This window comes from Mucilaginibacter conchicola, assembly GCF_003432115.1.
GTDB lineage: Bacteria > Bacteroidota > Bacteroidia > Sphingobacteriales > Sphingobacteriaceae > Mucilaginibacter > Mucilaginibacter conchicola.
The window spans coordinates 1-57,671 of sequence record NZ_QWDC01000001.1; the positions used below are offsets into that span (position 1 = coordinate 1).

Here is a 57,671-nt window from a genome sequence, read left to right on the forward strand (position 1 = left end):
CCAACTTTTATTAAAAGCCTTCACTGGAAACAGGAGAAGGCTTTTTTGCGTCCATACTTTTCCTGAAAATCACTCACCACTATCCAATCACCCCGCAGGCGTTCACTCGAATGAAAGCGTTTCTATCGGCTACTTACAGCTGATAATGCTTTGTTATTACTTTTCTTTGGTCTTGTATATATCAGTAAGTTATCACTGGCGCGGCTGTATTACTATTTGATTGGGGTTCTCTGCTTGTAAGAAAATTTGTTAATTATGTGGGCCGGGAAATCATAGTATTTAATTATCTGCAGGTCATAATTGTTGCTTTGTGCAGCGGTTATGGCGGGTTGTAGTTTTGCCAATAGTTGCTTATTCTTGGGTGGGTTATTTTTAACAGGATTAGCCAATATAGCTTTAAGCACAAGTTTTTCAACCTGTAGCATCTGCCGGTTGTTTTTGTTTTGTCGTTTATAAGCCCTTATCTCATAATCAATAAAATCGGTATCACCCAATTCATGACGCAATATGATACCCAACAGTCGGGCCGCTTTATACACTGTAGAATGTGTGCCATTTTTGGCAAAAGGTGTTATTTTTCGTAGGTGTTTTAACGCTTTATCATATTGCTTTAAACCTACATGGGCTATACTTATATACAAGAGCAACTCCCAATACTGCTCGTAGTCGGTAGTGGCAAGAGCATTATTTATCAATGAGTTATGTGCATTTGCTGTTCTTAAAGCGTCATCATAATCTTTGTTTGCGGTTAGGTAAACCAATTGATAAATAAGCGCAGTTTTAAGGATACGTTGATTAAGGTATTCTTGGTTATTGGGCGATACAAGCGCCTCAAGTTTCTTTATAAAGAAAGGCATATCATCATATCCTTTTAGTGTTCTTAAGCTATCCAGGATACCTTCAAGAGTGGATAGATAATCGGCCAGATTGGCGCCGGGTTTCTCAAGGTTTTGTTCAAACAAAATGTTCAACTCAGAGAAAGTTCTCAAAGCCGATCGGTAATCGCCGGTACTGGTGAAAAAGAACGATTGGAATAGCAAATGCAGTTTGGCCGATTCAAAGTTATGCGCTACTTTACCTGTAACAAGGCTTAACTCACTTAATAGTAAATCGTTTAGATGCTGTTTACCCTGCTCTGTAGTTATTTTTCCGGCGTTTATCAACCTGTATCTTAATATCTCGAAAAGCGAATAATGCTCATGAACCTGCTGCTGTGTTTTCAGAATGCTTTTTCCTTTTGATTGTAAAGCTATCAACTTGTTGTCGTCAATGTCAGGGAAATTTAGCAGGGAAGTAACGTTGATCTCTTCCCTTAGCGCCATATATTCCATTAAATGATTTTGTGAAGCACCTGCTAATTGTTTACAATCTCTCAACTCTTTTAAACCATCGGCGGTAAAAGAACGATCAAGCAATACTTTGGCGCGCATATAGCTTTGCATTTGTTTAAAAAGTGGGTCTTTATCACATCGGGCACTTACCAGGCTATCAGTAATCACATCGTAAAGATAGGTTGCTGTTGTATGGAAAGATGATGTGGGATGTTTGGCTTTAAACAACGCATAAGCATCATGAGATCCATCGTTTGGCATGTTCTCAATAATATCAAACAAGGATAGATAGTCCCTCTCGCACGACTGTTTTTTGCAATTCATTCTGAAACAGCGTTTTTCGGTTACTGAGAGGGTCTTTACCAGCTTCACCAGATCATCTTTTTGCATATTATAAGATTATAATTGTCAAATATTAATATTTTTTTTTGTTTAAAATATTAATAATCAAATATTTATTAATTATCGTAACAATTTTTGAAATATTACAATTATAAATTTACTATAAAATTGGTACTGCACAAGTGATTGTTATCTATAGATTTGGTAACAAGAACCCAATTATACCTACTTCTCTAATTAACTAAGTGACTATGAAAATAACCGTAGTTGGTAGCACCAACATGGATATGGTTGTTAAAACAACCCATTTGCCCGCGCCCGGCGAAACCGTTTTAGGTGGTTCGTTTTTTATGAATCCCGGCGGCAAAGGTGCTAACCAAGCTGTTGCTGCAGCAAGGCTTGGCGGCGATGTTACCTTTATTACTAAAATAGGTAACGATGTTTTTGGTAAGCAATCTTCACAGTTGTTTGATGACGAGGGAATAAACATATCATGCATACTTGCCGACAGGGAACAGCCATCGGGTGTGGCGCTTATAACGGTTGATGATAACGGCGAAAATAGTATTGTAGTTGCATCAGGCGCTAATGCGGCGCTTACCCCGGTAGATGTAAGTACTTGTTTAAACAGAATAGAAAAGGCAGAAATTATGCTGCTACAGCTGGAGATCCCGATGGATACTGTTGAACTCGTTGCAGATTATGCGGCGGCAAACAACATCCGTTTGGTTGTTAACCCGGCACCTGCAAATATTTTATCAGAAGATCTTTTAAAAAACATACATATTATCACCCCAAATGCTACTGAGGCAGAGATGCTTACAGGCGTTAAAGTGACTGACGAAACCAGTGCCGAAGCTGCCGCAAATGTTTTGCACCAAAAGGGCGTTACCAAAGTGATCATCACCATGGGTAAAGCAGGGGCACTTGTTTTTGATGGTACCGAAGCAAAAATGGTTGCTGCCCCCAAAGTAACTGCCGTTGATACCACTGCAGCCGGAGATGTATTTAATGGTGCCCTGGTTGTAGCCTTGGCCGAGGGGCAGGATCTGATAAAGGCAGTAGAATTTTCTTGCCTTGCGGCAGCTCTTTCGGTAACCAAACTGGGTGCGCAATCATCCATCCCGTACCGTAACGAGATTATTATTAACAGGCTTCAACTAAACGCATAATACGATATGTTCATCATAGAAAATTATTCACTTGCGGTTATCTTTTGCGTGATCACCATGTTTTGCTGGGGATCATGGGCTAATACCCAGAAATTGGCGCAGGGCAAATGGGCCTACGAGTTCTTCTATTGGGATTATGTACTGGGTATTGTACTGTTCTCAGTTGTGGCTGCACTAACATTAGGCAGCAATGGTAGTACCGGTCGTGGGTTTTTAGATGATATACAGCAGGTTGATAGCGCAAATTTGATAAGTGCCTTTGTGGGTGGCATCATATTTAACCTGGCAAATATCCTGCTTACCATCGCCATTGCCATCGCGGGTATGTCGGTAGCTTTCCCCGTGGGTATAGGCATTGCGCTGATATTAGGCGTGATAGCTAATTTCTTCCTGTTACAAAAAGGCGATCCTGTTTTGCTTTTTGTAGGTGTGATAATGGTTACGCTGGCCATTATATTAAACGCAGTTGCTTACGGCTCAAAGAAGACCGACAGCAACTTAAAAACAGGGGCTAAGGGAATTATCGTCGCTGTTATTGCAGGTGTGCTGATGTCGCAATTCTACAAGTTTGTGGCATCGGGTATGGATCTGGAGAATTTTGTAGAACCTGCCGCCGGTAAAATGACGCCCTATACGGCATCGGTCGTATTCTCGATAGGCATACTGGCAAGCAACTTCATCCTCAACACTATCATGATGAAACGACCGATAGAAGGCGTACAGCTATCATACGCAGGCTATTTTAAAGGCAGGTTCAAATTGCACTTAATAGGCTTGCTTGGCGGCTGTATTTGGGCGCTTGGTAATTTGTTTAACCTAATTGCCGCCGGCAAAGCAGGCCCCGCCGTTTCTTACGGGTTAGGGCAGGGGGCAACCCTGATTGCCGCCATTTGGGGCGTGGCGGTATGGAAAGAATTTAAGAATAGTCCGCCTAAAATAATTGGCCTGTTGGCAGGCATGTTCCTGTTTTTTATTGCAGGCCTGGGGCTGATCATCATTGCAGGCGGATCCTGAGAATTTAATTGTTACCCGAAACCAATTTAAACTTGATATGAGCACAATTAAACCCAACAAACTTTTTGTAGCCAGTTGCCTCGCGCTGCTGGTCACCTCGCTGTCGTTTGGCATACGGGCAGGTATTATGAATAAACTCGGTACTGATTTTCACCTGAGTACTGAGCAGCTCGGCGTGATCACCGCGGCAGCTTTCTGGGGTTTCCCACTGGCAATTGTGATAGGCGGCTTTGTGGTAGATGCCATCGGCATGAAGAAACTGCTTATCGGCGCCTTTGTTTTTCACCTTTTGGGTATCTTGTTCACGGTGTTCTCAAGCGGGTACTTATCTCTCTTTATATCAACACTTTTTATAGGTATAGGTAACGGAACGGTTGAGGCAGCCTGTAACCCTTTGGTAGCTTCAATTTATACCGATAATAAAACCACCAAGCTTAACCACTTCCACCTGTGGTTTCCGGGTGGCATAGTGATAGGTACCTTACTGGTGCTTCTGCTGAACAGCGTAAACATTGGCTGGCAGGTACAGGTGGCCTTAATGATCATCCCTACGCTGGCTTACGGTTACCTGTTCTCAACGCTCGATTTTCCGGTTACCGAACGCGTGGCATCGGGCTACAGCACGGCAGATATGTACAAGGCGTCGCTTTCGCCGCTGTTTATTTTTATGTTCATCAGCATGTTTGGTACAGCAGTTACCGAATTGTTCACCGGTCAGTGGATTGATGTATTGCTTAAAAACGTAACGGATAACGCTATCCTGATATTAACCCTTACCACAGGTGTAATGGTTATCGGCCGTGGTTTGGCGGGGCCAATTGTGCACCGTTTCTCGCCGCAGGGTGTGTTGTTAATGTCGTCCATAATTGCGGCTATCGGACTTTACCTATTGAGCACTTTAACCGGTAATGCCATATTTTTTGCGGCACTGGTATTTGGTATAGGCGTATGCTATTTCTGGCCTACGATGATAGGCTTTGTGGCCGAATATATCCCTAAATCGGGTGCATTGGGGCTTAACCTGATGGGGGGCGCGGGTATGTTTGCTGTGTCAGTCTACAGCATATTTATGGGTAAGCATTACGATGAGCTGGTGGCCAAATATCTGCCTTCGGGAACAACTGCCGATGCCGCTGCAATTACTTCAGCTAAAAGCCTTGCAGGCCCCGAGGTATTAAAGCTTACGCTTATTATTCCCGTAGTGCTGATAGTCGGCTTCATCGGCTTAAATCTTTACATGCGCGCCGCTAAAAAGAAAAGAACAGAGGCTGTACCGGTATTTCAGGCCGAGTAACCAAACGAGCTATATATGAGGTTTTTAGTTTTTTTATATTGTTTGATTTTAACTACGGGCGCTAACACAACAAGTTACGCGGCGGCTATATTGTTGCACCAGAAAGATGCAACGGTATGGCTGCCATCGCAGTTGATCAGCGGGCAGGTAAAGGACTTTAAAGCCTCAGAAATTACCGTTCATCAAAACGACAGAACTTTTACTGTTAAGGTTGATGCCTTAGGAAAATTCCTTATAAATGTCGATCTGCAGTACACAGCTAACAAAATCTGGTTGACAGCTATGCATAATGGCAAACAGGTCTCGTCTGCGATATTGAATCTTACCTTAGGTTATCAACCCGTTGCTATTGTAAAACCCTTTGCTGTTATAAAGGGCAATAAAGCAGTACTACAGCATAAGCTGATAAATAATGCGGGTGAAGAAACACTTAATTATAAATGGACGGCCGATAGTGGTAATCCTATAGAAACCGTTGTTAAAACCGATAACGGAGAAACCTACGTTAACATCCCGCAGAAAGATGGCGTTTATTACTATACCTTAACAGTATCGAATAAAGCCAACACAGTTAAGTACAAAACCTACGTACAACGTAAGGGCAGTAACCTGCGTGCCTTCGAAATAGCTGCAGATAATGTAACCTGGCTGGATAGCGCCATCATCTACGAGATAACACCAAATACCTTTGTTAAAAAGGGGACTTTTGATGATATCACTAAAAAGCTGCCGGAGATAAAACGCCTCGGCATAAATACCATTTGGCTGCAGCCAACCTACAAAACAGAACATGGCGGGCAGGGATATGATGTGATCGATTACTTCAATATCCGTAAAGATATTGGCACCGAACAGCAACTGGCTAACCTCATTATCAAAGCCAAACAATTGGGCTTAAGGGTGATGTTTGATTTTGTGCCCAACCACACATCTATCAACCATCCTTACGCGGTTGACTGTGCTAAGTACGGTACCAATTCTCATTATTACAATTTTTATCAGCATAAGAACGATGGTGTTGCATATTCCTCAAATTATCATGTTAGCGAGGCAGGTTTTGTTTACTATTTCTGGGATGGCCTGGTAAATCTCAACTACAACAACCCTGAGGTACAACAATGGATAATTGAGGCCTGCAAATACTGGCTCAATAAATATGACATTGATGGCTACCGCTTTGATGCCGTTTGGGGCCTTAATGCCCGCACCCCATCTTTCAGTAAACGCTTGCGTGAGGAATTGAAAGCGATAAAACCCGATTTTATGCTGCTGGCCGAGGATAAAGCATCAGACCCGAATGTATTTAAGCAAGGTTTTGATGCCGCTTACGACTGGACTGCCGACACGGCATGGGTATCGCAATGGGCATGGCAAACAGACCATAACATCCGTAAAAACCTCAGCATTTTTAATTACACCGATAGCCTTAAGAGGGTAGGGCTGCTTAAAGAACAACTTTATGCGGATAACACCAACAGCGATAAAGTACTGCGGTTTATTGAAAATAACGATGTGCCAAGGTTTATCGCAACGCACAATTTAGAGCAAACCAAAACTGCAGCAGCGCTGATGTTTGCCTTGCCGGGTATCCCAATGATCTACAACGGGCAGGAGATAGGGAGCACGGTACACCCTTATTCTGGCAAGGCCATTTTCAGTGCGGCGAATGGCATTGCTTCGGGGGATGATAAGGGATTATTTGCCTGGTATCAGACCTTGATCAACATGCGCAGAGAGCATCCTGCATTACGCAGTAAAGCGATAGAAGATGTGCCGGTCATCAATTCAAAAAGTGTTATCGCCTTTCATAAATGGGAGGGGAGCGAGCACTTTATTGTTGTGGCAAATATGGCGGGCAATAATGTTGAAGTAAAACTTGATATGGAGCGATGTTGTAGCTCATTACCAAGAGATAAACTGTGTTTTAAAGAAGTTTTAAACAAAAATGCATTCGATTGCATAAAATTAAATAAAAAAGATAACTTAGTTATTCCAATTAATGGCTACCAGGTACGATGGATACAGGTAGCAAACCAATAAATTATTATTAAATCTAAACTTAAATGTATGGGAAGTACAATTACAAAGAGCATCTGGCTTAAAAGCTTACTGTTTCTGTTTTTTGTGGTAATTGTTCAGCAATCGATTGCACAAACGGGCGAAGTTAAAATTGCCGGTGTAGTGTATGATGAAGGCGGTGTAACAATGCCCGGAGTAACCGTAAGATTAAAAGGCAGCACCCGCGGCGCCACTACTGATGCCAACGGCAGGTACACATTCAGCGTGCCAAATACAACAGGAATTATCGTTGCAACCTACTTAGGATATAAACCTCTGGAAACACCGATGGACGGCAAGACCGCGATGAACCTTACGCTTATTGCCGAACCAAAATCACTGAACGAAGTGGTGGTAATTGGTTACGGAACGCAAAAACGCGAAATGGTAACCAGCTCCATTGCAACCGTAAAATCTGAAGACTTTAATAAAGGTGTGATAAGCGATCCGCTCACCCTCATCACCGGTAAAGTTGCAGGTTTGGCAATATCACGTGTTAATGGATCTGACCCTAACTCAAGTGCCGAGTTCTCATTACGCGGTGCGGTATCTGTTGAGGGTACATCATCACCGCTGGTGGTTATAGATGGTGTGCCGGGCGGCGACTTGAGGACCATCGCTCCACAGGATATCGAATCTTATGACATCCTGAGGGATGGTTCGGCGGCGGCTATTTATGGTTCGCGTGCAACAGGCGGTGTGATTATCATCACCACCAAAAAAGGAGCAACCGGCCCAACCCGCGTTACCTACAACGGTTACATAGCAACCGAAACTGTAGCAAAACGCTACGATGTGCTTACCGGCGACCAATACCGCGAGTTTGCCAAACAAATAGGCTTTGAGCCAAACGATGGCGGTGCAAATACTGATTGGTTTAAAGAGCTTACCCGCAAACCGGTAAACCACGGCCATAACCTTTCGGTAAACGGTGGCACGGGTAAAACTACCTACAATGCTTCGGTAAACTACCAGGGCTATCAGGGGATCGACCTTACCACAAGCCGTAAATTCCTGAATGCATCGGGTCGTTTAAATACCAAGGCATTAAATGATAAATTGGATTTCAGTGTCAATATCACCAACTCGTTTGATAACAAACGCTTTGCAGAGTACTATGGCTTTGGTCAGGCGTTAAACATCAACCCAACTTACCCGGTGCGTAACCCTGACGGTACTTTTTACGAGACCCCAACTGTTGGCTTTGGCTCGCAGTGGAACCCGGTTGCAAATACCGTTTACAATACTAATGACAGTAAAGAGTCGAGGTTCCTGGGTAACACCCGTTTATCGTATGCTATACTGCCATCGTTAAAAGCAGATGTTTCTTACTCCTTGTTAAAAACCAGCTACTTAACCGGCAGCTATACCAGCCGCGATCTGTTGTACATGCAAACCAGTGGTTTGGGTGGTACGGCATCACGCAGCACAGCGGAAACAACCAACAATATTTTAGAAGCCACGCTAAACTACAGCAAGCAGATAAAAGAACACAACTTTAGTGTATTGGCTGGCTACTCATACCAGAATGAGTTTAACGAAGGCTTTAACGCCGGTAACAACTACTTTAATACCGATGCTTATTTATACTACAACTTGGGTGCGGGCGCCGCTCTGCGCGATTTCTCGCTGAATAACCGCGGTGGTGTATTCTTAGGCAGTTACGGTACCGAGTGGACACTGTTATCATACTTCGGCCGTGCTACTTATGATTTTAAAGACCGTTACCTGTTTAGCGCTACTTTAAGGCGCGAGGGGGCATCAAAACTGGGTGCAAGCAACAAATGGGCAAACTTTGTGGCAGTATCCGGCGGTTGGATCATCAGCAAAGAAAGCTTTATGCAGGATGTTGATTTCGTGAAAAACCTGAAGATCCGCGCAGGTTACGGTGTAACCGGTAACCAGCAGGGTTTACAGCCATACCAGTCGCTGGCGTTATACGGTCCTTATCCTTATGGTACCAATTCTGGTTACATGGGTAACGGCGTATGGGTACCATCTGCAGGCCCAACTCTTAACTCGAACCCTAACCTGAGATGGGAAACCAAGAAAGAGTACAATATTGGTTTGGAGTTCACCCTGTTTAAAAGCGGCTGGTTAAGCGGTTCTGTTGATTACTACACCCGTAGAATCAACGACCTGATAGGTAACTACTATGCGCAGGTGCCATCACAGATCTATCCGCTCATATTTGCCAACGCCGGTTTAATGACCAATAAAGGTGTGGAGCTAACGCTGAACGCCAAAGCCATCAACAACGCCAACTTTAAATGGAATATCGGCTTTGTAGGCTCTTACAACAAAAACAAAGTGGTATCAATCTCTAACGACCAGTTCCAGGGAACGGCTCACGGCATCACCGATATCGGTGTAGGCAACATGCAGCGCATTGCGCCGGGTTACCCTGTATCAGTTTTCTACGGAAAGAAATTTGCCGGTTTTGCTGATGATGGCGGATGGCTGTTCTACAACCAGGCAGGCCAGAAGGTTACTGCCGATAACGTTACCGACGAGGATAACTTTTACCTGGGCAACAGCGTACCGCAATATAACCTGGGCTTAACCAACAGCTTCTCTTACAAAAACTTTGATTTTTCTGTACTGGTAAGAAGTGGGCTTGGCTTTAAAGCGGTGAACGGTAAACGTTTGTTCCATGAGAACATCACACAGGCATCAACCGTAAACTTCTTTACATCGGTACTTAAAGATTATGTAAACGCACCGCCGACATTCTCGAGCTATTACCTGGAGAACGGTAACTACCTTAAGATAGACAACGTTACTTTAGGCTATACCGTGCCGGTTAAAAAGAGCAATTACCTGCGTAGCTTAAGGTTCTCGGTTGCTGCAACCAACCTGGTTACCATCACCAAATTCTCGGGTATGGATCCTGAGCTGGGCCTTAATCCGTTCAGCAGTACAGGGGTGGAGTACAACAGTAACTACTACCCGCGTACCCGCAGCTTTACGTTTGGTGTAACCGCAGATTTTTAATTTAAAAACAGCAACAGTCATGAGAATCCAAAATCTTACAAAATATAAATTCGGCATAGTATCCATTGCTGCAACGGCTTTGCTAAGCATCGCATCGTGCAAAAAACTGGATGAAAAGGTGTACGGAAGCGATACCTCTGCCAACTTCTACTCAAACAGCGACCAGGTGTTGTCGGGCTATGTGATGCCTTATAGCTTTATGCAAACCATGATCTACAGTGTGCACTTTGCTTTGGCCGAGTTCCCTACTGATGAAGCGGTGGCAACTGTAAAGAACGGTAACGGCTACGAGAACGGTACCTGGATAAGATTTCACCAGCATACGTGGACCTCGCGCGAGGATTTTATCAAATACGAGTGGAGCAACCTTTTCCAGGGGATAGGTTACTGCAACGCATTTATTGATGCCATTGAAGGCAAAAGCTTCAATTTTACTTTGCCGCTTTCAAAAGAGCGCATGATATCTGAGGCAAAAATGATGCGTGCCCTTTACTACTACTGGGCAATGGATGAGTTTGGCGGCGTGCCTGTTGTTGAGCACGTTGGCGAAAAAAGCCCGGCTACAACAACTCGTGCAGAGGTGTTCAGCTTTATCGAAAAAGAGATTAAAGCCAACATCCCTAACTTGGTTGAAAAAGGCGACGATAAATGGTATGGTCACTTCACCAAAACAGCTGCTTATGCATTGCTGGCCAAGCTTTATCTGAATGCAGAAGTGTTTAGCGGTACCGCCCGTTGGGATGATTGTATCACCGCGGCCAACGAGGTGATCAACAGCGGCAAATACAGCCTTGCCGCTAACTGGAGCGATCCGTTCCTGATAGATAACGAAGGCTCTACCGAGAACATCTTTGTGGTTCCGTTTGATCAGAACTATGCCCCGGGCTTTAACGGCGCACAGCAGCAATTGCCGGGTGCTTTAAAAGATAAATATGGTTTTACCGATTATCCGTGGGGTAAAATAGTAACCCAGGAATCATTCTTTAACCTGTACAATGCCAACGATAAACGCATTAACCAATGGCTGGTTGGCCCGCAGTTTTACGATAACGGCGATATTGTTTGGGGATGGTATGATCAGGATGGTCAGCAACTGGTGATAGACCCTAAAATAGATAAACTGAACAACCCTACAGGTGGCTACGGTCAGGGTGTGCGTAACGTAAAATACCAGGTGATACAGCCCGGTGCATCGGGCCCTACTTCATCAAACATGAATAACGACCTGGTGGTATTGCGCCTTGCAGATATCATGATGGCAAAAGCAGAAGCCATAATGCGCAAAGCCGGCGGTGCAGCCAACGGAGAAGCAGTAACCTTGGTGAACAACGTAAGAGCAAGATCATTTGACAGCGGTGCTGCCGGATCTGTTTACACAACTGCCACCCTTACCTTAAACGAATTATTGAACGAGCGCGGCCGCGAGTTTGCTTACGAAATGAAACGCAGGGAAGATATGATCCGCTTTGGTAAATTTGAGGATGCATCATGGGAAAAACCTGCAGATGCAAACAAAAACAAAGAATTATATCCTATTCCGTTTGATATTGTGACAGCTAACCCTGCGCTTAAACAAAACCCTGGTTATTAATAAATACCGCCCGGCGGGATTAGACCTGCCGGGCATTACTTCAGCACATGAAAAAACTTTATATCATTGGCGCCGTAGCACTGGTAACCGCAGCTATCGCATGTAATTCGTCGCAAAACGGTTCGGCCTCTTTCGGCTCAACCGAATGGGCCGATTACCTGGGCGGCCCCGAGCGTAACCACTACTCAACCCTGGAGCAGATAACTCCTGATAACGTGAAGCAATTAAAGGTAGCCTGGGAGTACCATACCAACAACCCCGGCCAGATACAGTGTAACCCGCTTATCGTGAACGGGGTAATGTACGGCATGACGGCAACTACCGAGCCTTTTGCGGTTGATGCCGCTACCGGTAAGCAGATCTGGCGCGTTAAAAGCGCCGGTACCGATCAGTTCAGTACCAGCCGCGGGGTAAGCTACTGGACAAAGGGCGATGAAAAACGCATCCTTTATACCAACGGCCCATGGCTGTACGCGGTTGATGCTATCACAGGTAAAAGCATTGCATCCTTCGGTGAGAATGGCCGTACGAGCCTTAAATCGGGCCTTGGTGCAACAGCTACGGATAAGATGGTCATATCCAACACACCCGGAACCATCTATGATGATATTATAGTAATGCCGCTGAGGGTATCTGAAGGTACGGATGCCGCTTTGGGTTCTATCCAGGCATTTAACGTGGTTACGGGCAAACTGGCATGGGTATTCCATACCATACCAATGCCCGGCGAATATGGTTATGATACCTGGCCAAAGGATACCTACAAAAACACTGAAGTTGGCGGCGGTAACAACTGGTCGGGTATGGCGGTTGATAAGGCAAGGGGTATTTTATACGTACCTACCGGCTCTGCTGCTTATGATTTTTATGGCGCTAACCGCAAAGGCACAAACTTATTTGCCAACTGCTTACTGGCTTTAGATGCCAAAACAGGTAAGCGTTTATGGCACTTCCAGTTTGTGCATCATGATATACTGGATCGGGACCCGCCCGCACCGCCAAACTTGTTGACTATTACCCGCGATGGCAAAAAGATAGATGCCGTTGCGCAGGTAACCAAACAAGGTGTGGTATTTGTGTTTGACAGGGTTACGGGTAAACCAATTTTCCCTATCAACGAAGTTAAAGTACCACAAACCGACATACCGGGCGAACAAAGCTGGGCTACACAGCCTATGCCGTCAATGCCGAAGCCTTATGCACGCCAAAACTTTACGCTTGATGATATAAGTCCGCTGGCTGAGAATAAGCAGGAACTGATAGACAGCTTTAAAAAGAGCCGTTCCGAAGGGCCATTCACGCCGCTTAGCCAAAATGGTACGATCATTTATCCCGGTTTGGATGGCGGTGCCGAATGGGGCGGAGCAGCAGCTGATCCTGATGGTATATTATACCTCAACAGCAGCGAAATGGCATGGCGCATCTCTTTAGGCCCGTCTGTTAGCAAAGAACAACTGGTGAGCATGACGGCAGGCCAAAGTATTTACGCAATGAACTGTACACCCTGCCACGGAGCCGAGCGCAAAGGAAACCCAAAAAGTGGATTCCCTAACCTGTTAGGCATCAAAAACAGGCGCAGTAAAGATTTTATCACCAACATAGTAGGCCACGGTAAAGGCATGATGCCTGCATTCCCTAAATTGACGGATAAACAAAAAGAATCGGTAGCAAAATTCCTTTACGGCGAAGAAGAATCTGAACCGGGGCTGATCAAAGAACCCGGACTTGCCCGCAAACCATCAGACGAGAAACGTTTTGCTTATCAGATCTCAGGCTACAGTAAGTTTATCGATAAAAATGGCTATCCGGCGGTAAAACCACCATGGGGGTCATTAAATGCTATCAACCTTAATACCGGCGAGTACGTTTGGAAAGTAACCTACGGCGAAGTGCCCGAGCTGATGGCAAAAGGCATCCCGCAAACGGGTTCAGAAAGTTATGGTGGCCCGGCCATTACCAAAAGCGGCCTGCTGTTTATTGCAGGTACGAAAGATGGTAAGTTCCGTGCTTATGATAAAAAAACAGGTAAACTGCTTTGGGAGTATAAATTACCGGCTGCTGCTTTTGCAACACCAAGTATTTACCAGGTAAATGGTAAGCAGTACGTGGTAATTGCTTGCGGCGGTACCAAACTGGAATCAAAATCGGGCGATAGCTATGTGGCTTTTGCCCTGCCTGATCAAAAATGATAACAACGCGCAGAGATTTTATAAAAACCATAGGTGGTGCATCGGCAGTAATGCTGGCCGGTGCAACGCCTTTGGATGCATTTGCAGGTGGCAAAAATGAGGTTATCCTGAGTGGGCACCTGTGGGTGTATGCCAGCAAATACCCGCCCGACTGGAATTGTAACCCGATCCTGGAAACCGTTTTCAGCGATTTTAAATACGCCGGTTTCCGCGGCCTCGAGGTAATGGAATCAAACCTGCGCGGTAATGATGCCGTACCGAAGTTTAAAGAACTGATAGATAAATACAAGCTGCCGGTAACGGGCGCATCTTATTATGGCGATATGTGGGATAAAAACCAGGCACCGCGCATTATGGATGATATTACGATGGTGATAGAACGCCTTGGTCAGCTGAAAGCTAACAACATCGGCATTACTGTAGGCGTTGCACAGCGCCGCAAAACAGAAGAAGAGCTGGATCATCAGGCAGAAATGGTGAAGCAGATCTTGAAGGTATGCGCCAAGAACAACATTGAAGGTAACCTGCACAACCACACTTTTGAGGTAGCAGATGGCATGCATGACCTGAAAGGTACACTTGCCCGCATCCCGGATGTGAAATTAGGCCCCGATTTGAACTGGCTTATCAGGGGCGGGGTAGATCCGGTTTGGTTTATTGAGACCTACGGCCATCAAATGACCTACATGCACCTGCGCGACCAGTATGCCAACGGCAAATGGACGGAATATTTAGGCCAGGGTGTTACCGATTTTAAAGCAATAGCCAAAGCGCTGAAGAAAGTGAATTTTAAAGGGCGAGCCGCTATTGAACTGGCTTTTGACAGTGACCCTGTAAATCCTATAAAAGAAAATCTGAAGACAAGTCGCCAATACGTGAAAAAAGTATTTGGCTGGTAACAAGGGAAATGATCTATGTTTAATGATATCAATATAAACTCGGGCGGCGTTGCGGCAAACACCTTTGACGCTATTGTTATCGGCTCGGGCATTTCCGGCGGATGGGCGGCTAAAGAGTTTTGCGAAAAAGGCCTTAAAACGCTGGTGTTGGAACGCGGCAGAAATGTAGAACATATAAAAGACTACACTACCGCCAACACGCCCATGTGGGACATGCAGCACCGCGGGCAGATGAACCTCAAGGACACGGAAGAAAACCCCATCGTAAACCGATGCTATGCTTATAATGAATATACTTCACACTTTTTTGTAAAGGATAACGAGCATCCTTACAAACAAGTAAAACCTTTCGACTGGATCCGTGGGTATCAGGTTGGCGGCAAATCCCTGATATGGGGGCGTTGGACACAACGCTGGAGCGATCTTGATTTTGAAGCCAACGCCAAACAGGGTGTCGGCGTTGACTGGCCTATCCGTTATAAAGATATTGCACCCTGGTACTCTTACGTAGAAAAATTTGTGGGCATAAGCGGTAACCGCGATGGCATACCACACCTGCCTGATGGCGAGTTCCTGCCACCAATGCCCATGAACGCACTGGAGAAACATTTGCAGCAAAGCATCGCCACAAACTATACCGACAGGCAGTTGATCATGTCGCGCACTGCTAATTTATCTAAAGGATTAAAAGACCGAGGGCCTTGCCAGTATCGCGATATGTGTGCACGTGGCTGCCCGTTCTCGGGTTACTTCAGCAGTAATTCGGCAACGTTACCTGCCGCAAGGGCTACAGGCAACCTTACGCTTAGGCCGTTCTCTGTGGTACATTCTATTATCTATGATGATAAAACGCAGAAGGCAAAAGGCGTAAGCGTTATTGATACCCAAACCAAAAAAGTTACCGAATACTTTGCCAAAGTGATATTTGTAAACGCAGGCACGCTCAACAGTACTTTGTTGCTGATGAACTCCACCTCAAACCGTTTTCCTGATGGTTTTGGTAACGATAGCGGTGCATTGGGCCATTACCTGATGGATCATAACTACCGCGGCCACATCAACGCCGAATACCACGGCCTGCAGGATGTGTACACCTACGGGCGCAGGCCAACGGGTGTGTACGTGCCGCGTTTCAGGAATGTGGGTAAGGATTTGCGTAAAGATTACCAGCGTGGTTTTGCCATTGCTGCCGGCGGCTCAAGGCGTACCGGCGATTACAGCGTAGATACTATTGGTGCCCCGCTTAAGAACGCCATGTCTGATCCCGGCGTTTGGGATATCTGGATGAACGGCATGGGCGAATGCCTGCCTTATGAGGATAACAAGATAAGCCTTAGCAAAACCGATAAAGATGCCTGGGGGATCCCACAACTGGAGATAGATTGCAGCTACCGCGAGAACGAATTGAGCATGCTTAAAGATATCCTTACATCCGGCCAGGAAATGCTGGAGAAGGCTGGCTTTAAGAACGTGGAAGCTTATGATTCAAACCAAAATCCCGGTCAGGGTATCCACGAGATGGGTACTGCACGCATGGGGCGCGATCCTAAAACATCTGTACTTAACGGCAATAACCAGGTTTGGGGAGCCAAAAACGTGTTTGTTACCGATGGTGCCTGCATGGTATCAAGCGCCTGCCAAAACCCCTCGCTTACCTACATGGCACTAACCGCAAGAGCGGTTGACTTTGCGGTTGCCGAATTAAAAAAACAAAATATCTGACAGTATGAGAAATAGCCTGCTGATAACCTTATTTGCCGCTCTGCTTTACAGTTCCTGCACATCATCAAAACCTGAAACTGCAAAAGCGGTAAACATCATATTTGATACCGATATGGGGCCCGACTATGACGATGTTGGCGCCATAACCCTGCTGCATAAATACGCGGCAGATGGCCGTGCAAATATCCTGGCGACTATGGCCAGCACTAAATACGAAAGGGTGGGCCCGGTACTCAGCGTGCTGAATACCTATTTCGGCAAACCTGATATCCCGATAGGTGTACCCCGTGAAGATGCTTCGCCGCTTGGCGACTGGCAGCATTGGTCGGATACGCTGGTGGCAAAATATCCGCATAAACTAAAGTCGAATACTGAGGCCGCCGAAGTGATAAGCCTGTACCGACAAATATTAGCGAAACAGCCTGATAGCAGCGTAACCATAGTTACGGTTGGTTTCTTTAACAACATTGCCAACCTGTTGAAATCGCAACCTGATCAATATTCGCCGTTAAACGGCGAGCAGTTGGTGGAAAATAAGGTGGCTAAACTGGTATCAATGGCAGGCAAATTTCCGCAGGGGCGCGAGTTTAACGTGGATGAGCAACCCGCCGCTTCAAAATATGTGTTTGATAACTGGAAGAAGCCGATCTATTTTACCGGCTATGAAATAGGTGCACAAATATTTACCGGCTTACCATTGGTGCAAAACAAAGAGATCAAAAACAGCCCGGTACAAGATGTTTTCCGCATCAGCATCCCTATGGCTAAAGAAGATGTAAAAGGGCGCATGAGCTGGGATCAGACCGCAGTACTGCTTGCTGTAGAAGGCCCAAAAACATACTGGCGTTTACAACAAGGCACTATAAAAGTTACCGCCGATGGCGAGAACAGCTGGGAGAATAGCCCGGCAGGTAAGCATTTTTACCTGGTGCCGGTTACGCCGCCCCAACAGGTGCAAGACCATATTAACGATCTGATGCTTTACCACACCAAATAAGCCATGAAGATATTCAGGATAACACTATTACTGCTGCTTATCTGCAGTACCTCATTTGCGGTCGCTGAGGCAAAAGCCGCAAAAAAGCCGCTCATCGTTTTCGTAACCGGCGACCACGAGTACAGCAGTGAACTCACCATGCCGCTTATAGCTGCCGAGCTGGAGAAGCATTACGGTATGCAAACCGTAGTACTAAAAGCCAGTCCCGATCAAAATGCTGAGGAAAATATCCCCGGACTGGAGATATTGAAAAAGGCTGATGTAGCCGTATTCTTTTTAAGATGGAGAAGGTTGCCTGCAGAGCAGGTAAAGTATATCGAAGATTACCTTAGATCGGGCAAGCCGGTTATGGGATTCCGCACCAGTTCGCATGCGTTTAACTATCCGGCCGGGCACCCACTGGAGAAATGGAACGATTTCGGCGAGTTTGCACTTAACGCCCCGCCGGGGTGGGAGAAGAAGGGTAACCACACCCATTACGGCCACCTGTCTACAACAGAAGTTTCGGTGATACCTGCAGAGGTGAATAAGCCAATACTGACAGGTGTAAAAGGGCCGTTCACCGTACCATCATGGTTGTACCGGGTATTGCCCGATTATCCGGTTAAAGGCTCCACCTGGCTACTGATGGGCCATGCCATTAACCCCGATAAACCCGCTACGGATCAACCCGTTGCATGGATGGGTAATAATAGCTTCGGCGGCAAGGTATTCATGACTACCCTCGGCCACCCGCAGGATTTTGAAGCCGAACCTTTTCAGCGCCTGGTTATCAACGCCATCCACTGGGCTGCGGGCAAACCCGTGCCAAGAGAGTGGAAAGGCAGAATAACCATGAACATCCAATATGATCAGCATCCGCAACCTGTAAAACCATAATTATGAAAGTTAAGATCATCACCATATTACTCATCAGCTTTGGCTGGTTCAACCTCGCTGCCGCAAAAGACAGGGTGCTGGTATTCAGTAAAACAACCGGCTGGCACCACGAGAGCATCAAAGCGGGCATGGCAGCCATCCAAAAACTGGGTGCCGAAAATAATTTTGATGTCGATACCACATCAAGCGCCGATGTTTTTACAACCAAAGGCTTAAAGCCATACAAAGTGCTGATATTCCTCAGTCCAACGGGTACCAATATTTTCACCGACGCGCAAAAGCAGGCTTTTGTGGCTTACATACAGCATGGTGGCGGTTTTGTAGGTATCCACGCCGCTGCGGATTGTAGTTACGAGTGGCCATGGTATAACAAACTGGTAGGGGCGTACTTTAAAGATCACCCTAAAGTACAGACGGCCACTGTGCAGGTGGTTGATGCTAAACATATCTCTACCAAACACATGCCTGCCACTTTTCAGCATACCGATGAATGGTACAACTTTAAAGACATGAACCCCGATGTTACAGTACTTTTAAAGGTTGATGAAAGTAGCTACAGCGGGGGAGAGAATGGCGACAACCATCCAGTAGCATGGTATCATAAATATGATGGCGGCAGGGCTTTCTATACCGCACTTGGCCATACTGATGAATGTTTTACTACCGATACTTTATACCTGCAACACCTTTTAGGCGGCATTAAATATGCCATGGGCCGCAGGTGAATGGCCGATCACAAAAAGCGCTTCAATCGATTGCATAAAACTGAGGCAATCCGTTCTTTATTTTCCGTTTTTGAGCGTTGAATTTCTGATAATGAGTTTCGGCTTAATGCTCACTGTTTTTGGCGCAACCGAGGTGTCGGTATTTTTTAACTCGTCTAAAAACAGGTTGGCAATGGTCTTGCCCATGTAAACGCTATGCTGGTCAATGGTGGTAACAGAAGGGTTGGTTATCTCGGTGAAATTCTCGTTCGAGTAACCGCAGATACCCAGTTGTTGGGGCACTTTGAAATTCATTTCGGTGGCCACTTGTAAAACACCCAGCGCTGCAAAATCTGATGTTGAGGCAAATATCGCGTCGGGCGGTTGGGGTAGGGAAAGCAATTTTCTGGTAGCTTCGGCACCCAGTTCGGTGGTCCAGGCGTTGGCTAACATCAACTCCTCTATCACCGGCAGACCGTGGTTTTTAAGCGCATCCAGGTAACCTTCTTTCCGCTTGCGGAAAATGTTGAGATTTTGCGGCCCTTCGAGCAAGGCAATGCGTTTATAGCCCTGTTCTATCAAATGGCTAACCGCTTCCATTGATGCCTGATGGTTGTCGTTCAGTACTTTAAGAGTTTCAATATTCTCAGCAACGCGGTCAAACTGTATCAGTTCAATGTTGCGGTCTAAAACACTTTCGAGGTGTTTATAGTCGGTGGTCTCAACAGAAAGCGATACCACAATGCAGTCAACTTGCTGGTTAATGAGGGTATTTACGCATTGTACCTCGCGCTCATACGATTCGTTAGACTGGCAGATGATCAAATTGTAACCCTGCCTGTAACTGGCCTCTTCAATGCCGGCAATCACATCGGCAAAAAAGTTCTGGTTAATGCGGGGCACAATAACGCCAATAGTATTGCTTTGCCCTTTGCGCAGGTTTGATGCAATGGTGTTGATCTTGTAATTAAGCTCTTCGGCGGTTTTAAGGATCAGCTTTTTGGTTGCTTCTTTTACCAGCGGACTATTGCTTAAAGCCCTCGATACCGACGACGGTGCGATATTGAGCTTTTCGGCAATATCATATATGGTGGTTCTTTTTTTGCTGCTCATGGGTGGTAACAAATATGCAAAAATAAAATTTGACAATCGATTGCATTTTTTAGGAAGATGTTTAATTTAGCGATATATAAATCTAATCAATTAAGATCATGTTATTGTTGGGAATTGATATAGGCACCTCATCCACAAAGGTGTCGGTGGTTGATGCGCTTACACAAAAGGTAGTGGCTACCGCGCAATACCCGGAAACCGAAGCACCTATTAAGGCACTAAAGCCGGGCTGGGCCGAGCAATCGCCCGATATGTGGTGGGAGCAGGCTGTGCAGGCCATCGGCATTTGCAACGGGAGCAAAACTTACGATCCGCAGGGTATAGCGGCTATTGGTATTGCCTACCAAATGCATGGTTTGGTTTTGGTTGATAAAGCCGGCAACGCCCTGCGCGATAGTATCATCTGGTGCGATAGCCGTGCCGTTGATATCGGTAACAAAGCCTTTGAGGCGATAGGCGGCGAGCGTTCTTTATCGCACCTGCTTAATTCGCCGGGTAACTTTACCGCTTCAAAACTGGCCTGGGTAAAACAGAACGAACCCGAGATATACAATAGAATCCACAAGATTATGCTGCCCGGCGATTATATCGCCATGAAGCTGACCGGTGATGTTACCTGCTCGGTGTCGTCACTGTCAGAAGGGATCTTTTATGATTTTGTAACGGAGTCATTCTCTGATGATGTTATTAATTATTACGGGTTTGATGAAGAGATCTTTCCGCAGCTAAAACCGGTTTTTTCTGAGCACGGGCAGTTATCTGCAGCTGTTGCATCACAATTAGGGTTAAAGCAAGGCATCCCCGTAACCTACAAAGCTGGCGACCAGCCAAATAATGCTTTGTCGCTTAACGTTCTGCAACCCGGCGAGGTGGCTGCAACTGCAGGTACATCGGGCGTTATTTATGGGGTAAGTGATGATCTTACCTATGACAAACAATCGCGTGTTAACACCTTTGCGCACGTTAATTATAAAAATGATGAAAAACGCCTCGGCGTGTTGCTTTGCATTAACGGTACAGGCAGCCTCTACCGCTGGATAAAAAGCACTTATGGTGCCGGTTTAAGCTACAACGAAATGAACCTTGAGGCCGCAACAGCTCCTTTAGGCAGCGATGGACTGCAGATATTACCCTTCGGTAACGGTGCAGAACGTATGTTGAATAACAAACAGCCCGGTGCTCATATTTTAAACATCGACCTAAACCTGCATACGCGTGCCCACGTGTTGCGGGCGGCGCAAGAGGGTATTGCAAGCGCCTTTAGATACGGGCTGGATATTATGCGCGAGAATGGCATGTCGCCATCGGTGATACGCGCGGGCAGGGCAAACCTGTTCCTGAGCGATCTTTTTGCCCAAAGCTTTGCCGACTACACAGGCGTGCCGGTTGAGCTTTATCAGAACGATGGCAGCGTTGGCGCTGCAATAGGGGCAGGTATTGGTGCCGGTGTTTACGCAAACAGCGCAGATGCATTCCTCAATATCAAGCCGATAAAATACATTGAACCATCGGGTAACGACATCGAACCATTTTATCAGCAATGGAAACAGTTGCTGCAGGAAACATTAAAAGAGAAGAACTAAAATATAAACCTAAAAAGACAAATCAAGAAACATCATGGCAAACATTTGTACAGGCGAAAAAGAATTTTTTAAAGGCATAGGCCAGATAAAATACGAAGGCCCGCAAACCGATAACCGTTTTGCGTACCGCTGGTATGATGCGGATAAAGTGGTAGCAGGCAAGGCAATGAAAGATCACCTGCGTTTTGCCGTAGCTTACTGGCACTCGTTCTGCGGTAACGGTGCCGATCCGTTTGGTGCACCAACGCATGTTTTCCCATGGGATGAGAAAGCTGATGCGGTTGAACGCGCAAAAGATAAAATGGATGCAGCGTTTGAGTTTATTACTAAAATGAACCTGCCTTATTACTGTTTCCACGATGTGGATGTTGTTGATTATACTAACGATGTGAACGAGAACGACCGCCGTTTACAGGCCATGGTTGATTATGCCAAACAAAAGCAGCAGGCCAGCGGCGTTAAACTGCTTTGGGGAACGGCCAACCTGTTCAGCAACCCGCGTTACATGAACGGCGCTGCTACCAATCCTGATTTTCATGTGCTGGCACACGCCGGTGCGCAAGTTAAAGCCGCTTTAGATGCTACCATCGCCCTTGGTGGCGAAAATTACGTTTTCTGGGGTGGCCGCGAAGGTTACATGAGCCTGCTGAATACCAACATGAAACGCGAGCAGGAGCACCTGGCTAAATTCTTACACACTGCAAAAGATTACGCCCGTCGTAACGGCTTTAAAGGTACGTTCTTCATCGAACCCAAACCTTGTGAGCCAACCAAGCACCAGTATGATTATGATGCAGCTACGGTGTTAGGCTTCCTGCAGAAATATGATCTCATCAATGATTTTAAACTGAACCTTGAAGTAAACCACGCAACCCTGGCGGGGCATACCTTCCAGCACGAGCTGCAGGTTGCTGCTGATGCAGGATTGTTAGGTTCTATCGATGCCAACCGTGGCGATCTGCAAAATGGTTGGGATACTGATCAGTTTCCTAATGATATCAACGAGGTTACCGAGTACATGCTTATTATTTTAAAAGCAGGCGGTTTCCAGGGCGGTGGTATAAATTTCGATGCCAAAATTCGTAGAAACTCTACTGATCGTGAGGACCTGTTTGATGCACATATTGGTGGCGTGGATGTATTTGCACGCGCTTTGGTAACTGCAGATAATATCCTGCAGAAATCTGATTACAATAAAGTACGCGAAGACCGTTATGCCTCATTCGACAGCGGCAGCGGTAAGGATTTTGAGGATGGCAAACTATCGTTAGAAGACCTGCGCCAGTACGCCATTGATAAAGGCGAACCTGCAACCATCAGCGGCAGACAGGAGTATTTAGAAAATGTAATTAACAGGTATATCTAAACATAACATGGCCCACTCATTGGTTAGTTTTTCTGCGGGGCGCAAAGCTCTTCTGCTCGTTTGTTTGTCGGTTGCATGGTTGAACGGAGCTTTTGCGCAAAGTAATTCTACCGGCCAGCTGCGCGATCAGATAAGTAAATACGTTGAGCAGCAGGGCAAGGTTAAATGGCTGTCGCAGGCGGTAATAAGTGCCGATGGTAAATTTGTAGCCTGGGGAGCAGACGGCGACCCGGGTAACAGCACCCACGCCATTTATTTTGCGCCGGTAGCTTCGCCTAAGCAGGCTAAACGCATAACCGCAGCAGCACCCGGTGAGTGGGCCTATGAAATGGAACCTCAATGGAGCCACGATGGCAAACGGATAGCTTTCCTGTCTGACGCGCACGACGGCCAGAATCAGATCTTTATTGCCGATATTACCGGCAGCGACATTAAGGTAAAGCAAGCAGGTAAATTTGATGGCTATATTTCGCACCTGAAATGGTCGCCGGATGATAAGCACCTGAGCGTTTTGTACGTGGAGAAAGCCAGCCGAGAGCCATCGCCAATGGCGGCGGGAAACCGCAGGGTTGGGGTGATAGATTCTTTAACCAATACCGATGTGCAGCGCATTGCCACTGTTGATGCCGCAAGCGGCGATATGGTGCAAGCCACACCGGCCGGGCTTTATGTGTTTGAATACAGCTGGTCGGCAGATAGTAAGATGTTTGCCTATACTGCTGCGGTGCCCCCGGGCGACGACAACTGGTATATTGCCAAATTGTACAGGCAAAGCTTAGGCGGGCAGGATACGGTAATGGTATATAAACCTAAGCTACAGATAGCCGTTCCGCGCTGGTCGCCGGATGGGAAGCAACTGGCTTTTATTGAGGGTTTAATGAGCGACCAGGGCGGTACAGGTGGTGAGATATTTACTGTTTCGGCGCAGGGGGGTGCTGTTCGTAACCTTACGCCGGGGCGTAAATCATCACCATCATGGTTTACCTGGCGGCCCGATGGTAACCTGCTCTTTACCGAATTTACAGGTGGCTCGGTAGCTATATCTACCTTAAATACCCAAACATTAGCTACGCAAACCTTATGGAAAGGCGACGAAACCATCCAGGCAACATCTGATGTTACCAGTATTTCGGTAGCCGAAACTAAAGGCACACCGCAGATAGCCTTTATCAGAAATGCTTATGCACGCCTGCCCGAGGTTTGGGCTGGTACCACAAAGAAACTCACGCAGATAACCACGCAAACGTATTCTGCTGAACTGCCTCTGCCTAAATCAGAAAATATTGAGTGGACAAACGAGAATCTGCAACTGCAAGGCTGGCTGTTATATCCCGCCAATTACGATAAAACCAAACGCTACCCCATGCTGGTGATGGTGCATGGCGGGCCTGCATGGATAGCTACACCTACCTGGAGCGCACCCGATTTTAACACCACACTGTACACTAACATGGGTTACTTTGTGTTTTTCCCAAATGCCCGTGGAAGCCATGGCAGGGGAGAGCAATTTACCCAGGCAAATCGCCGCGACTGGGGTTTTGGCGACCTGCGCGATATACTGAGCGGGGTTGAAGCCGTTATGGCAAAACATCCCGTAGATGGCGATAAACTGGGTCTGCTGGGCTGGAGCTATGGCGGATCAATGGCGATGTTTGCACCTACACAAACCAACAGGTTTAAAGCCGTGGTAGCCGGTGCAGGTGCAGGCGACTGGCTAAGCTATTACGGCCAAAATGCTATAGATAAATGGATGATGTCGTACTTCGGCAAATCGGCTTATGAAGACCCTGCGGCTTACGCAAAAGTATCCGCCATGACCTATATCACTAAAGCTAAAACACCCGCCCTGATACTGGTAGGCGAGCGTGATGGCGAATCACCCGCGCCGCAATCGTTTCAGTACTGGCATGCGTTAAAAGACCTCGGTGTGCCTACCCAGCTGGTTGTTTATGCCGATGAGGGGCATAGCTTTAACAAACCCGAGAATCTGATAGACATTACCCTGCGTACCATACAGTGGTTTAATAAATATCTTAAGTAATTTACCGCCGCTATGTATGATGTTATTGTAGTAGGATTAGGCGCCAACGGGAGTTCGGCGCTTTATCATTTGGCTAAGGCCGGTAAAAAGGTGTTGGGAATAGATCGTTTTGCACCGCCGCATACGCATGGCTCATCGCATGGGCAAAGTCGCATCATCAGGCAGGCCTATCATGAAAGTCCATTCTACGTGCCGCTTGTACAGGCCGCTTACGAGATCTGGTACGATATGGAGCGTATCAGCGGTAAAAAACTGTTGCTAAAAACCGGCGGCATCACCATGGGCGCGCCCGATGCTGATGTGGTTACCGGTGCTATCGCAAGCGCCTTAGAGCATAACCTGCCGTATCAGTTGCTTGATCATAAGGATATCCAAAAGCGCTATCCGGCATTAAAACCAACCGTGGATACTGTAGGCGTTTTTGAACCGGCGGCGGGCATATTGTTTCCCGAGGATTGTATCAGCGTATTTGTTGAACAGGCTGCCCGCAACGGCGCCGCCATCCATACCAATGAGATGGTTTTAGAGATCATCCGCCAGCGTGATTTTATAAAAGTTGTCACCAATAAGCAGACCTATTTCACCCAAAAGCTGGTACTAAGCACAGGTGCATGGATGAATAGCCTGCTGCCCGATCTGCAATTGCCGCTTAGTATTGAAAGGCAGGTTTTGTATTGGTTTAAAAACAAGAACAGCGCTGCACAAGCAAACGTAAAGCCCGATAACCTGCCGGTTTACATCTGGCAATCTGCTCCCGACGAGTTGTTCTACGGTTTCCCTGATTTGGGTGATGGTATCAAAGTAGCCCTGCACCATTTTGGCAGGCCGGTAGTGCCTGATGAATTAAAGGATGACGTAACGGGGGAAGAGATCAACAGAATGCAGGGGATAGTAGAAAAGTACTTCAACATATCGCCTGAGTTTAACTACAGTGCGGTTTGTATGTATACCAACACGCCCGATGAACATTTTATTATCGACCACCATCCTGATGATGAGCGTATCATTATTGCCAGTCCGTGCTCGGGGCATGGTTTTAAATTTAGCAGCCTTACAGGGAAAATAATAAGTGATATGACGACGGATAAACCTGTGGAGTTTGATATTCAACTATTTAATATGGCAAGATTCGCGCGGTGACGATCATGAGAAAGTAAATAAGCAGGATTGAGGGTAGATGAGCGCAATAATGTCTATAAAATTAGTAGATTTTTAGCTATAATTGCACCGCTGTTGATTGGACTCATTTTATGATCGAGCTTAAGGATATTACAAAAACATTCCGGCAAAAAAATAAAAGTATTAGTGCGCTTTCGGGAGTATCCTTAAAAGTAGAACGCGGAAGGATATTCGGCATCATAGGCCCATCGGGGGCGGGTAAAAGTACGCTCATCAGGTGCGTAAACTTACTGGAGAAACCCGATACCGGCGAGGTGATCGTTGACGGGCAAAACCTGCTCACCATGTCGGCCAGCCAACTGGCTGATGCAAGGCGCCACATCGGGATGATCTTTCAGCATTTCAACCTGCTTTCTTCGCGTACGGTACATGGCAATATTGCCTTCCCGCTTGAGCTGGCCGGCGTATCTGCTGCAGATATCGATACGCGTGTTAACGAGTTACTTTCACTGGTAGGCCTTGAGGATAAGAAGAACAACTATCCGGCAAGCTTATCCGGCGGGCAAAAACAGCGCGTGGCTATTGCCCGTGCTTTGGCTACCAATCCCAAGGTTTTGCTGTGCGATGAGGCTACCAGCGCGCTCGATCCATCTACCACAAACGCCATCTTAAATTTACTTAAGGACATTAACCGCAAATTGCAGATCACCATTTTGCTGATAACGCACGAGATGGAAGTGGTACGGACAATATGCGATGATGTGGCATTGATAAGCGACGGTAAAATAGCAGAACAGTTACCCGTACACGCCATCTTCTCTAACACCGACAGTGTTTTAGCCAAATCATTTATCGGCAATGCGTCGGTTGAGATCCCTCAATATTATCAGGATAAACTTAATAACGCTTCACAACAAAGCGACGAGATATTGGTGAAAGTAACATTTGCCGGTCAGCCATCCAATTCACAGGAGTTCGGTTCATTATCCCGCGAATATGGCGTGAACGTAAACATCATCAGCGGGCGCTTAGAACACGCGGGCGATGTAAAATATGGTGCATTGCTCATTACTTTAAAAGGCAGTCCCGATAACAGGGAGAACGCTTTAGCGTATTTACAACAAGATGGTATCACTACAGAATTGATCGGTCATGTCGGATAGTATGCTACATATATTATTGCAGGGCACTCTGGAGACTGTCCTCATGACCTTTGTATCGTGCCTGTTCGGTTTTGTGCTTGGTTTGCCGGGCGGTGTATTGCTTTTTATGACACGCGAGCATCAGCCTTTGCAAAATAAACCGCTTAACGCCGTGCTGTCGGTGATCGTTAATATATTTCGCTCAATACCGTTTATCATCCTCATTGTGTGGATGATACCGTTTACCAGAACGGTAGTAGGTACTTCTATCGGTGTTAAAGCAGCCATTGTGCCTTTGAGTATTGGTGCCGCACCGTTCATTGCCCGCATGGTAGAGAACAGCCTGTTAGAGATCCCTTACGGATTGATAGAAGCTGCCCGAGCAATGGGAGCGAGGCCGCTGCAGATAATAACCAAACTGCTTTTACCCGAGGCTTTGCCATCGCTGGTTAACAGCGCTACTATTACTTTGATCACATTGGTAGGATATTCTGCTATGGGTGGCGCCGTAGGTGCCGGTGGGTTGGGCCAGATAGGCTACCAGTACGGTTACGTTGGTTATGATATTGTGGTAATGAACGCCGTGTTGTTATTACTTATCGCACTGGTATTTGCCATTCAATTTACAGGAAACTTTATCGCTAAACGGGTTGATCACCGTAAATAATTATATACATGAAAAGATCTTCAATTACATTCGTTACTATAGCTTACATCGCCATATTTTTAACTGCCTGCGGTGGTGAAAAGAAAAATAATGACCCTAACCACATCATCGTGGGGGTGGAATCGGGCCCCGAATTTCAGATAGCCGAGGCTGCGAAAAAAGTTGCCAAAGAGAAATACGGACTTGAAGTTGAACTGGTTACATTTAACGATTATGTGATGCCTAACGAGGCCCTTGCACAGGGCGATCTGGATGTAAATGCCTATCAAAACAAACCTTACCTGGATGTACAGGCCAAACAACGCGGCTATAAATTTGCCCTTGTAGGCAACACCTTTGTTTATCCGCTGGCTGGTTATTCAAAAAAGATAAAGGACATTGAAGACCTGAAGGACGAAAGCACCATCATCATCCCTAACGACCCAACCAACAGCGGCCGTTCCCTGTTGTTACTACAACAAGCCGGACTGATACAACTAAAGGCCGATGTTGGCATGTTCCCAACCCTGGCCGATGTAACAGGCAACCCCAAAAAACTACGCATCCTGGAAATGGAAGCCCCGCAATTGCCACGCTCTCTTGACGACCAAAACGTAGCCATAGCAGTTATTAACGCCACTTTTGCCCGCCCGGCTGGTTTAAACGCTTTGAAAGATGGCATTTTTGTGGAAGACAAAAGTTCGCCCTACGTAAACGCTGTTGTTGCCCGCGAGGATAACAAGAACGAAGAAAAGGTGAAGAAATTTGTGAAGGCCTACCAGTCTGACGAGGTGGATGCCGCCGCACAAAAAGCCTTTGACGGCGGTGCTATAAAAGGCTGGTAATACTGTGTTGTAGATGCTCTTGCCATCATCAAACAACACAGGGGTACGGCAAATGCCAATTACCTTTTGTTCTCGATACCGCTTGATGAGTTGAACACCAATCCATTAACTAAACAGAGTCCCGGGTTTTAAAAATCAAAAAGGCCTGCAATGAGAATTGCAGGCCTTTTATATACAGCGCTAATTCTTAAACTTATCGACCTCAGTTTTCCGGGCTCCAGTAATTACCTGACATGATGATCATACAGATCAGCTTTATGGAGTTATCGTAATAGCCAAAACTCTTATCGATATCATAATCTTTTACGGTTACCAAATTTAAATAAGCCCAGATACTATTAAGCCAGGCCTGGTTTTCTTTGCCAGCCATGGCAGCTACACCAAATGGGGCCACAAAGGAGAGGTGTAAAGCATCGGGTTTGGTATGCAGCCTTGCACCGTTAAGGTAGTAACCGTCTGCAATGGTGCGTGGATTATCTTTTGTCTGTCTTCGGATCCAGTTGTTCATCCGTTTGACTATCAGCTGGCTTCGTAGGTCTCCGTGAAGAACATAATCCAGCCCTACACGCCAGGGGATACGGCAGGCATTATAATCATAAGCGCCACAATTTAGATGTTCATCGCCCTGGAAATCTTTCGGTGCGGGTTTGGGGCCTTTATCAATATCCACCATAAAATCTGGTATAAGGCCGGTTTTTGTATTTTTGGCCTGCATGGCATTAAGAATATTGTAGGTAGAAGTAATAACACGCATCCAACTATCATCAGCCTTAGCCGCAGCGAAGGCCCTCAAATGCGTGGGCATAAAGTCTGATGATCTGGTACTGAAATATTCGCGGTAGCCGGCCTGCTTGCTGTCTTCCTCTACAGCGTTGCTTGACAACATAGCGCCGGATAGCTTATTCACCTCATACATTTTAATATCATCCAATAATGCATGGGCTTTTTCAAGGTAATTTATTTCGCCCTTACTACCCCATTGTTTATTTGCCAGTAGCAAGGAATAGGCAATATCAAGATCGCCGTCTGCAGCCGATGAATTATCCTCTTTCCCGTTATTGTATTGCACCCATTTCATCAGTGTAGTGCCCCGGCTGTTACAGCGGTGTGCATAATAGTAGCGGAACAGCTTATTATAAACGTCTTGGGCATTTTTATCATAACCGGCCATCAGCACAGTGATCACCATGCCGTATCCTTGCCCTTCTGATATTACTTTGTTAACGCCCTTATCATCAGCCAATACGTAGCTTTGGCCCAGCGGTTTTGCCGGTTTAACGTAGCGCGCTTTCCATTGGTCATACAACTTCCCAACCGCTGCATCCATCTTTGCTTGCGAGATATTATTAGGCTTTATGCAGTCAGCACTGTATTTGGCATGATAGGGGAAAGGTCGACTTGCTGCTTGCGGATATACAACCATAGGAGATATCAGTAATAACAGGGCGCATAATTTTGAAACAAGATTTATCATGTTTACCGGCTTTAACCGAAGATAAGCAACAAAAAAGCCCTGTCAAAACAGACAGGGCTTTCCCAAAACAGAATTTAACTGTTCATTATTTTTTTGCCGCGTTCTTTTTATCGGTCACATCTTTACGAAGATCAGTAGCTACTGCTTTGATCTGCTGCAATGCGTTACGGAAACGGGTACCTGCTGCATTGTTGTTTTTTTCGTAGAAAGCCTGGCCTTCTTTTTCTGCGGTCTCAATGAGCGCTTTTAGTTCTGCTAATTTTTCCATTGTCTTAAAATTGTCTTACACATCTTGACTGATGCGCCTGCAAATATAATATAATCCTATTGTTGCAATAAAGATATTCCATCCATCTTAGCCATTGTGTAGGCTATAATACAACAATAAAGTGTATACTGAGGGAAGATATACGGATATGGTTTTAAATACTTTAGCGATGCTCAGTCTTAACCGGGTCTTTAAACAGGTCGTATTTTAATAATTGCCTTAGTTTCTCAAACGCAAGTGACATGTGGCGTTCAACGGTTTTTTCAGATATACAAAGCTTTTCTGCTATCTCACGGTATTTCAAATGCTCATACCTGCTCAGAGTAAATACAGCACGGCATTGCGGCGGCAGGCTATCTACTGCCGTTTTAATTTGTAATGCTATATCTTTATTGTGAAAGGCTTTCTCAAAATCGGCAGGTTGTGAGGCCAAAAGATCGCTGCGTTGAAGATAATTGATGTAAAGGTTCTCTATTTGTTTATGCTTAAGATAGTTTAAACATCGGTTTTGGGTCATCTTAAACAAATACGATTTTAGGGAAACACTTACATCCATCTGTTCGCGTTTTTCCCAAAGTGCAGCAAATACATCGCCTGCAATTTCCTGCGAAATGGATAGATCATTTACAAAACGATTAGCAAATAGCGTTATAAGACGGTAATAGCTCTTGAATATATATTCAAAAGCATTATGATCTCCTTTTTGGAGTTCTTGAATGGTTAGATTTTCGTCTTTTTGCATCCAGGGTAGAATTTTTTTGCTAAAAGCCATTAACAAGGTAGCAAAAAATATGGCTTATAAAAGAAAATATTAAGTTAAATTGATTGTGTTGTTAATATTTTGTTGTTATTTATATGTGTGGGTTGCCATTTTTTAAATTAATTAAAGATTTCTTTAAAAATAATTGGGGGTAAATTAAAGCTGTGTTGTCTTCTCAATAATCATGAAAGAAGAGAACGACATAGAATCGTTACTGATAAGGTATATTTTAAAGGAGGCAACCGAAGCGGAGGCTAACCAGGTGCGCCGTTGGATACAAGCTCATCCCGAAAACGAGCAATACTTTGTACAACTATATGAGGCCTGGCACCAGGCTTTACCATCTGGCACTGATGCCATAGATACCGATAAGGCTTACGCCGATTTTATTACTGAAAGATTTCCTGCACCTGTTAAAGCAAACAAGAAAATATTTAAAGCATCTGTTGCTTTTGCCGGTGTTGCGGCTGTAGCTATCGCATTGTGGTTATTTTACCCAACTAATGTTCAGCCTGATAATACTATAAAACTTTCTGCCGCCCGTGGCGCAAAACGCATGTACAAACTGCAGGACGGTACCATAATATGGCTAAATGCCGGATCGAGATTAGATATCAGCCCCGATTTTAATATAAAGAACCGCACGGTTTATTTAAGCGGCGAAGCATTTTTTGAAATTGGTCCCGTTAAAAAAGGACTTCCTTTTCTGGTTAAAACCAAGAAATTCTCTATTCGCGATATCGGGACTAAATTTAATGTGAAGGCTTATCCTGAGGAAAACCTTTTTGAAGCTTCGGTTATGCAGGGCGAGGTATCGGTAGAGAACGGTGAATTAAAGGGGATGGGTAATAATCGCATTTACCTTAAAGAACACCAGGTGTTGCGTATATCAGCAAACGACCTCAAAGCACCATCGGCCATCCAAAAAGTGCAGAATACTGATTTTGAAAAGATACAGGTATTGCAAATATCACCTGCCCAGCAAATAAATTACTCGGGCTGGAAAGATAACGTGCTTGCTTTTGACAGCAACTCGCTGCGGGAAATAGCTACCGTGCTTGAACGCCATTACAATGTATCTATAGTTATAGCCGATGAGAGACTAAGAGATATCAGATACTCGGGCACTTTTAAAAATGTGGCCACCATTGATGATGTGTTGGGTATTATAGAAGAGAACACTGAGATAAACTATACAAAAGCCGGAAACACAATAACTATTACAGGAAGGAAAAATATATGAGGTAACCTTACAAAAAACAACCCGGAATGCTGCAACATCCCGGGCGCTGTTCAAAATTAATAGCTAATACCCTAACGCTTGGGGAAGCACAGTATTAACTAATTAAACATCACAAATTTATGATTAATTTTTACAGAAAGGCACTTTCGGGGCCATCCCGTTGGCGCAAAATGCTGATTATTATGAAGCTTGTCATCGTGTTGCTCCTCACGGGGCTTATGCAAGTACATGCCAAAGTCTATTCGCAGAAGCTTTTTAGTTTCGATAAAGAGAAAATTTCCGTTTCAGACATGTTTAAGCAGATAGAACGCGGCAGCGACTATTCTATCTTTTACAGGCTCGACCAAGTGGATAAGAACAAGGTGATCTCTGTGCATGCAAAAAACGCAAGCATAGCTGATATAATGAAACAAGTGCTGCAAAACCAGGCGCTTACCTTTCACGTGGTTGATAATATGGTGATTGTAAAACCTGCTGATGGTACAACTGCGCAAGTGTTTACAGTAACCGGGGTGGTTACTGATGAGCAGGGGCAAACACTGCCTGGCGTTACTGTTAAGCTTGCCGGTACTAATGTAGCCACCGTTACCGATGTGCAAGGTAAGTACACCTTAAATCTGCCGGATGGTAATGGCAACCTGGAATTTACGTTTGTAGGCTTTATATCGCAAAATGTACCGGTTAACGGCAGGCAAAACATCAGCATAAAACTAACTGCCGAATCAAAAGCACTAACCGAGGTAGTTGTGGTGGGTTACACTACACAACGTAAAAAAGACCTTACCGGTGCGGTTGCAGTTGTTGATGTTAAAAACCTGAATAAAACAGCTTCGTCATCTGTAACTACGCAATTGCAGGGGCAAGCCTCGGGTGTAACGGTGATAGGATCGGGCCAACCGGGCGAGGAGCCGCAGGTACGTATCCGCGGTTTCAATACTTTTGGCAATAACACGCCATTGTATGTGGTAGATGGTATCCCAACACAGGACGTAAGCACACTGAACCCTAATGATGTGGAGAGTTTCCAGATCTTGAAGGATGCAAGCTCTGCTTCAATTTACGGTGCAAGGGCAGCTAATGGCGTAGTAATTATTACGACAAAACGCGGCAAAGGAAAAGTAAACATCCAATACGATGCTTATTACGGTACACAAGTACCTAAAGGCGGCAACGTATGGCAAACGCTTAACCCGCAGGAGATGGCAAATTTGAAACACCTTGCCCTTACCAACTCAGGCGAGACCGATTTTACCGATGAGCAATACAACCCAAGCGGTACAGGCAGCAAGTTTACCCTGCCGGATTATATTGTGCCTGCAGGTGCCAAAAATGGCGATCCGGCAACAGATCCATCATTATACTACGTTAATCCGTACTATACATCAGGCGATGATTTCAATAGCTTTTATCGCATAACTAAAGCTAACAAGGCCGGTACCGACTGGTATCATGAGATATTTAAAAGTGCGCCTATCACCAGCCACAACATTGCTATAAGCTCGGGTGGCGAAAATGGCAGCTATTTATTCTCTGCAAATTACTATAACCAACAAGGTACTTTGATTGATACCTATCAGAAACGTTATACCATACGTGCCAACAGCTCATACAATTTTAACAAGCATATCCGTGTTGGCGAAAATTTAGCTTATTCAATCACCAAAAATCCGAAAGTAGGCGGTAATAACCCCGATGGGGTTATTACCATGGCCATAAGGCAGCAGCCTATTATCCCGGTTTATGATATTGCCGGTAACTATGCAGGCAGCTACGGCTCGGGTATGGGCGATGCCAACAACCCGGTTGCTATACAGCAACGCTCAAAAGTAAATGGCGATGTGGGTTACCGTATATTCGGTAATATTTATGCCGAGGCCGATTTTCTTAAATCGTTCACTTTCCGCACCTCGTTTGGTGGCGATATAACCAATGGTAACTCGCACTATTTTAATTACCCAACTTATGAAAGTAAGGAGAATGTGCAAACTAATAGTTATGGCGAAGATTCTTACAGTAATTGGAGCTATACCTGGACTAATACTTTAGCCTTTAACAAAGCCGTTGGCAAACACGATTTTAAAGTAGTTGCCGGTACCGAGGCTATTGATGAGTTTGCCAGCAGCCTGGGTGGTACAAGGCAGAACTATTTTTCTTTTGATCCTGATTACGTGAACTTAAGTACCGGTTCGGCATCAGGCGTGGGCAACTATGGGTCACGAAGCCCGGTTTATTCGCTATTCTCCATATTTGGCCGGTTTGATTATAACTACGATGGTAAGTACCTTTTCAATGCAACGTTGCGCCGTGATGGATCATCAAAATTCTCACCCGAGCATAGGTATGGTTATTTCCCGGCAGTTAGCGCGGGTTGGCGTATATCTCAGGAGAGTTTCCTTAAAGGTGTAAAATGGCTTAATGATTTAAAAATACGTGGCGGTTGGGGTATAATGGGTAACCAGAACAACCTCGACCAGGCTAATGCCTACAACACTTATGGATCAAGCATAGGCCAATCCTATTATCCTATTGGCGGCGGTACTACAATAGTGCCCGGTTTTTACCAGCAACACATTGGTAACCCCGATGCTAAATGGGAAAAGGATATCAACAGTAATATTGGTTTTGATGCTACCTTGTTTAACAACATGATATCTATCACGGCCGATTATTATCGTAAAGATATCAAAGACCTTTTATTTGCTCCCGAACGTTTAGGCACCGAGGGCAATGGTGATGTACCTTACGTTAACATTTCGCAGATGCGTACAGATGGGTTAGATGTAGCGGTGACCGGTAATTTTAAGGCAAACAATGATCTTGCCTTTAACACCACGTTATCAGTAACCACTTACAACAATAAGATCATCAAGTTAACTAATAACGCCACCTATTTTTATTCGGATATTTCGCGAAGGTTTGATGTAAATATGGTGCGGAACGAGGTTGGGCACCCGATAGGGCAGTTCTATGGTTATAAAATTGCCGGATTCTGGAACTCACAGCAAGAGATAGATGCTGCAAATGCCAAAGTGATCACAGCTACCGGAAACCCTGATGCTGTTTATCAAAATGATACTAAACCCGGTCGTTTCCGCTATGTAGACGTTAATGGCGACGGTGTGATAAACGATGCCGACCGCACATTCATCGGCGACCCAAATCCTGATTTTACCGCGGGCCTTAATCTTGGTGTTACTTACAAGAACTTTGATTTCAATATGCTGCTTTACGGATCATTCGGTAACCAGATCTGGAACAACGTAAAGTATTGGAGAGATTTCTATTCATCGTTTGAAACGGCTAAAAGTTACACCGCATTGTATGATTCGTGGACCCCTACCAACCATAATGCTAAAGCGCCAATACAAGAGTTAGATGCATCTACAAGCAGTGGCTCAACGCCTAACTCTTACTTTGTAGAGAATGGCACTTACCTAAGGGCACGTAACGCGCAGATAGGCTATACTTTTAATAACCTTAAAAAAGTGGGAATCCAAAAGCTGAGGGTTTATTTTTCGGCCACCAATCTTTTCACCATCACCGGTTATAAAGGTACCGACCCTGAGCTGAACGGCGGTGTACTCAACTTTGGTATTGATGAAGGTACATACGCCAGCCCGCACACATTTTTAGTAGGCCTTAATGTTTCATTATAATCTAAACCATTTAGTTTATGAAATCGAAAGTATTAATAACAACCATACTTGCAAGCGCCGTAACATTAAGTGCCTGTAAGAAATTTTTAGATAAACCACTTACCGGTGCGCTTGAGGCACCGCTATTGGAAACAAAAGAAGGCGTAAGCCAACTGCTGATAGGAACTTATGCTGTTTTAGACGGCCAACAGGGTGGCGATGCTGCCATAGGCGGCGGTGGGGCCTGGGAAGCCTCGCCGGACAACTGGATCTACGGTGGTATTGCCGGTGGCGATGCCAACAAGGGTAGCGACCCCGGCGATCAAACGCCTATCGAATCCATCTCCAAATTTACTACCGACCCCACAAATGGTTTTCTTAACAGCAAATGGAAGGCAGATTACGAAGGTATATCGCGCGCTAATTTTGTGCTTAAAACCATTGCCAAGGTAAACGGCTATCCCGAAGGAGAGAAAGAGAATGTGATAGCGCAAGCGCGTTTTCTGAGGGCGCATTACTATTTCGACCTTAAGAAGATGTTTGATAAAGTGCCTTATATCGATGAAACCACTACTGATTTTAATCAGCCTAACAATACCGATATATGGCCAAAAATTGAGGACGATTTTAAGTACGCCTATGATAATTTGTTAGGTGTGCAGGATGATGCCGGCAGGGCTAATAAATGGGCAGCGGGTGTATACCTGGCCAAAACGTACCTGTATGAGCATAAGTATCCCGAAGCACGTGATATTTTTGAAACTGTAATTACCGAAGGTACAACTGCAAACGGCCAAAAATACAAGCTGAACGATAACTTTGAGGATAACTTTAGGGCTGCTACTAATAACAGTGCCGAATCGGTTTTTGCAGTACAGGCTGCTGCCAATGTTGATCCTGATGGTATCTCAAATGCCAACAACGGTGATATGCTTAACTTCCCTTACGGCGAGGGTAGCCCTTTTGGTTGTTGTGGATTTTACCAGCCATCAATTGACCTGGTGAACCACTTCCGTACCGACCCAACCAACGGCTTGCCATATTTGGATACCTATAATGATCATCCTATTAAAACAGACATGGGTGTATCATCGGGCCAGGCCTTTACACCTGATGCTGAAACAATTGACCCACGTTTAGATTGGACAGCAGGCCGCCGTGGTATCCCATACCTGGATTGGGGTGTACACCCGGGTAACAACTGGGTACGTAACCAATCGTACGCTGGTCCGTACTCACCAATAAAAATGGTTTACGGGCAGGCAACACAGGATACTGAAGGTGATGGCCATACCTGGGCACCTGGTTCGGGTATCAACAATAATATTATCCGTTTTTCTGATGTATTACTGATGGATGCCGAAACACAAGCACAAACCGGCAACCTGGCCCGCGCCATGGCATTGGTGAACATGGTAAGGGAAAGGGCAGCAAACCCGGTAGGGTGGGTGTACACCTATAAAAACCCCGCCAAACCTACCGGTGGCTTTACTACCACACCTGCTGCTAATTATAAAGTTGGCCAATATAACATGACCTATTTTGCCAGTAAAGAAAGTGCCTTGAAAGCCATTTATTATGAGCGTAAAATAGAGCTGGCTTTAGAAGGGCATCGCTTTTTTGACCTGGTACGCTGGGGTATTGCAGCCCAGGAGATCAATGCTTACCTTACTTTCCAGGGTAAGTTTACATCTGATGTTAGAGGCGGCCGCTTCACTGCCGGTAAAAACGAGATCTACCCTATACCGCAAAGGCAGATAGACCTTTCGGGCGCTGGCGGAGCATCAAAACTCATTCAAAATAAAGGTTATTAATATTACCTAAACCTAATCTAAAAAGCCTGCAGGAGTAATTTCCTGCAGGCTTTTGTTTTTTACAAGCATTCAGGACTATTGGAAATTTCTTAACGATGAGTGTGTTTTAAATTTGATTAAACGCTAACTAAACATCTTAAATCAAACACATTATGAAAATGAAAACGCTCTACATATTGTCAATGGCTCTTATGGCATTTGCATCATGTAAAAAGGACATCACTGCACAACAAACCAAGGTTGCAGGTGGTACCACTGCTGCCGATGGCGACAGGCCAAAAACGGCCAATGCTACCGTCCAGTTCTCGGGTTATACCTGGACGGTTAAAAACACCGGTACCAACACACAAGGCCCCGGCCCCAACTACTGGAACCAGCAAAATGTTTGGGTTGATGGCAACGGCTGGCTGCACCTTAAAATGGCCAAGAATACTACTACCAACCGTTGGGAATGTGCCGAAGTACAAAGCACTACAAACTTTGGTTACGGTACCTACCAGTGGCAGGTTGATGGAGCAGTAGACCAGCTTGATAAGAACGTTGTGTTAGGTTTCTTTAACTACAACGGCGTTGATGGCCAGCACGAAATGGATATTGAATTTGCCAAATGGGGTGTTGCAACTAACGCGCCTTTAAACTATACGGTTTACCCGCCAACAGCAGGGGGCTCAACCTTTCATCAGGCTTATAATTTTAACCTAAGCGGCGGTACTTATACCACGCACAGGTTTAAACGTACATCAAGCAGTGTGGTGTTTAAGGCAATGGGTGGATTTTATGATAACGATACTAACCTGTTCCAAACGGCTACCTGTGCTTCGCCTTATGCGGTATCAACTTTAAGCATGCCTATCTACATGAATTTGTGGCTGTTTCAGGGTAATGCGCCTACTAATAATGCAAATGTAGAAGTGGTGATACACAGCTTTAAATTCACGCCCCTATAACTAATATATCATAACAAATTGCTAACTTAATAACGGCGCAGTTGGAGCTGTGCCGTTATCTAAACTGACCAACAATATGACAACAAAACTACCCTCACAAAAAGGATTGGTGATATGGTTACTGGGCCTCTCTGGCGCGGGTAAAACCACCATCGCTGCGTTGTTAGAACAAAAATTATCGTTAGATGGCTATTACAGCATCCGTTTAGATGGCGATGCCCTGCGCGAGACCGTTAACAAAGGCCTGGGCTTTAGTGCGGATGAACGCGCAGAGAACATCAGGCGTACTGCCGAGATGGCTGCTTTGTTGACTGCAAATAATGCCATCACCATTTGCTCGCTTATTACCCCGCTAAATGCACACAGGGACATAGTCCGCAACATATTGGGGCAGAGTTACTTTGAAGTATTTGTTGATTGCCCCCTTGAGGTTTGCGCAGAGCGCGATGTAAAAGGTTTATACCAGCAAGCATTTAAAAAGCAGATCACCAACTTTACCGGTATAGGCTCGTCATTTGAAGCGCCAACCGAGCCATGGTTAACCCTGCAAGCCGATAAAACTACCGCGCAGGAGTGCACCAATAAATTATACCAGGCTATTTTGCCTTACATCAGCGTCCCTCAAACGGTACCCGGCATACAAAGCCCGGATTTCGCAGAGAAAGCTTATTATATACAAACGCTTCGCCGTTAATACCCTGCATAATAGCGCCGCTTTGCAGGGCAATGGCGTGGCCGGCGGCAGTGTCCCACTCCATGGTAGGTCCTTTACGGTAATAGATCTGCGCAAGGCCTTCGGCGATTAAACAGAATTTAAGCGAGCTGCCCGCACTCAGTTGTTCGGTAACGGGGAAAGCGCTCAGGTATTCGGCCTCAGAACCATCTGCATGTGAGCGACTTCCTACTGATACCCAGTCATCTGGTTTTTCAGTCGCTTTTATTTGCACGGCATCCTCGCCGGTAAGCTGCTTAAAGCTTCCGTTGGCATCGCCGTAGTAAAGTGTCTCTTTACAGGGAACATAGATAACGCCAAGCACAGGCGCATCCTTATGGATAAGCGCAATGTTGACCGTGAACTCGCCGTTGCGGTTAATGAACTCCTTGGTGCCGTCAAGCGGATCAACACACCAGTAGTAATCCCAATTCTTGCGCACCTCACAATCCACATCGGCAGATTCTTCTGATAATACGGGTATCTCGGGATAAGCTTTTTCCAGTCCGGCTACGATCACCTCGTTCGAGCGCATATCAGCCAGTGTAAGAGGGGAGTTATCAGATTTATATGATACTGACGATGCAGCCTGCTCATCATTATAAACTTCAAGAATAGCTTTGCCTGCCTCAATGGCAATGGCGTTTATTTTTTGGATATCGATGTTCATTTTCAAACACTTTGAGGCATTGTGGCCCTTGCCTTTATACTTTTCACTATTTCTTCCTGCGGGCGGCGATTTTCCAGGTCAGATGGGCGGGCTTCAACCAGAGTTTCTTTCTTCAGTTGGGTATTAATAGCCGTGTATTCCTTTATCTTTTCGTCGGTAAGCAGTTCACCGGCAAATATATGTTTATTGCTTTCATTTATGCCGCTGTGCAGCTGGTAACCCAGATCGGTAAGCGCGCTGCCGGCCACCAGTTCAAATATCTGCAGGTCGTTATCTTTAAAAACGGAGTTGTATTTACCGGTATTATCTTTTATGATGGGCTTTTTAAGGTTGCTCCACATCTCGCCGGCCTCGGCAGTTAGTTTAGAATTTTTTGATTCGTAGAATGATAGCATCGATTCTACATAAGGGATATCCAGAAACGCACACAGTTGTTTCACTGTACTTTCAGGTTCTGCTATCAGGGTTTCATAGTTGAGCTTATAGAAGCGGTCTGCCGGCATTTGTTTCTCTAACCGGAGAGATGCAGCCTGATCGTGCTGCCATTGTTTAGCGAGGTGATAGGCATGCTTTTCGCCCACTACTGCTTTTTTGAAGGAAGCTGCCACATCCCGGCCATCGCGATACAGGTAAATGTATTTTAGGTTAAGGCCTGCAGCTTCCAATTCATCAGCATAATGCACGTTGGCCATGCTTTTACAGCACCAGTAACGGGCTTGCTTGGTTTTGGCGGCTTGCTCGTATATCAGCCTGTTCAGCTCATATAATGAGTACATGCGTGAGGCCCGGAAGATCTCCTTTTTATCGAACATGATACCATCCCAGGGCACGGGGTTAGCATTTACGTAATCTACCACATCATTCACCAGCATGCGGTATGAGGTTTCGTCCATGTCGCCATAAAGTGGCAACAATGGCACAAAAGTAGTGAGGATGTGCGGCGGGTGTGGGGATGCCAGTTCATCTGATTGATCGAGGATAACCCTTAACAAGTTTGAGCCCGAGCGTTGCGTGCCGATGATCTGGATGCCGTCAAATGTAGTTCTCATATAAAATTGATTAGGGTTCCTGCCAGGATTGCGCCCAGTACCAGGTAAACCGGGCTTACTTTGTATTTAAAATTGAGGATAAAACTTATGGCTAATATGCTGCAAAATAGCCAATCGATATGTTGCCCGGCCATTAGTTTCCATGCCGATGAAATTATGAGTGCCACCACAACAGTTTTTACGCCTGCCAGCAGGTTCTTAACCGTTTTATTGGCCTGGTGATTATTGATGAACGTGTTTACCACCACACTCAGGAAAACTGCCGGTGCAAAAATGGCTACAGTGGCTATCAACGCGCCTGCAAAGCCTGCAGCTTTGTAACCAATAAATGTGGCACTTATCAAAATAGGGCCAGGTGTAGCCTGGCTGAATGCTATCGCATCGATAAATTCTTTACCGGTTAACCAATGCAACTCGTTCACAAAAAGCGATTGCATAATGGGGATCATCACATAACCGCCACCAAAAAGCGAGAGGCTGATACCAGCGAATATCAGTATCAGTTTTAAAGTGCCGTTACTGATATTACGCGTGTTGTTGGTGAAGAAAATTACCTGATTAATGGCAAGCAGTCCGAGCGCTATCTTTTCTAAAAGACTAATGTTGCCCTTTTCAATACTGTTGTCGTTTTGCGCTTCTTTTTGCTGGAGTTGCAGCAATACACCTGCAATGCCGCCGGCAATTAATATCAGTATAGAAACAATGTAGTTAGCGCTGTAAATTAAAGTAGCCAGCGCTACCCCGAAAATGATGAGCTTGGTGTTGTTACCCAGCAGTTCCTTTTTAAATAGCTGAAAGCCTGTGGCCAAAATTACTGCGCAAACTGTACCGGTAACGTAGCTTAAAATACCGGTACTGCTAAAAAATGCCCGCTGACTAAAATATGCCCATGACAATACCAGCATCAGGATAAATGCGGGCAGGATAATACCCACCGTACTTGCCACCGCACCGCGGCCTTTACGCAATTGGTAGCCCAACTGACCAACAACATTCACCGCTAATGGCCCTGGCAGCAAACTGGCAATACCAACACTGCTTAGCACCTGCTCGTTATCAATCACCTTATCGCGCTCAACCAGTATGCGTTGCACTACTGAAACCAGCGCCATGTGCCCGCCGAAGGATACCATGCCTATCTTAAAAAAGGTAAAGAACAGGTAGCTAAGCGATACGCTTTCGCTTTTTGCCTGTGTATGTTCTTCAGTAGCAATATTAATTACTGCTTTCATTTAAACGTTGGTTTTGTGTACAAAAAATCGTCTATCTCTTCCAGCCGGTAAGGGTCGCCGCCTACCTGGATGCGCCAAAGTATTTTGCCTTTCATATCTGTTATGAGAAAGGAGCGAGGATCTGTTAAACAGAATAACACTTTATCTTTCTTTTTACCAAACAACGCGGCGCTGCCTTTTGCCGTGGTATAATACTCTGGTGGCAGGGTTACGATGTTTAATGCTTTTGCTTCCTTCTGTGCCTCATCCAGCTTAAATATCATGGCGCGGGAGATGTGCGTTTTATCACCGTTATCTAACAACATATAGTTGCCGTCCTGCACCGGATGGATGTAATGCTGCGCGTGAAAATACTCTGCAGGCGCCATCCTCATATCACCTTTCTCGCCAAATTTCCAAAGCACCTTGCCTGTCTTAAAATCTATCTTCCAAATCTGGTTCAGGTCACGGAACGACATCAGGAAGTTACCATCAGGCAGTCGGAAAGCTGCATTGCCGTGTACCCAATCCTTTTTATGTTTCAATATTTCCGGATCGGCCAGCGGATCTAAATGGTCAAGCACCGACCATTCCCAAAGCTTTTTGCCTGCTTTGCTGAAAAGTACCAAACCATCTCCTTTAACGGTATCCTGTTGTTTACCTTTTACAGAGGAGAGATCGACTATCTTTTGAGTGAAGGTTAAGGAGTAGATGTTTCCATCCTTATCCTTGCGCACCTCGTGGTGCACCAGCTTATCCATATCGCCCTTTCCTTTTTTGAGGTGGGTGATGATCTTACCATCCAGTCCCATCTCAATTATCTCGTCGCCGCCTGATGATGGGATTTTCTCGGGGCCAACAATAGCCAGTATGGTTTTATCCTTTGTCCAGTGGCTAACCTTTACACCTTTTTTGAAAGGTTCATACCAAACTATTTCGCCTTTACTATCGATGATCACCATTGAGCCTGGTTCTGTCAAAATCTGGGTGAGGAAGTATTTGTTCTTCAGTTCGGGTTTCAACGCGCTGTCTACCTGTTCTAAAGTAAAGTAGGGGGTAGCCTGATAGATAGGTTGGGTGACCAGCGGATAGGTTTTGCTCTCAACCACATCCCCGTCAACAGCTGCCTGTACTTTGAACTGGTACCTCGTTCTGCCTTCGGTAGCTGTAATGAATAGTTTGTGATTGCTGCCATCTGCTGATACTTTGGTGTACAAGGTATCTTTCGTACCCGTCTTCCAATAAGCCAACACGGTATTGCAATTGCGCGTGGTTTGCACATTAACCTGGAAGCGTAAGCGATTTGCCGGAAGCTTCACCAACTCAATATGTTTTATACGCAGCGGACGCAAGTCATCTTTGTATAAATACAAAATGATTGCGCCTGCTAATCCTGCTAATGCTAATAATATGGTGAGTATTTTGTCTTTTTTAATCACACAGTATGGTTTAAGAGCAAATAATAAAACCCAAATGGAAAAGATACCGCAAAAACGGTATCCTTCCAAAAGGGTACTCTCATGTAAAAAAATTATCGTCTAACGCGGCCGTCGTTAAGGCTTTGGTTAAGCGATGTATTGCTTTGGATCTCGTTAAGCGGATACGGGTAAAGCGCATAATTTACCGCATCAGAATACGTATTAGGGTCTTTAAGTGTAGGAACTACTTTTTCCTTGAACTTCACCAGTGAGGTAGGGCTGTTACCGGCTTCCCTGCTCCAGCGGATCAGGTCATCGCGGCGGCGGCCTTCCATAAAGAATTCTTTGTTACGCTCATCAAAAATGGCATCGCGCAAAGCAGCTTTACTACCAAAACTGGCCAGAGTATATTCTGTTAATCCTGCGCGGCTGCGGATCTGGTTAACCAGCGTAACACTTTCCTGATTAGGGCCGTTCAATTCGTTCAGGGCTTCGGCACGCATCAGTAACACATCCGCGTAGCGCAAAATGGTTACGTTGTTAAAACCCGAGTAGTTATAATTACCCGTATGCGGATATTTTAAGTTGTAAACAAAGGTCGCCAAAATAGTATCCCTGCCTGCAGCAGTAGCCTCGCCGCCATATTGTTTTGGCACGGCCATTATCTGCCCATATATGGTGCGGAACTTACCGGTCAGCAGGTCACGACGTGCATCTGCCGGATCAAAAATAGAATAGAACGACAGGTTAAGCGGGAAGTTACCCCAGCCGCGGTTATAATCCCATGGGGTTGAGTTTTGCCCAAAGCTGTTTGAGTTGATGGTATAAGCATCTACCTCACTTGATGATTTCAGTACGAAGATAAACTCGTTATCAGAGCGGTTATCGCGCGAGAACAGGGAAACTACACCACCTTCGGCACGGGTGCGCAGGTCGTAGTTTTTGTTCATCACCTCGGCCAGTTTATCAGCAGCCTTTTTCCATTCCAACCGGCGCATGTATAAGCGACCAAGCAATGCCTTAGCAGCGCCGGATGTAGCGCGGGCAACTTCAGATGCAGCGTAAGTTTCAGGCAGGTTAGCCTCAGCATATTCCAGGTCGGCAATCATGGCATCTTCAACCTTTGATTGCTCGGTTAAAGGCGGGTTTTCATCAGCCTCAGTATACTGCGAAGATGGTTTGATGAACAACGGCACATTACCCCAAAGCGAAGTAGCATCATAATAAGCCAAAGCACGCAGGAAGCGTACTTCGCCCAAATGTTGTCTCTTCAATGCATCGCTTGAGCCATTGGCCACATAATCGATATTTTTGATGATCTCTTCAGACTCGTTAGCCCTCGATACCAGGCGGAAGATACTTGTCCACACATCATTAATGGTGGCGTTGTTAGCATCATAGGTCAATTGATCTAACTGTACGCCCTGGCGGGCAGTTAGGGTAGTGGTAACCACATCGCCCGGATACTCATACAACCAGTAAAGGAAACCTGCATAGTAGCCGTAGCCGCCGTTATCTTTTAAGCCGGCGTAAGTGCCACGTACAGCTTGTTCGCCATTGGCGGGTTTGGTTAGCGTATTGGCATCAAAAACCGAATAGGTTTCTTCTTTAAGCCCGTTTTTACAACTCAGCGCAGCAATGCTGATAGAGCCGGCTAACAGTATGATATTTTTATTAAGTTTCATGTTTGTAATAGCTTAAAAATATTAAAAAGTAACTTTTGCTCCTAACAGGTACATTTTTGCCAGTGGGAAGGCATTAAAATCCATAGCCCTTGCCACGTTCCTGTTTTGTTGCGATCCATCAACTATATTGCCTATTTCAGGGTCGAGGCCGCTGTATTTGGTCCAGGTAAGCAGGTTTTGCGCGTTTACATAAAAGTGTAAAACCGATACGCCAAACCTTTTGGTGATGCGCTCTGGCAGGGTGTAGCCTAAAGTTACGTTTTTAACACGTACAAAATCAGAGCTTTCAACAAATCTTGAGTTTACAAAACCACCATGTGTTGTACCGTAAAAGCCGTTGGCCGGCACTGTACCGTTAGGGTTAGTTGGCGACCATACATCTGTTGACACTTGCACCAAACCGTTTCCGTTTGATATTGGGTTCAGTAAATCCTCTTTCTGTACGTTTAGTAATTTACCACCGGTTTGGCCCTGCACCACAATATCAAGCTCAAAGCCTTTGTATACAATGTTGTTGGTGAAACCAAAAATTGCTTTCGGCACGCCGGTTCCTAAAATAATGCGGTCGTCGGCGTTTACTGTACCATCGCCGTTTACATCTTTAAATTTAGGATCGCCGGGGTTTGAGTTTTTCTGCGTGGTTGTTAACACAGGGTCGTTTTGCTGTACAATGCCTTCATAAACGTAGCCATAAATAGCACCCAGTGGCGCGCCTTTACGGATAATGAACGGCGACTCGAAGTTGGCCGCGCCATCAGGTTTAAATGAGCCTACCGGGATGTCGGCATTGTTATTACCCAATGATGTTACCTTGTTGGTGTTGATAGAATAAGATAATGTGCTATTCCACCTGAAATCTTTTGCACGCAGGTTAGTGGTTTGCAAGAAAAACTCCCAGCCCTGGTTAACTACAGCACCGGCATTACCGAACCGGGTTACGAAGCCCGTTGAGGGCGATATGCTACGTGCCAAAAGCAGGTCATTGGTATTCTTTTTATAATAATCTACCTCGAGTATAACACGGTTGTTGAATATGCCCAGATCTAATCCTAAGTCTAACGCTTTTGTTTCTTCCCATTTCAGGTCAGGGCTTGATAAGCGATCAATAGCAATACCCTGCACGGTTGATACACCATCAAAAGTATACTTGGTGCTGTTATTGGCACCAAACGTACCTTGCGACGAACCGGTAGGTATACGATCATTACCTGTAATACCGTAACTGCCACGAAGTTTACCTGTTGTGAACCAGCCTTTTTCTTTGATAACGTCTTCTTCGGCAAAATTCCATGCCGCCGCTGCCGACGGGAAGTAACCCCATTTGTGATTAGGGCCAAACACTGATGAGCCGTCTGCACGGAAGGTACCTGTTAAGATATATTTGTTTTTGTAATCGTAATCAAAACGACCGAACCAGCTGGCGCGTTTGGCATCAGCCGCCCTTACCGAGTATGACTGGAAAGTACCTGCGTTAGATAAGTTATTATATCCCAGTTCATCGCTGGCAAAGTTGGTAGCAATGGTGCCGTTTTCCCAATAAGTTGATTTTTGGCCGTTAAAACCGGCAAGTAAATTAAGGTTGTGACCACCTTGTTTGATGGCGTATTTTAAGGTTGGGTTAACGATCAGTTCGCGCTCATCAATGTTGGTGATGGTTGCTTTACCTTTTGTTGCCGATACCGTAACTACTGTAGATGGTGCAAAATATAATGCCTCAGAGCGCGTCATATCAGCACCTACATCTGTTTGAAACACCAGGTTTTTAATAGGCTCAAATTTTAGTGAGTAGTATGCCTGTGTACGATAAGATGTATTTGAGCGGTCTTCTGCTGCCAGGAAGTGCAGCGGGTTTTGCGCATCGCGCTGTGCCGAAACACCGCTATCAAATGTTGATGCCGGGTTTGCCTTTAATACTTGTTTAAGGAAACCGTTAATGGTTGATGGAGCCAGCGGCAAATCATTCTGAATGCCGTAGTTGCCAAAAACACGGGCACTCATGGTAAGTTTATCATTAACGGTATGGTTAATGTTAACACGGCCACCTATACGCTGATAGCCCGATTTGATAACTATACCTTCCTGGTTAAGGTAATCAAAGCTGGAGAATATATTGGTTTTTGGCCCGCCACCTTCAAAGCTCAAAGTATGGCTTTGTACATAACCTGTGCGAAATACCTCGTTCTGCCAGTTGGTGCCTAAAATGCCTTGTTGTAAAGAATCTAAACGGCCTGCACCATAAGGCGGCGTATTGCCCTGCGCAGTAGCCAGGTTGTTTAACCTTATAGCATTTTGATAACCGTTCATCAAGTCGAAACGGTTTACTATTTGCTGGAAACCGGCATAGCTATGAATGTTTAAGCTGCTTTTATGTTTGTTACCGCTTTTTGTGGTGATCATGATAACACCATTAGCACCACGCGCACCGTAGATAGCTGTTGAAGATGCATCTTTCAAAACGGTTAACGAGGCAACATCATCAGGATTGATAGAGAAACCTACACCCGAGCTTACCGGGAAACCATCAATAACGTAAAGTGGCTCGCTATCTGCATTGATAGAGTTGGTACCACGTACGCGGATGGATAATGATGCACCCGGCGTACCGTTGTTTTGCGTTACCTGCACGCCCGGTGCACGGCCTTGCAGCATCTGTGCTAATGATTGCGAAGATTTGTTCAGATCTTCGGCATTAAGCGCAACTGCCGAACCCGTAAAGGTGTTTTTGTTTTTAGAACCGTAACCAACTACCAATATCTCGCTCAATTGCTTGTTTGCTTGCAGCATCTTCACATCAACTACCTTTTGGTCGGTAACTTTTATTTCCTGGGTGGTAAAACCCATCATTGAGAATACCAGCGTTGAACCAGGCTCAACATTTAGGCGGTAAGCACCATCGGCATTGGTAGTGGTACCGGTTTTACCGCCTTTAACAGAAACGTTAACGCCAGGAAGGGTGGCGCCGGTTTCGTCGGTAACTGTACCGGTTATCTGTACGGCAGCAATGTTTGTTTTTGCTTGTGCTGGTTCGGCTGCCAGCGCGGCATCATGCCACGCCATCTGCACCGATAGGCAGATGCCGGCACATACGGCCAGTTTAGCCAGGCGCCCGGGCATTAAGCTTGTTGTTTTGTGTTTAGTAAAGGTTTTTACCATTTTTAAGAAAATTAGGGTAAAGAAAATTTAGTTTTTGTCAGCAGGTTTAGGGGTGTGTATTTTTAATTCCGGTGGCCGTTATTTAGCAGGCTTGTCTCCGGGCTCTTTGTATTCTTTAATTTTTATCCAGTCAACATACATGTAATCCACAATAAAATCGGCGCGGCCTATCCAGTAAGGGAACCAAATACCTACCCAAAATTTTGAAGCCCTGTCGGGTACAAAATCATAAGCGGTTGTCATTAATTTGTTATCGTAATACCACTCTACCCGTGCTTTTTCGGTAGGGCTGCCGGTATGCCATTCAATGCGGTACAAGTGGTACTGCCCGTCGGCCTGGTTGCCAAACGGCATATCGGTGGTTTTGTGCATGTCGTCGCCTACGCCACGCCAGCTGGTCATTAAACCCCATGTAATATCCGATTTTTCGGGCGTATTTGGCGCCTGGTTACGTCCCGGAAATTCAAAATCTATCTCGTGGTTAGCAGTGTCACTTTTGTAATAGTAAGTCCAGAAGGCTGATAATGCGCCAACTTGCGGGCATATCTTGGCGCGTACCTCGTAGCTGCCCGATGCAAAACTGCGCTTGCTGCTAATAACGCCGCCTACTTTAGTTTTTTGTCCGTGGCCCCATATATTACCGGTGTAATAATTGCCATGAGCACGTATCACCAGGTTGCCATCCTTAACATAAACGTTCTCCGGTATCACGCCGCCGTGGGTTCCTTTTGCAGGGTTTTCGCCCCATTTGGTATTTTCTTTTTTCCAGTACGAACTATTGAGTTTTGTTCCGTTAAAGTCATCAAAGAAATCCTGGGCGGCAGTACGCTGCCCAAGGATAACTATTAGCGAAACTGAAATAAATGCTGTGTAAAAATTCTTTCTCATCAATCAGATCAATTAGTCGGGGGTGTTTTGTACAATGCAATATTATGCGAGATGCTTTTCCTATTATTTCCAATAGTCCGCAATAATTGCAATCCTGTCCATTTTTGATTGTTTTTGAGCTCTATAGCCCTGTTTATGATCATTTATTGGTATTTTAACATTGTAATTATCTTAACCACCTGATTTAATTGAGCATGCGCCTTAGGCTGAGTATTTTATTAAGTTTTTTTGTAGTAACGGCTTTTGGGCAAACGCAAAACCTTAAGTTCACCCAGCTGGGTACATCCGGCGGATTATCTCGCAGCGAGGTGCAGTGCATTTACCAGGACAGGCAGGGCTTTATGTGGTTTGGTACCCGAGATGGCCTTAACCGTTACGATGGTTATAAATTCAAAGTCTTTAGGAAAAATCCCAATAATAAAAGCGCCATCGCCTCAAATGATATAAAAGCGCTTTTAGAAGATAATAACGCCAACCTGCTGGTTGCCACTGCCGATGGCGGGCTAACGGTACTTGACCTTAGGGCCGAGCAATTTTACGCCGCTGATAACAAGCTGCCCGGGATGACCAATATCAGCAACTATATACATACTTTGTATGCTGATGGCAGTAAGGTGATATGGTTAGGCAGCAGCGATAAAGGTTTATACCGGTACGATGCAGGTAGCAAAACACTCAAAAGCCTATTAACGGGCAATGCATCCAACCAAAATATCACCAATATTATTAAGGATAGTAAAGGGAATATCTGGGCAGGTACGGGTGCCAATGGCATTTATATATTCTCGGCCGGCGGCAAATATCTTAAGCATTATGGCACAAATGATGGCACAGCACGCGGACTCACCCACAACAATATCAAATTTATATACCAGGATCATCAGCAGCGGATATGGGTGGGTACTTATGGCGGCGGCCTGCACCAGTATGATGCAGCAACGGATACGTTTAAGCAGGTACAGTTTGAAAACTCTTTTGAGGCCAATGCACATCGTTTTTTGCTTTGCATGGAAGAGGATACCAAAGGCAACCTTTGGATAGGTACCGAGAATGGCGGTTTAAGTATTTATAATCCTGTTACTAAAAGTTCGGTAACGTATCACCATGTAGATAATGATGCAGGCAGTATCAGCAGTAATACTATTAACTGCATTAAACGCGACAAGAAAGGCAATATGTGGATAGGTACGGCCAACTCGGGCATCTCCATGGTGCGGATAGACGAGGGCGTATTTACACACTATAAGTATCAGCATGATGCTAACGGGCTAAGCAACAATATTGTAAACGGCATTTTTGAAGATGACCAGCACCGTATATGGATAGGTACCGATGGCGGCGGGTTAGATCTGTTTAATCCCTTAACCGGCAGTTTTAAATACTACAAACACCAGCCCGGTAATGCTGCCAGCATTGCCGGTAATTATGTGCTTAACATGGCGCAGGATGGTAACCACAATATTTGGGTAGGTACATGGGGAGATGGCGTAACAGTATTTAACCCCGCAACAAATACCTACAAGCATTTTCGTAACATACCCGGCGATCCCGGCAGTTTAAGTAATAACAATGCTTTTTATATTCTGCACGATAGCAAGAACAGGATGTGGGTGGGCACCTACGGCGGCGGACTTGATCTGTACAATGAGGCAACGGGCAAATTCTCACACTTTGTGAATGGTGCTCCCGGCAGCATTAGCAGCAATTACATCCTTACCATGCATGAAGACCGTAACGGTATTGTTTGGGTGGGTACCGATGAAGGGGGCTTAAACAAGTACAATGGCGACGGTACGTTTAGCGCCTACACAACAGTAAAAGCATTGCCAAAAGGCAGCGAAAAGTTCAGCAATAATACGGTAACCGGTATTTGGGACGATGCCGATGGAAATATATGGGCAGGTACCAGTTATGGGCTTAACTATTTTAATCCGCGCACGCTTATTAATAAAACATACTTTGCCGAAGATGGCCTGGCTAACGATGCCGTAGGTGCCGTACTGGGCGACACGCAGGGCTATGTTTGGATAAGCACCAATAAAGGCCTTAGCCGTTTTGACCCTAAACATAAAACCTTCCGCAATTTCTCTACCGCGGATGGTTTACAATCTGACGAGTTTAAGTATGGCAACTATTTGGATAAGGCCGGCCGTATGTATTTTGGCGGTCGTAACGGTTTTAATGTTTTTACACCAGATAAGATCCAGACCGTCAACTTTGATCCGCCGGTGGTGTTTACCAATTTTCAGCTTTTTAACAGCGATGTAACCGTTGGCGGCGAAGGCTCGCCACTAAAGGTGGCCGTGCCTATGGCTAAGGAGATCGTATTATCTTACAAGCAATCGTCCTTTTCGTTCGAGTTTGCTTCGCTTAACTACACGGCAGGAGAGAAGAAACAGTATCGCTACAAACTGGTAGGTTACGAAAGCGACTGGCATAACCTGGGCACACGTAACAGCCTTACATATACCAACCTTGATCCCGGTACTTATACTTTAATGGTGAAAGGTTTGGATAATAACAGGCAATGGTCTGCTAAAGTAAGCGAGATAAAGATCATTGTAACACCACCGTTCTGGAAAACCTGGTGGTTTAAGTTGTTGCTGTTTTTGGCGATAGCGGGGGGAGTGGTTGTGGTGTTTTACCTGCGCCTATCTGGTATACGTAAACGTAACCGGCAGTTGGAGCGGGAAGTAAGCCTGCGTACGCAACAGCTATCAGACACCAACAGCCAACTGGTTGAGAGTTATGACGAGATACGCCAGCAGAACGAAAGCCTTGAGGTGGTGAACAAAGAGATATCGCGCAAAACGGATAAGATCTTACAACAACAGGAGCAGATAGTTAATCAGAACCAGCAATTGGAGAATACGGTTAACGAATTGGAAGCGAGCAATAAAACCAAGGATATGTTCTTCTCTATCCTGGCGCACGATTTGAAGAACCCAATTGCGGCACTTACCGGTTTGTCTGATCTGCTTAAAACAAGACTGAGTTATCTGAATCCTAACGAGGTGGTATCTTTTGTGCATGATATTAGCCGCTCATCAAACTCTATCAATAACCTGGTGATCAATATGCTTGATTGGGCGCGTACACAATCAAGCAATCTGCTTTGCCAGCCGGTAAACATCAACCTGCGCGAGCTGGCCCTTAAGAACGTTTACCTGGTACAAATACAATTGGCCAATAAGAATATCGACTGCAAGGTGGAGATTGACACAGATAAGAATGTGTATGCCGATTACCAGATGTTGAACACCATTGTACGAAACCTGCTCAGCAACGCTATTAAATTTACACCGGTATCGGGAAAGATCACCATCAGCGCCGCATGCGAGGGTGATGAAGTAATGATATCTATTACCGACTCTGGTATAGGTATGACGGCTGAGCAATTGCAGCAGCTACAAGAACCGCAATTGCAGGTATCTCTTGGTACGGCAGGAGAAACAGGTACAGGGCTTGGCCTGCAGATCTGCCGCGATTTTGTGCAGGTTAATAATGGTCGTATACAAATTTTGAGTACGCCGGGTAAGGGTACTGTTATTACCATCATTATGCCTAAAGCGTTAAACAATGAAACCGTGGGCGCAGGTTTTGATAAGGAAAATACTGAAGAGGCAAACGATGTTCAGTTTGACGAACAATTGCATTTACTACCTGATGCAAAAAGGCAGATACTAAAAGGTAAACGCATCCTGATAGTGGAAGATAACCAGGAAATGCGCAATTATCTCAAAGCTTTGCTGGCAGGAGTGTTCGAGATATTTGAGGCCGATAATGGTGTGAATGGCCTGCGTACGGCCAAAGAGACCCAGCCTGAACTTATTATTACCGACCTGATAATGCCCGTAATGAATGGCCTTGAATTTTGTAACGCCATAAAAAGCGATGTGCAAACCAGTCACTTGCCGGTGCTGCTGCTTACCAGCGAGGATAATGCAGCCAGCCAATTATCAGGTTATGAGGCAGGTGCCGATATCTATCTTACCAAACCTGTTAACAGGCAACTGCTATTGAGCGTTATTTTTAATTTTATAAAGGGGCTTGATAGGGTTAAAGGGCAATTCTCTGAAACCGATAAACTGATCCCTGATGATCTGGATTACAATAAACTCGATCGTGAGTTCCTGGAAAAGATGAGCCAGTTTATCGAGCTAAATCTCTCCAATGCCGACCTGGACTACAAGATGCTGAGCGACCATGCCGCCATGAGCCGTACAGTGTTATATGCCAAATTCAAATCGCTCACGGGTATGGGTGTGCATGATTTTATTAAAAATATCCGTCTTAAAAAGGCATTGGAACTTTTACAACAAGGCGGGCTAAATGTAAGCCAGATAGCTTATGAGGTTGGCTTTGCCACACCATCATATTTCTCAAAAAGCTTTACCAAACAGTATAAAATGACACCAAAGGAGTATGTACTTACTTTGAAGAATAGAAAAGAAGGGGCAATGAACACATCAAAACTATGATATCGGTTGGTAAATCAATCGGCTATTAATGGGGAGCATCCTAAAAATCAGCTTTTTTGTTTTTACATTTATCTGCCAATATAAAACCATGCTAAGAAAAATTTTGATGGGCACCCTGGTATTAAGTGCCATGGGTAGCGCTGTAACAAACGCGCAAAATGTTGCCAGAGTAGCCTCGTGGGTAACACGCGCAGATAAGTCTGAACTGCTTAAGAAACAGGCTGTCCAACCCGCATTCGGCAAAATAAATTCTGAGTACGCGGTTATTACGGTGGATGATAAACAGCATTACCAGCAAATAGATGGTTTTGGATTTACTTTAACAGGTGGCAGCGCGCAACTTATCAATAAGCTACCTGCTCAGTCACGGAAGCGCTTATTGAACGAATTGTTCAGCACTGCAGGCAATGGTATAGGGGTGAGCTACCTGCGCATCAGCATTGGTGCATCAGACCTTAATCCTGATGTTTTTACTTATGATGATATGCCTGCCGGCCAAACCGATCCTGATTTGAAGAATTTTAGCCTTGCAAAAGATGCCGGTGTGCTATCGCTCCTGCAGGATATCATTAAAATAAATCCCCGTATAAAAATATTAGGTAGCCCTTGGACGCCTCCCTCATGGATGAAAACTAATGAATCATCTATGGGGGGTAGCTTAAAGCAGGATTGTTATGAGGTGTATGCAAAGTACCTGGTGAAATACATTCGTGGCATGAAAGCCAAAGGCATCACTATTGATGCTGTCACTTTGCAGAACGAGCCGCTTAACCCTAAGAATAACCCAAGCATGGTGATGGAAGCTGCTGAGCAGGCTGCGTTCATTAAAAATAATGTAGGGCCTTCGTTCCGCTCTGCGGGGATCAAAACAAAGATCATCACTTATGACCATAATGCCGACCGCCCCGATTATCCGATGGATATTTTAAAAGACCCGGAGGCCCGTAAGTATGTGGATGGCTCTGCTTTTCACTTGTACGGCGGTAAAATAGAAGCACTCAGCGAGGTACATAATGCATATCCTGATAAGAACCTTTACTTTACAGAGCAATGGGTAGGTGCACCCGGTAATTTTCCCGGCGACCTTAACTGGCACGTAAATAATCTTATTATAGGTGCAACACGCAACTGGGCCCGTAACGTACTGGAGTGGAATTTAGCTGCGGATTCAAAATACGAGCCCCACACGCCCGGTGGTTGTACCGAATGCCTTGGCGCCATTACGGTAGAGAAGGATGTTTTGCGCAATGTTGCGTATTACATTATAGGGCATGCATCCAAATTTGTGCCCGCGGGCTCTGTTCGCATTGCCTCAAACATAACCGGCGATCTGGCTAATGTGGCTTTTAAAACACCGCAAGGCAAAAAGGTACTTATTGTAGTGAATAACGCTAAAAGCAAAACCATCTTTAATATCATTAACCGCGGCAGGGCGGCGCTCTGCAGCCTTGATGCAGGTGCTGTTGGCACGTTTGTTTGGTAGGGTTTATTTGAACATTCTCAGCGTATCTTCGGCCTGGTCAAATAGGTACAAGCGATGGGTTTCGGTATCAATATAAAGCCATTCAGCCACGTTAGCGCCGTTTTCGCCCACAGGGGCAATGCCTAAAAGCGTGTAGTTCCGGTTTTCTCTTTCTGCCTGTTCTATTGAATAAGTAATATCACTGCGTTTGTTTATAGCATTCTTCAGTAATTCGTTTTTGGTGTTGGCCAGGTAATATTCTGCCAGTTTGTAGATCTTATCCAGGTAATCTTTTGAATACTGCTCATCTGCCGACCATGTATATTTTAGCTGCTTATTGTACTCCTTCCTAAATTTAGATACCGGCCCGTCGCTGGTCTTTTTTACCGATACCAGCATTTCTGCAGGCTCAGGTTTCTCATCATCGCCCGCAATGGTTATCATGCCATGCTTCCACGTAATATCAATAAGGTCACCGCGGTTAAGGCTACGGTCGGTATCGTCGCTATTAATAAAGTAATATACGTTATCGCCTTGTTGCGCAATAAACTGGTAGTAATCGCTATCGTCGTTATAGTCCACAAACTGCATCGTAGCATGTTGTGTGGGTTCGGGTTTGGCTTTGAGTGTATCTTGTTTGGGAAGGTTTTGGTTAGAGAATGTGTCAACACCGGTAACAGGTGTATCCGGGTTTGGGCGCTGCTTTGCGGTTTTTGAATTGCAAGCGAACAACCCGCCTATGATGAAACTGAGAACCAGGCCTTTTGCCAGCTTTTTCATTGGGTGATAAGATTTTTGTTGGTGGTTGATATTTTGTATATAACCTAAAACCTTCACAAGTGTTCTAACAAACAAAAAAGACCGGCATTAGCCGGTCTTTTTCATATATATGGTGGAGCGGGGTTATTCAAAAATGAAATATGATTTTTTACCATCAAGATCAAGTACACGCACTTGTTTTTCAATGGTTTGTGTACCGCTGGTTACAGTTAAGGTGTAGTCGCCTAAGGCAAGAGCAGAGATGTTGAAACCTTGTGTTTCGCCGGCTTTGTTTGAGATAGCCTTTTTGTAAAGGTTGTTGCCTTCGCTGTCGTTAATTTTTACAAGAGGGGTTGCGTCCATATCGCCAAGTACTGATACAGTTAGTACCATTTTGTTGGTAAGGCCTTTTACTTCGATAGCTTTGCTGATCTCTTTGTCGTTTGCAGTTTTTACTGTTGTGTTTGCAAATAAACTACCGATGCTTAAAACTGAAACTAATGCTGTTAAAATGATTGACTTTTTCATGATGCTATTTTTTAATTTTTTAAATATTTCTTTCGATTTGTTGAAACAAAGTAACAGCACATTTTTGGAGCAAAAAAACGCGATAGACCGCCTGTGTATTTAAGTAGACCACAGCTTGTTTCTACTCTACAGCTATGTTTTTGGCTATGATTTAAATCCCGCGAAAGCCTGCCATCGACAGAATACCAAGTCTCGTCTATTATTCCGATTGTCTCATCGAATATTGTTGCTCAAAAGCAGTTAAAACCGCTCTTTTGAACCTAAGGAAAGCCTTTAAATATGAGATTGAGGCCCCTTAGTTGATTAATGCGCCTCGGGTGAGATAGGGGCGCATTTTTTTATATATTCGTAGTTAACCAATTGTAACCTGCTGCCCGCCAATGATAACGCGCCCCTACGCAAAGTTTTTTGTATCGGCCCAATTTTGGGTGATGGTTTTTTTGCTGGCATTTGTTTGCATGCCGCTCATCTAT

The 57,671-nt window shown here is 45.2% G+C and carries 41 protein-coding genes (1 of these 41 running past the window's edge); 27 read left to right on the forward strand and 14 right to left on the reverse strand.

Annotated features, from left to right (window positions below; genetic code table 11):
* Positions 1–212: 212 nt before the first annotated feature.
* Entirely contained in the window at positions 213–1,721 is a 1,509-nt protein-coding gene (locus D0C36_RS00005) for a hypothetical protein (protein ID WP_117389552.1), read from the reverse strand.
* Positions 1,722–1,924: 203 nt separating this feature from the next.
* Here D0C36_RS00005 and rbsK point away from each other — a divergent pair, with 203 nt between their 5' ends.
* Genes rbsK through D0C36_RS00065 form a run of 12 tightly spaced genes read left to right on the forward strand, consistent with a single transcriptional unit; the run spans position 1,925 to position 19,207 of the window.
* Complete coding sequence (rbsK, locus tag D0C36_RS00010) at positions 1,925–2,845, forward strand: ribokinase (RefSeq protein ID WP_117389553.1); 921 nt, start codon at positions 1,925–1,927, stop codon at positions 2,843–2,845.
* 6 nt (positions 2,846–2,851) lie between these two features.
* Positions 2,852–3,859, forward strand: coding sequence for a GRP family sugar transporter (locus D0C36_RS00015; protein ID WP_117389554.1), 1,008 nt, complete (start codon positions 2,852–2,854; stop codon positions 3,857–3,859).
* A 37-nt stretch (positions 3,860–3,896) separates the two neighbouring features.
* Positions 3,897–5,153, forward strand: a complete 1,257-nt coding sequence (locus tag D0C36_RS00020) for an MFS transporter (RefSeq protein WP_117391303.1) — start codon at positions 3,897–3,899, stop codon at positions 5,151–5,153.
* A 15-nt stretch (positions 5,154–5,168) separates the two neighbouring features.
* Positions 5,169–7,193, forward strand: coding sequence for an alpha-amylase family glycosyl hydrolase (locus tag D0C36_RS00025; RefSeq protein WP_117389555.1), 2,025 nt, complete (start codon positions 5,169–5,171; stop codon positions 7,191–7,193).
* A gap of 27 nt (positions 7,194–7,220) precedes the next feature.
* Positions 7,221–10,205, forward strand: coding sequence for a SusC/RagA family TonB-linked outer membrane protein (locus D0C36_RS00030; RefSeq protein WP_117389556.1), 2,985 nt, complete (start codon positions 7,221–7,223; stop codon positions 10,203–10,205).
* 19 nt (positions 10,206–10,224) lie between these two features.
* Positions 10,225–11,796 (forward strand): RagB/SusD family nutrient uptake outer membrane protein, encoded by a 1,572-nt coding sequence (locus tag D0C36_RS00035; protein WP_117389557.1) that lies wholly within the window; start codon positions 10,225–10,227, stop codon positions 11,794–11,796.
* A gap of 47 nt (positions 11,797–11,843) precedes the next feature.
* Positions 11,844–13,985, forward strand: coding sequence for an outer membrane protein assembly factor BamB family protein (locus D0C36_RS00040; protein WP_117389558.1), 2,142 nt, complete (start codon positions 11,844–11,846; stop codon positions 13,983–13,985).
* Positions 13,982–14,884 carry a sugar phosphate isomerase/epimerase family protein gene (locus tag D0C36_RS00045; protein ID WP_117391304.1) on the forward strand — a complete coding sequence of 301 codons (903 nt, stop codon included), beginning with the start codon at positions 13,982–13,984 and terminating at the stop codon, positions 14,882–14,884. The genes D0C36_RS00040 and D0C36_RS00045 overlap by 4 nt, the downstream gene beginning before the upstream one ends.
* Before the next feature lie 15 nt (positions 14,885–14,899).
* Positions 14,900–16,606 carry a GMC oxidoreductase gene (locus D0C36_RS00050; protein WP_117389559.1) on the forward strand — a complete coding sequence of 569 codons (1,707 nt, stop codon included), beginning with the start codon at positions 14,900–14,902 and terminating at the stop codon, positions 16,604–16,606.
* A gap of 4 nt (positions 16,607–16,610) precedes the next feature.
* Positions 16,611–17,603 (forward strand): nucleoside hydrolase, encoded by a 993-nt coding sequence (locus tag D0C36_RS00055; RefSeq protein ID WP_117389560.1) that lies wholly within the window; start codon positions 16,611–16,613, stop codon positions 17,601–17,603.
* A 3-nt stretch (positions 17,604–17,606) separates the two neighbouring features.
* Complete coding sequence (locus D0C36_RS00060; protein WP_117389561.1) at positions 17,607–18,482, forward strand: ThuA domain-containing protein; 876 nt, start codon at positions 17,607–17,609, stop codon at positions 18,480–18,482.
* A 2-nt stretch (positions 18,483–18,484) separates the two neighbouring features.
* Positions 18,485–19,207, forward strand: coding sequence for a ThuA domain-containing protein (locus D0C36_RS00065; RefSeq protein ID WP_117389562.1), 723 nt, complete (start codon positions 18,485–18,487; stop codon positions 19,205–19,207).
* 57 nt (positions 19,208–19,264) lie between these two features.
* Here the strand turns inward: D0C36_RS00065 and D0C36_RS00070 are convergent, their stop codons facing one another.
* Positions 19,265–20,299, reverse strand: a complete 1,035-nt coding sequence (locus tag D0C36_RS00070) for a LacI family DNA-binding transcriptional regulator (protein WP_117389563.1) — start codon at positions 20,297–20,299, stop codon at positions 19,265–19,267.
* A gap of 98 nt (positions 20,300–20,397) precedes the next feature.
* On the opposite strand from D0C36_RS00070, the gene D0C36_RS00075 reads away from it, so the two are divergent.
* The 7 genes from D0C36_RS00075 (at position 20,398) to metQ (ending at position 29,041) form a co-directional block, all read left to right on the forward strand.
* Positions 20,398–21,882, forward strand: a complete 1,485-nt coding sequence (locus tag D0C36_RS00075) for a xylulokinase (protein WP_117389564.1) — start codon at positions 20,398–20,400, stop codon at positions 21,880–21,882.
* A gap of 34 nt (positions 21,883–21,916) precedes the next feature.
* Positions 21,917–23,248: a xylose isomerase gene (gene xylA / locus D0C36_RS00080; protein ID WP_117389565.1), complete on the forward strand. Its 1,332-nt coding sequence runs from the start codon at positions 21,917–21,919 to the stop codon at positions 23,246–23,248.
* Positions 23,249–23,255: 7 nt separating this feature from the next.
* Positions 23,256–25,289: a S9 family peptidase gene (locus D0C36_RS00085; protein ID WP_117389566.1), complete on the forward strand. Its 2,034-nt coding sequence runs from the start codon at positions 23,256–23,258 to the stop codon at positions 25,287–25,289.
* A gap of 12 nt (positions 25,290–25,301) precedes the next feature.
* Positions 25,302–26,429, forward strand: a complete 1,128-nt coding sequence (gene solA / locus D0C36_RS00090; protein WP_117389567.1) for an N-methyl-L-tryptophan oxidase — start codon at positions 25,302–25,304, stop codon at positions 26,427–26,429.
* A 110-nt stretch (positions 26,430–26,539) separates the two neighbouring features.
* Complete coding sequence (locus D0C36_RS00095) at positions 26,540–27,571, forward strand: methionine ABC transporter ATP-binding protein (RefSeq protein WP_117389568.1); 1,032 nt, start codon at positions 26,540–26,542, stop codon at positions 27,569–27,571.
* 1 nt (position 27,572) lies between these two features.
* Positions 27,573–28,217: a methionine ABC transporter permease MetI gene (gene metI / locus D0C36_RS00100; RefSeq protein ID WP_394339835.1), complete on the forward strand. Its 645-nt coding sequence runs from the start codon at positions 27,573–27,575 to the stop codon at positions 28,215–28,217.
* Positions 28,218–28,225: 8 nt separating this feature from the next.
* The gene (gene metQ, locus D0C36_RS00105; protein WP_117389570.1) at positions 28,226–29,041 is read left to right on the forward strand and encodes a methionine ABC transporter substrate-binding lipoprotein MetQ; all 816 of its coding nucleotides are present in this window, start codon (positions 28,226–28,228) and stop codon (positions 29,039–29,041) included.
* 202 nt (positions 29,042–29,243) lie between these two features.
* Here the strand turns inward: metQ and D0C36_RS00110 are convergent, their stop codons facing one another.
* The 3 genes from D0C36_RS00110 to D0C36_RS00120 all read right to left on the reverse strand — a co-directional run bounded on the left by D0C36_RS00110 (position 29,244) and on the right by D0C36_RS00120 (position 31,525).
* Positions 29,244–30,368 (reverse strand): glycosyl hydrolase family 8, encoded by a 1,125-nt coding sequence (locus tag D0C36_RS00110; protein WP_158557043.1) that lies wholly within the window; start codon positions 30,366–30,368, stop codon positions 29,244–29,246.
* A gap of 232 nt (positions 30,369–30,600) precedes the next feature.
* Positions 30,601–30,783, reverse strand: a complete 183-nt coding sequence (locus D0C36_RS00115; RefSeq protein WP_117389572.1) for a histone H1 — start codon at positions 30,781–30,783, stop codon at positions 30,601–30,603.
* A gap of 163 nt (positions 30,784–30,946) precedes the next feature.
* A complete protein-coding gene (locus D0C36_RS00120; RefSeq protein WP_158557044.1) occupies positions 30,947–31,525 on the reverse strand; it encodes an RNA polymerase sigma-70 factor in 579 nt (192 codons plus the stop codon).
* Between the two features lie 202 nt (positions 31,526–31,727).
* On the opposite strand from D0C36_RS00120, the gene D0C36_RS00125 reads away from it, so the two are divergent.
* From D0C36_RS00125 to cysC, 5 genes are all read left to right on the forward strand, one after another.
* A complete protein-coding gene (locus D0C36_RS00125; RefSeq protein ID WP_117389574.1) occupies positions 31,728–32,786 on the forward strand; it encodes a FecR family protein in 1,059 nt (352 codons plus the stop codon).
* 182 nt (positions 32,787–32,968) lie between these two features.
* Positions 32,969–36,442, forward strand: a complete 3,474-nt coding sequence (locus D0C36_RS00130) for a TonB-dependent receptor (protein ID WP_199501942.1) — start codon at positions 32,969–32,971, stop codon at positions 36,440–36,442.
* A 17-nt stretch (positions 36,443–36,459) separates the two neighbouring features.
* The gene (locus tag D0C36_RS00135) at positions 36,460–38,235 is read left to right on the forward strand and encodes a RagB/SusD family nutrient uptake outer membrane protein (protein WP_117389576.1); all 1,776 of its coding nucleotides are present in this window, start codon (positions 36,460–36,462) and stop codon (positions 38,233–38,235) included.
* Positions 38,236–38,393: 158 nt separating this feature from the next.
* Positions 38,394–39,182 carry a glycoside hydrolase family 16 protein gene (locus D0C36_RS00140; RefSeq protein WP_117391305.1) on the forward strand — a complete coding sequence of 263 codons (789 nt, stop codon included), beginning with the start codon at positions 38,394–38,396 and terminating at the stop codon, positions 39,180–39,182.
* A 76-nt stretch (positions 39,183–39,258) separates the two neighbouring features.
* On the forward strand, positions 39,259–39,876 hold the full coding sequence (gene cysC, locus D0C36_RS00145) for an adenylyl-sulfate kinase (protein WP_117391306.1): 618 nt from the start codon (positions 39,259–39,261) through the stop codon (positions 39,874–39,876).
* Here the strand turns inward: cysC and cysQ are convergent.
* The 7 genes from cysQ to D0C36_RS00180 form a co-directional block, all read right to left on the reverse strand.
* Positions 39,794–40,564, reverse strand: a complete 771-nt coding sequence (gene cysQ, locus D0C36_RS00150) for a 3'(2'),5'-bisphosphate nucleotidase CysQ (RefSeq protein ID WP_117389577.1) — start codon at positions 40,562–40,564, stop codon at positions 39,794–39,796. The two genes, cysC and cysQ, sit on opposite strands and share 83 nt — an antisense overlap.
* A gap of 2 nt (positions 40,565–40,566) precedes the next feature.
* Positions 40,567–41,613 (reverse strand): sulfotransferase family protein, encoded by a 1,047-nt coding sequence (locus tag D0C36_RS00155; protein ID WP_117389578.1) that lies wholly within the window; start codon positions 41,611–41,613, stop codon positions 40,567–40,569.
* On the reverse strand, positions 41,610–42,845 hold the full coding sequence (gene chrA / locus D0C36_RS00160; RefSeq protein WP_117389579.1) for a chromate efflux transporter: 1,236 nt from the start codon (positions 42,843–42,845) through the stop codon (positions 41,610–41,612). The genes D0C36_RS00155 and chrA overlap by 4 nt, the downstream gene beginning before the upstream one ends.
* Positions 42,842–44,263, reverse strand: a complete 1,422-nt coding sequence (locus D0C36_RS00165; RefSeq protein WP_158557045.1) for an aryl-sulfate sulfotransferase — start codon at positions 44,261–44,263, stop codon at positions 42,842–42,844. The genes chrA and D0C36_RS00165 overlap by 4 nt, the downstream gene beginning before the upstream one ends.
* Positions 44,264–44,355: 92 nt before the next feature.
* Positions 44,356–45,927, reverse strand: coding sequence for a RagB/SusD family nutrient uptake outer membrane protein (locus tag D0C36_RS00170; RefSeq protein ID WP_117389581.1), 1,572 nt, complete (start codon positions 45,925–45,927; stop codon positions 44,356–44,358).
* Between the two features lie 21 nt (positions 45,928–45,948).
* On the reverse strand, positions 45,949–49,041 hold the full coding sequence (locus D0C36_RS00175; RefSeq protein ID WP_158557046.1) for a SusC/RagA family TonB-linked outer membrane protein: 3,093 nt from the start codon (positions 49,039–49,041) through the stop codon (positions 45,949–45,951).
* A 117-nt stretch (positions 49,042–49,158) separates the two neighbouring features.
* Positions 49,159–49,968, reverse strand: coding sequence for a glycoside hydrolase family 16 protein (locus tag D0C36_RS00180; RefSeq protein WP_117389583.1), 810 nt, complete (start codon positions 49,966–49,968; stop codon positions 49,159–49,161).
* A 194-nt stretch (positions 49,969–50,162) separates the two neighbouring features.
* Between D0C36_RS00180 and D0C36_RS00185 the strand changes: the two genes are divergently transcribed.
* On the forward strand, positions 50,163–54,449 hold the full coding sequence (locus tag D0C36_RS00185; protein WP_117389584.1) for a two-component regulator propeller domain-containing protein: 4,287 nt from the start codon (positions 50,163–50,165) through the stop codon (positions 54,447–54,449).
* A gap of 88 nt (positions 54,450–54,537) precedes the next feature.
* Complete coding sequence (locus D0C36_RS00190) at positions 54,538–55,932, forward strand: glycoside hydrolase family 30 protein (RefSeq protein ID WP_117391307.1); 1,395 nt, start codon at positions 54,538–54,540, stop codon at positions 55,930–55,932.
* Between the two features lie 3 nt (positions 55,933–55,935).
* Here the strand turns inward: D0C36_RS00190 and D0C36_RS00195 are convergent, their stop codons facing one another.
* On the reverse strand, positions 55,936–56,691 hold the full coding sequence (locus D0C36_RS00195) for a hypothetical protein (protein ID WP_147321906.1): 756 nt from the start codon (positions 56,689–56,691) through the stop codon (positions 55,936–55,938).
* A 123-nt stretch (positions 56,692–56,814) separates the two neighbouring features.
* The gene (locus tag D0C36_RS00200) at positions 56,815–57,198 is read right to left on the reverse strand and encodes a DUF3244 domain-containing protein (RefSeq protein ID WP_147321907.1); all 384 of its coding nucleotides are present in this window, start codon (positions 57,196–57,198) and stop codon (positions 56,815–56,817) included.
* Between the two features lie 380 nt (positions 57,199–57,578).
* On the opposite strand from D0C36_RS00200, the gene D0C36_RS00205 reads away from it, so the two are divergent.
* On the forward strand, positions 57,579–57,671 hold the beginning of the coding sequence (locus D0C36_RS00205; RefSeq protein WP_117389587.1) for a sensor histidine kinase. The gene runs 960 nt beyond the window's last position; 93 of the gene's 1,053 nt are visible here — the first part of the coding sequence; the start codon lies at positions 57,579–57,581; its stop codon lies off the right edge, out of view.

Bases quoted from the DNA above. Each gene is read 5' to 3' on its own strand.
- D0C36_RS00005 (WP_117389552.1), bottom strand. From the start codon at position 1,721: ATGCAAAAAGATGATCTGGTGAAGCTGGTAAAGACCCTCTCAGTAACC.
- rbsK (WP_117389553.1), top strand. From the start codon at position 1,925: ATGAAAATAACCGTAGTTGGTAGCACCAACATGGATATGGTTGTTAAA.
- D0C36_RS00015 (WP_117389554.1), top strand. From the start codon at position 2,852: ATGTTCATCATAGAAAATTATTCACTTGCGGTTATCTTTTGCGTGATC.
- D0C36_RS00020 (WP_117391303.1), top strand. From the start codon at position 3,897: ATGAGCACAATTAAACCCAACAAACTTTTTGTAGCCAGTTGCCTCGCG.
- D0C36_RS00025 (WP_117389555.1), top strand. From the start codon at position 5,169: ATGAGGTTTTTAGTTTTTTTATATTGTTTGATTTTAACTACGGGCGCT.
- D0C36_RS00030 (WP_117389556.1), top strand. From the start codon at position 7,221: ATGGGAAGTACAATTACAAAGAGCATCTGGCTTAAAAGCTTACTGTTT.
- D0C36_RS00035 (WP_117389557.1), top strand. From the start codon at position 10,225: ATGAGAATCCAAAATCTTACAAAATATAAATTCGGCATAGTATCCATT.
- D0C36_RS00040 (WP_117389558.1), top strand. From the start codon at position 11,844: ATGAAAAAACTTTATATCATTGGCGCCGTAGCACTGGTAACCGCAGCT.
- D0C36_RS00045 (WP_117391304.1), top strand. From the start codon at position 13,982: ATGATAACAACGCGCAGAGATTTTATAAAAACCATAGGTGGTGCATCG.
- D0C36_RS00050 (WP_117389559.1), top strand. From the start codon at position 14,900: ATGTTTAATGATATCAATATAAACTCGGGCGGCGTTGCGGCAAACACC.
- D0C36_RS00055 (WP_117389560.1), top strand. From the start codon at position 16,611: ATGAGAAATAGCCTGCTGATAACCTTATTTGCCGCTCTGCTTTACAGT.
- D0C36_RS00060 (WP_117389561.1), top strand. From the start codon at position 17,607: ATGAAGATATTCAGGATAACACTATTACTGCTGCTTATCTGCAGTACC.
- D0C36_RS00065 (WP_117389562.1), top strand. From the start codon at position 18,485: ATGAAAGTTAAGATCATCACCATATTACTCATCAGCTTTGGCTGGTTC.
- D0C36_RS00070 (WP_117389563.1), bottom strand. From the start codon at position 20,299: ATGAGCAGCAAAAAAAGAACCACCATATATGATATTGCCGAAAAGCTC.
- D0C36_RS00075 (WP_117389564.1), top strand. From the start codon at position 20,398: ATGTTATTGTTGGGAATTGATATAGGCACCTCATCCACAAAGGTGTCG.
- xylA (WP_117389565.1), top strand. From the start codon at position 21,917: ATGGCAAACATTTGTACAGGCGAAAAAGAATTTTTTAAAGGCATAGGC.
- D0C36_RS00085 (WP_117389566.1), top strand. From the start codon at position 23,256: ATGGCCCACTCATTGGTTAGTTTTTCTGCGGGGCGCAAAGCTCTTCTG.
- solA (WP_117389567.1), top strand. From the start codon at position 25,302: ATGTATGATGTTATTGTAGTAGGATTAGGCGCCAACGGGAGTTCGGCG.
- D0C36_RS00095 (WP_117389568.1), top strand. From the start codon at position 26,540: ATGATCGAGCTTAAGGATATTACAAAAACATTCCGGCAAAAAAATAAA.
- metI (WP_394339835.1), top strand. From the start codon at position 27,573: ATGCTACATATATTATTGCAGGGCACTCTGGAGACTGTCCTCATGACC.
- metQ (WP_117389570.1), top strand. From the start codon at position 28,226: ATGAAAAGATCTTCAATTACATTCGTTACTATAGCTTACATCGCCATA.
- D0C36_RS00110 (WP_158557043.1), bottom strand. From the start codon at position 30,368: ATGGATGCAGCGGTTGGGAAGTTGTATGACCAATGGAAAGCGCGCTAC.
- D0C36_RS00115 (WP_117389572.1), bottom strand. From the start codon at position 30,783: ATGGAAAAATTAGCAGAACTAAAAGCGCTCATTGAGACCGCAGAAAAA.
- D0C36_RS00120 (WP_158557044.1), bottom strand. From the start codon at position 31,525: ATGCAAAAAGACGAAAATCTAACCATTCAAGAACTCCAAAAAGGAGAT.
- D0C36_RS00125 (WP_117389574.1), top strand. From the start codon at position 31,728: ATGAAAGAAGAGAACGACATAGAATCGTTACTGATAAGGTATATTTTA.
- D0C36_RS00130 (WP_199501942.1), top strand. From the start codon at position 32,969: ATGAAGCTTGTCATCGTGTTGCTCCTCACGGGGCTTATGCAAGTACAT.
- D0C36_RS00135 (WP_117389576.1), top strand. From the start codon at position 36,460: ATGAAATCGAAAGTATTAATAACAACCATACTTGCAAGCGCCGTAACA.
- D0C36_RS00140 (WP_117391305.1), top strand. From the start codon at position 38,394: ATGAAAACGCTCTACATATTGTCAATGGCTCTTATGGCATTTGCATCA.
- cysC (WP_117391306.1), top strand. From the start codon at position 39,259: ATGACAACAAAACTACCCTCACAAAAAGGATTGGTGATATGGTTACTG.
- cysQ (WP_117389577.1), bottom strand. From the start codon at position 40,564: ATGAACATCGATATCCAAAAAATAAACGCCATTGCCATTGAGGCAGGC.
- D0C36_RS00155 (WP_117389578.1), bottom strand. From the start codon at position 41,613: ATGAGAACTACATTTGACGGCATCCAGATCATCGGCACGCAACGCTCG.
- chrA (WP_117389579.1), bottom strand. From the start codon at position 42,845: ATGAAAGCAGTAATTAATATTGCTACTGAAGAACATACACAGGCAAAA.
- D0C36_RS00170 (WP_117389581.1), bottom strand. From the start codon at position 45,927: ATGAAACTTAATAAAAATATCATACTGTTAGCCGGCTCTATCAGCATT.
- D0C36_RS00175 (WP_158557046.1), bottom strand. From the start codon at position 49,041: ATGCCCGGGCGCCTGGCTAAACTGGCCGTATGTGCCGGCATCTGCCTA.
- D0C36_RS00180 (WP_117389583.1), bottom strand. From the start codon at position 49,968: ATGAGAAAGAATTTTTACACAGCATTTATTTCAGTTTCGCTAATAGTT.
- D0C36_RS00185 (WP_117389584.1), top strand. From the start codon at position 50,163: ATGCGCCTTAGGCTGAGTATTTTATTAAGTTTTTTTGTAGTAACGGCT.
- D0C36_RS00190 (WP_117391307.1), top strand. From the start codon at position 54,538: ATGCTAAGAAAAATTTTGATGGGCACCCTGGTATTAAGTGCCATGGGT.
- D0C36_RS00195 (WP_147321906.1), bottom strand. From the start codon at position 56,691: ATGAAAAAGCTGGCAAAAGGCCTGGTTCTCAGTTTCATCATAGGCGGG.
- D0C36_RS00200 (WP_147321907.1), bottom strand. From the start codon at position 57,198: ATGAAAAAGTCAATCATTTTAACAGCATTAGTTTCAGTTTTAAGCATC.